This window comes from Luteibacter sp. ME-Dv--P-043b, from assembly GCF_030209605.1.
Lineage (GTDB): Bacteria > Pseudomonadota > Gammaproteobacteria > Xanthomonadales > Rhodanobacteraceae > Luteibacter.
The window spans coordinates 282,624-335,351 of record NZ_JARVRT010000003.1 but is presented as its reverse complement, the minus strand read 5'-3'; the positions used below and the strand labels follow the sequence as shown (position 1 = coordinate 335,351).

The 52,728-nt window shown below is 68.0% G+C and carries 42 protein-coding genes (1 of these 42 cut by a window edge); 29 read left to right on the top strand and 13 right to left on the bottom strand.

Annotated elements, in window-relative coordinates:
* The first annotated feature begins 469 nt into the window (after nucleotides 1–469).
* The 9 genes from QRN34_RS02935 to QRN34_RS02895 are packed head-to-tail and all read left to right on the top strand — an operon-like array spanning nucleotide 470 to nucleotide 11,524.
* Nucleotides 470–2,659 carry a polysaccharide biosynthesis tyrosine autokinase gene (locus tag QRN34_RS02935; RefSeq protein WP_285401825.1) on the top strand — a complete coding sequence of 730 codons (2,190 nt, stop codon included), beginning with the start codon at nucleotides 470–472 and terminating at the stop codon, nucleotides 2,657–2,659.
* A gap of 10 nt (nucleotides 2,660–2,669) precedes the next feature.
* Nucleotides 2,670–3,899 (top strand): colanic acid biosynthesis pyruvyl transferase WcaK, encoded by a 1,230-nt coding sequence (gene wcaK / locus QRN34_RS02930; RefSeq protein WP_285401823.1) that lies wholly within the window; start codon nucleotides 2,670–2,672, stop codon nucleotides 3,897–3,899.
* 2 nt (nucleotides 3,900–3,901) lie between these two features.
* Complete coding sequence (locus QRN34_RS02925) at nucleotides 3,902–5,152, top strand: glycosyltransferase (RefSeq protein ID WP_285401821.1); 1,251 nt, start codon at nucleotides 3,902–3,904, stop codon at nucleotides 5,150–5,152.
* Entirely contained in the window at nucleotides 5,149–6,573 is a 1,425-nt protein-coding gene (locus tag QRN34_RS02920) for an MOP flippase family protein (RefSeq protein WP_285401819.1), read from the top strand. Before QRN34_RS02925 ends, QRN34_RS02920 begins: the two co-directional genes overlap by 4 nt.
* Nucleotides 6,570–7,454, top strand: coding sequence for a glycosyltransferase family 2 protein (locus tag QRN34_RS02915; protein WP_285401817.1), 885 nt, complete (start codon nucleotides 6,570–6,572; stop codon nucleotides 7,452–7,454). The genes QRN34_RS02920 and QRN34_RS02915 overlap by 4 nt, the downstream gene beginning before the upstream one ends.
* Before the next feature lie 4 nt (nucleotides 7,455–7,458).
* Nucleotides 7,459–8,691 (top strand): O-antigen ligase family protein, encoded by a 1,233-nt coding sequence (locus tag QRN34_RS02910; RefSeq protein ID WP_285401815.1) that lies wholly within the window; start codon nucleotides 7,459–7,461, stop codon nucleotides 8,689–8,691.
* Complete coding sequence (locus QRN34_RS02905; protein ID WP_285401813.1) at nucleotides 8,684–9,193, top strand: DapH/DapD/GlmU-related protein; 510 nt, start codon at nucleotides 8,684–8,686, stop codon at nucleotides 9,191–9,193. The genes QRN34_RS02910 and QRN34_RS02905 overlap by 8 nt, the downstream gene beginning before the upstream one ends.
* Nucleotides 9,190–10,011, top strand: a complete 822-nt coding sequence (locus tag QRN34_RS02900) for a glycosyltransferase (protein ID WP_285401811.1) — start codon at nucleotides 9,190–9,192, stop codon at nucleotides 10,009–10,011. The genes QRN34_RS02905 and QRN34_RS02900 overlap by 4 nt, the downstream gene beginning before the upstream one ends.
* Before the next feature lie 13 nt (nucleotides 10,012–10,024).
* Entirely contained in the window at nucleotides 10,025–11,524 is a 1,500-nt protein-coding gene (locus tag QRN34_RS02895) for a right-handed parallel beta-helix repeat-containing protein (protein WP_285401809.1), read from the top strand.
* A gap of 4 nt (nucleotides 11,525–11,528) precedes the next feature.
* Here QRN34_RS02895 and galE read toward each other — a convergent pair whose 3' ends face one another.
* Both galE and QRN34_RS02885 read right to left on the bottom strand, forming a co-directional pair.
* Nucleotides 11,529–12,509, bottom strand: coding sequence for a UDP-glucose 4-epimerase GalE (gene galE, locus QRN34_RS02890; protein ID WP_285401807.1), 981 nt, complete (start codon nucleotides 12,507–12,509; stop codon nucleotides 11,529–11,531).
* 79 nt (nucleotides 12,510–12,588) lie between these two features.
* A complete protein-coding gene (locus QRN34_RS02885; protein ID WP_285401805.1) occupies nucleotides 12,589–14,034 on the bottom strand; it encodes an undecaprenyl-phosphate glucose phosphotransferase in 1,446 nt (481 codons plus the stop codon).
* A gap of 370 nt (nucleotides 14,035–14,404) precedes the next feature.
* Between QRN34_RS02885 and QRN34_RS02880 the strand changes: the two genes are divergently transcribed.
* From QRN34_RS02880 to QRN34_RS02870, 3 genes are read left to right on the top strand one after another with little or no spacing between them, the layout of a single operon-like run.
* The gene (locus QRN34_RS02880) at nucleotides 14,405–14,731 is read left to right on the top strand and encodes a hypothetical protein (RefSeq protein WP_285401803.1); all 327 of its coding nucleotides are present in this window, start codon (nucleotides 14,405–14,407) and stop codon (nucleotides 14,729–14,731) included.
* Nucleotides 14,728–15,843: a polysaccharide biosynthesis/export family protein gene (locus tag QRN34_RS02875; RefSeq protein WP_345782882.1), complete on the top strand. Its 1,116-nt coding sequence runs from the start codon at nucleotides 14,728–14,730 to the stop codon at nucleotides 15,841–15,843. Before QRN34_RS02880 ends, QRN34_RS02875 begins: the two co-directional genes overlap by 4 nt.
* A gap of 42 nt (nucleotides 15,844–15,885) precedes the next feature.
* The gene (locus QRN34_RS02870; protein ID WP_285401801.1) at nucleotides 15,886–17,223 is read left to right on the top strand and encodes a UDP-glucose/GDP-mannose dehydrogenase family protein; all 1,338 of its coding nucleotides are present in this window, start codon (nucleotides 15,886–15,888) and stop codon (nucleotides 17,221–17,223) included.
* A gap of 37 nt (nucleotides 17,224–17,260) precedes the next feature.
* Here QRN34_RS02870 and QRN34_RS02865 read toward each other — a convergent pair whose 3' ends face one another.
* The 4 genes from QRN34_RS02865 to QRN34_RS02850 all read right to left on the bottom strand — a co-directional run bounded on the left by QRN34_RS02865 (nucleotide 17,261) and on the right by QRN34_RS02850 (nucleotide 21,706).
* Nucleotides 17,261–19,498, bottom strand: a complete 2,238-nt coding sequence (locus QRN34_RS02865; RefSeq protein WP_285401799.1) for a YjbH domain-containing protein — start codon at nucleotides 19,496–19,498, stop codon at nucleotides 17,261–17,263.
* Nucleotides 19,498–20,301, bottom strand: coding sequence for a capsule biosynthesis GfcC family protein (locus QRN34_RS02860; protein WP_285401797.1), 804 nt, complete (start codon nucleotides 20,299–20,301; stop codon nucleotides 19,498–19,500). Before QRN34_RS02860 ends, QRN34_RS02865 begins: the two co-directional genes overlap by 1 nt.
* Before the next feature lie 32 nt (nucleotides 20,302–20,333).
* The gene (locus QRN34_RS02855; RefSeq protein WP_285401795.1) at nucleotides 20,334–21,089 is read right to left on the bottom strand and encodes a YjbF family lipoprotein; all 756 of its coding nucleotides are present in this window, start codon (nucleotides 21,087–21,089) and stop codon (nucleotides 20,334–20,336) included.
* Nucleotides 21,090–21,190: 101 nt separating this feature from the next.
* Nucleotides 21,191–21,706 carry a low molecular weight protein-tyrosine-phosphatase gene (locus QRN34_RS02850; RefSeq protein ID WP_345782881.1) on the bottom strand — a complete coding sequence of 172 codons (516 nt, stop codon included), beginning with the start codon at nucleotides 21,704–21,706 and terminating at the stop codon, nucleotides 21,191–21,193.
* 3 nt (nucleotides 21,707–21,709) lie between these two features.
* Between QRN34_RS02850 and QRN34_RS02845 the strand changes: the two genes are divergently transcribed.
* Nucleotides 21,710–22,342, top strand: coding sequence for a phosphatase PAP2 family protein (locus QRN34_RS02845; protein ID WP_285401793.1), 633 nt, complete (start codon nucleotides 21,710–21,712; stop codon nucleotides 22,340–22,342).
* Complete coding sequence (locus QRN34_RS02840) at nucleotides 22,339–22,671, top strand: hypothetical protein (protein ID WP_285401791.1); 333 nt, start codon at nucleotides 22,339–22,341, stop codon at nucleotides 22,669–22,671. Before QRN34_RS02845 ends, QRN34_RS02840 begins: the two co-directional genes overlap by 4 nt.
* Before the next feature lie 11 nt (nucleotides 22,672–22,682).
* Here QRN34_RS02840 and QRN34_RS02835 read toward each other — a convergent pair whose 3' ends face one another.
* Nucleotides 22,683–23,423 carry an AraC family transcriptional regulator gene (locus QRN34_RS02835; RefSeq protein ID WP_285401789.1) on the bottom strand — a complete coding sequence of 247 codons (741 nt, stop codon included), beginning with the start codon at nucleotides 23,421–23,423 and terminating at the stop codon, nucleotides 22,683–22,685.
* A 214-nt stretch (nucleotides 23,424–23,637) separates the two neighbouring features.
* On the opposite strand from QRN34_RS02835, the gene QRN34_RS02830 reads away from it, so the two are divergent.
* The 15 genes from QRN34_RS02830 (at nucleotide 23,638) to QRN34_RS02760 (ending at nucleotide 46,370) form a co-directional block, all read left to right on the top strand.
* On the top strand, nucleotides 23,638–24,579 hold the full coding sequence (locus tag QRN34_RS02830; RefSeq protein ID WP_285401787.1) for a 4-hydroxyproline epimerase: 942 nt from the start codon (nucleotides 23,638–23,640) through the stop codon (nucleotides 24,577–24,579).
* Nucleotides 24,558–25,673, top strand: a complete 1,116-nt coding sequence (locus QRN34_RS02825; RefSeq protein ID WP_285401840.1) for an FAD-dependent oxidoreductase — start codon at nucleotides 24,558–24,560, stop codon at nucleotides 25,671–25,673. Before QRN34_RS02830 ends, QRN34_RS02825 begins: the two co-directional genes overlap by 22 nt.
* A complete protein-coding gene (locus QRN34_RS02820) occupies nucleotides 25,670–25,915 on the top strand; it encodes a (2Fe-2S)-binding protein (RefSeq protein WP_036141152.1) in 246 nt (81 codons plus the stop codon). The genes QRN34_RS02825 and QRN34_RS02820 overlap by 4 nt, the downstream gene beginning before the upstream one ends.
* Complete coding sequence (locus QRN34_RS02815; RefSeq protein ID WP_285401784.1) at nucleotides 25,908–27,197, top strand: FAD/NAD(P)-binding oxidoreductase; 1,290 nt, start codon at nucleotides 25,908–25,910, stop codon at nucleotides 27,195–27,197. The genes QRN34_RS02820 and QRN34_RS02815 overlap by 8 nt, the downstream gene beginning before the upstream one ends.
* Nucleotides 27,198–27,210: 13 nt before the next feature.
* On the top strand, nucleotides 27,211–28,116 hold the full coding sequence (locus QRN34_RS02810) for a dihydrodipicolinate synthase family protein (protein WP_285401782.1): 906 nt from the start codon (nucleotides 27,211–27,213) through the stop codon (nucleotides 28,114–28,116).
* A 3-nt stretch (nucleotides 28,117–28,119) separates the two neighbouring features.
* Complete coding sequence (locus QRN34_RS02805) at nucleotides 28,120–29,715, top strand: aldehyde dehydrogenase family protein (protein ID WP_285401780.1); 1,596 nt, start codon at nucleotides 28,120–28,122, stop codon at nucleotides 29,713–29,715.
* On the top strand, nucleotides 29,712–30,914 hold the full coding sequence (locus QRN34_RS02800) for a Xaa-Pro peptidase family protein (protein WP_285401778.1): 1,203 nt from the start codon (nucleotides 29,712–29,714) through the stop codon (nucleotides 30,912–30,914). The genes QRN34_RS02805 and QRN34_RS02800 overlap by 4 nt, the downstream gene beginning before the upstream one ends.
* A gap of 23 nt (nucleotides 30,915–30,937) precedes the next feature.
* Nucleotides 30,938–32,725 carry a DUF885 family protein gene (locus tag QRN34_RS02795; RefSeq protein WP_285401776.1) on the top strand — a complete coding sequence of 596 codons (1,788 nt, stop codon included), beginning with the start codon at nucleotides 30,938–30,940 and terminating at the stop codon, nucleotides 32,723–32,725.
* A gap of 52 nt (nucleotides 32,726–32,777) precedes the next feature.
* Entirely contained in the window at nucleotides 32,778–34,508 is a 1,731-nt protein-coding gene (locus QRN34_RS02790; protein WP_285401839.1) for a DUF885 family protein, read from the top strand.
* The gene (locus QRN34_RS02785) at nucleotides 34,505–36,088 is read left to right on the top strand and encodes an APC family permease (protein WP_285401774.1); all 1,584 of its coding nucleotides are present in this window, start codon (nucleotides 34,505–34,507) and stop codon (nucleotides 36,086–36,088) included. Before QRN34_RS02790 ends, QRN34_RS02785 begins: the two co-directional genes overlap by 4 nt.
* Before the next feature lie 16 nt (nucleotides 36,089–36,104).
* Nucleotides 36,105–38,480, top strand: coding sequence for a Tat pathway signal protein (locus QRN34_RS02780; protein WP_285401838.1), 2,376 nt, complete (start codon nucleotides 36,105–36,107; stop codon nucleotides 38,478–38,480).
* Between the two features lie 143 nt (nucleotides 38,481–38,623).
* Complete coding sequence (locus QRN34_RS02775; RefSeq protein ID WP_285401772.1) at nucleotides 38,624–40,561, top strand: glycoside hydrolase family 127 protein; 1,938 nt, start codon at nucleotides 38,624–38,626, stop codon at nucleotides 40,559–40,561.
* Nucleotides 40,562–40,655: 94 nt separating this feature from the next.
* The gene (locus tag QRN34_RS02770) at nucleotides 40,656–43,562 is read left to right on the top strand and encodes a TonB-dependent receptor (RefSeq protein WP_285401770.1); all 2,907 of its coding nucleotides are present in this window, start codon (nucleotides 40,656–40,658) and stop codon (nucleotides 43,560–43,562) included.
* A 17-nt stretch (nucleotides 43,563–43,579) separates the two neighbouring features.
* Nucleotides 43,580–45,229, top strand: a complete 1,650-nt coding sequence (locus QRN34_RS02765) for a DUF5597 domain-containing protein (protein ID WP_285401837.1) — start codon at nucleotides 43,580–43,582, stop codon at nucleotides 45,227–45,229.
* 319 nt (nucleotides 45,230–45,548) lie between these two features.
* Entirely contained in the window at nucleotides 45,549–46,370 is an 822-nt protein-coding gene (locus tag QRN34_RS02760) for an alpha/beta hydrolase (RefSeq protein WP_285401768.1), read from the top strand.
* Nucleotides 46,371–46,459: 89 nt separating this feature from the next.
* Here the strand turns inward: QRN34_RS02760 and QRN34_RS02755 are convergent, their stop codons facing one another.
* The 6 genes from QRN34_RS02755 to QRN34_RS02730 all read right to left on the bottom strand — a co-directional run.
* Nucleotides 46,460–47,545, bottom strand: a complete 1,086-nt coding sequence (locus tag QRN34_RS02755) for a serine hydrolase (RefSeq protein WP_285401766.1) — start codon at nucleotides 47,543–47,545, stop codon at nucleotides 46,460–46,462.
* A 76-nt stretch (nucleotides 47,546–47,621) separates the two neighbouring features.
* Entirely contained in the window at nucleotides 47,622–49,031 is a 1,410-nt protein-coding gene (locus tag QRN34_RS02750) for a sugar porter family MFS transporter (RefSeq protein ID WP_285401764.1), read from the bottom strand.
* 27 nt (nucleotides 49,032–49,058) lie between these two features.
* A complete protein-coding gene (locus QRN34_RS02745; protein ID WP_285401762.1) occupies nucleotides 49,059–49,691 on the bottom strand; it encodes a nucleoside/nucleotide kinase family protein in 633 nt (210 codons plus the stop codon).
* Between the two features lie 68 nt (nucleotides 49,692–49,759).
* Nucleotides 49,760–51,175: a 6-phospho-beta-glucosidase gene (locus QRN34_RS02740; RefSeq protein ID WP_285401760.1), complete on the bottom strand. Its 1,416-nt coding sequence runs from the start codon at nucleotides 51,173–51,175 to the stop codon at nucleotides 49,760–49,762.
* Nucleotides 51,153–52,100, bottom strand: a complete 948-nt coding sequence (locus QRN34_RS02735; RefSeq protein WP_345782880.1) for a carbohydrate kinase family protein — start codon at nucleotides 52,098–52,100, stop codon at nucleotides 51,153–51,155. The genes QRN34_RS02740 and QRN34_RS02735 overlap by 23 nt, the downstream gene beginning before the upstream one ends.
* Nucleotides 52,079–52,728 carry the 3' portion of an APC family permease gene (locus QRN34_RS02730; RefSeq protein WP_285401758.1) on the bottom strand. Its footprint extends 736 nt past the window's final position, so the window shows 650 of its 1,386 coding nt (coding positions 737–1,386); its start codon lies off the right edge, out of view — the gene reads right to left on this strand; its stop codon occupies nucleotides 52,079–52,081. Before QRN34_RS02730 ends, QRN34_RS02735 begins: the two co-directional genes overlap by 22 nt.

Below are 52,728 nucleotides of genomic sequence, written 5' to 3'. Positions count from 1 at the left end.
AGCGGGTCGCCGCAGGCGTGGCACCGAGGGGGCTACCCGCCGGCTCTTGCTCCAAGCCCCATGGCTCTTGCTGCGCCGCAAGACCCCGGAACGAAGCCGCCAATTCCCACGACCCCCACCGCAACATCCAAATCCATGAATCCAAAAGCGAAATGACCACCCAATGAACGATTCATTAGATATTCGTGCAATAAATTACGCCAATATTTAACAAAAACATAATGCTGTCACGCAGCACACCGCCGATAAATCGACGGTTCCTTGACGCATGTCGCAAAACCGACTTCGCTCGCTTTGAGTGCCCTCCCCGCGCGACTAAGCTCAAAGCTCATCGACGCCGATCACACACGTGACTCGCCCTGACGCGACCAAGCACATGCCATCGACGCACGCCGTCGAAACGGCTTACCGGGTGTGCAACGCAGACGCCCAGGCGTCCCCTTCATGACCCAGGAAACCACGCCGCCGCATGACGACGAAGATTGAGCAGGCACACGACGACGACACCATCGACCTCAACGCGCTGTTCGGCACGTTGCTGGATCACAAGTGGATGATCGTGGCGATCACCGGCTGCTTCTTCGTGGCCGGGGTGCTGTATACGGTGCTCGCCACGCCTATCTACCAGGCGACCGCGGTGGTGCAGGTCGAACAGAAAACGCCCAGCCTGCCGGGCCTGAGCGACCTGTCGCAGTCACTGGGAACCAGTGCGTCGCAGGCGGTGACCGAGATAGCTCTGATCACCTCGCGACTGGTGGTGGGACAGACCGTGGACGACATGCGCCTGAACGTCCAGGTGCAACCGAGGCGCATGCCGCTGATCGGCAACTATCTGTCTCGCGGACACAAGCCCGGCCAGCCCGGCAAGCCGCGCTTCGGTCTCAGCCGCTACGGCTGGGGCGGTGAACTGGTGGATATCTTCCGCCTGACCTTGCCCGATCCGGGCATGAGCGCGACCTTCGAGTTGCGCGCCGAAGCCGGCGGTCGCTTCAGCCTGTACGACGACGACGGCAACCGCGTGGCCCAGGGTGCGGTGGGACAGCCGGTGACCGGCAAGGGCGTCACCTTGCAGATCCGCCAGCTGGTGGCCAACCCGGGCACCCGCTTCGACGTAATCGTGCAGCCGCGGCTGACGACCACGACGAAACTGCAGTCCGATATCGTTGCGCTGGAACAGGGCAATGACTCCGGAATCATCGGGCTGACCTACAACAACGCCGATCCCGATCTCGCGCGGCAGGTGCTCGAGCACGTCACGCACGCCTACGTGCGGCAGAACGTCGAGCGCAATTCTGCGGAAGCCGCCAGCCAGCTGCAGTTCGTCAAGGACCAGCTGCCCAAGGTGCGCCAGGACCTGGACAAGGCCCAGGCGGCGATGAACGCGTTCCAGATGAAGTCCCACTCCGTGGACCTGAGCATGCAGACCAAGGGGTTGCTGGACCAGATCGTGTCCGTGGAGAACAACCTCCAGCAACTTCACCTGCAAGAGGCCGATATCGAACGGCGCTTCACCCACGATCACCCCGCGTACAAGGCGCTGCAACAGCAGATGGGCCAGTTGCAGGCCCAGAAGGCGCGGATGCAGAAGGAAGTGGGCGACTTGCCGGACACACAGCAGGAGCTGCTCAAGCTGAATCGTGACACGCAGGTCAGCGGCAACACCTACACCAGCCTGCTCAACCAGGCACAGCAGCTGGACATCGCGCGTGCCGGCACGGTGGGCAACGTGCGCATCGTGGACAGTGCGGCGGTGGATCCCAACGTGCCGGTGCAGCCGCGTAAGGCGCTGGTGGTGATCGTCGTCACCTTCCTCGGCGGCTTCCTCTCGCTGGCCTTCGTTTTCCTGCGGCAGATACTGAACCGCGGTATCGAGGACCCCGCGCTGATCGAGGACCTCGGCCTGCCCGTCTACGCCTCCGTGCCGCTGAGCCCGGGCCAGGGTACGCGAATGTTGCGCCGCGGCCGCTCGCACGCCGCGCACGGTCCGCTGCTGGCCATCGCCGACCCTGCCGACCTGGCCATCGAATCGATCCGCAGCCTGCGTACCAGCCTGCATTTCGCGCGACTGGAGGCGAAGAACAACATCCTGATGATCACCGGCTCCAGCCCCTTCGCCGGCAAGACCTTCGTCTCGGCCAATCTCGCCGCCGTGATCGCGCATGCCGGGCAACGCGTGCTGCTGGTCGACGGCGACATGCGCCGCGGTACGCTGCACCAGCTGCTCGGCGTGCGCACCGGCCGCGGCCTGTCGGACCTGCTGGTCGGCAGCGCCGCGCTGGCCGACGTCATACAGCCGGGGCCGACCGAGAACGTGCACTTCATCAGCCGCGGGCAGGTGCCGCCCAACCCATCCGAACTGCTGATGCATGCGCATTTCACGCAGTTCATTGCCAGCGTCGTCCCAGCCTACGACCTGATCATCATCGACACGCCGCCGATCCTCGCGGTAACCGACGCGGCGGTCATCGGCCACCACGCCGGCACCAGCCTGCTGGTGGCGCGCTTCGGCCTGAACAAGCAACGCGAACTGGCGCTGGCCAAGCAACGCTTCGAGCAGAACGGCGTGGAACTCAAGGGCGCCATCTTCAACGCCGTGGAGCGGCGCACCGCCGGCTATTCCGCCTATGCCTACTACAAGTACCAGGCGGATCCCGCATGAAGGCGTTCCCATGTCACGCATCCTGATCGTCGGCAACCACACCTGCGGGAACCGCGGTGACGCCGCGATCCTGCGCGGGCTGCTGGAGTGCCTGGCCGCCGCGTTGCCGGGCTGCGAGGTGGATGTCACCAGCCGCTTCCCGACCAGCTCCGCTTACCTGCTCGGCCGCCCGCTTTTTCCCGACGGGCTGGATGCCTATTACCGCGAAGCGGCCAGCCAACGCTTCGGCCGGTTTCGCCCGCAACTGCTGCGTCGCCTCGTGCCACGCCTGCTGCATGCGCATCTCACCGGCCGGTGGTGGGCACGCTGGGTACCGTTGCCGCAGCGCCATCGCGACACCATCGCGTGGATGGCCGGCTACGACCTGGTGATCCAGGTGGGCGGATCGTTCTTCGTCGACCTGTACGGCCCCACCCAGTACGACCAGTCGATCTGCGCGCTGCTCGCCGGGCGGCCGGTCTACATGATCGGCCACAGCGTGGGGCCGTTCCGGCAACCCTTCTTCCGGCGCATTTCCCGGGATGTCATGCGCCGCGTCGAGGCGCTGGCCCTGCGCGAGGAAGTGAGCGCGCGCTACATGGCCGAGGACGGCATCCCGCAGGACACGCTGCGCTGGACCTCGGACACCGCGTGGCTGGTGGACCCAGGCGCACCCGTGGCCATCGCCGATCCGCCCACCGTCGCGGTGACCTTCCGCGAACTGGCCCCGTTCGACAAGCGGTTGGGCGTGACCCAGGCGCAGTACGAGGAAGCCTTCGCCATCCTGCTGGACGCGGTGATCGAGGCCGGCTACCGCGTGGTGGCATATTCCACCTGCACGGCGATCGACGGTTACCCGAAGGACGACCGCATGGTGGCCTTGCGCGTCGGTGCGCGCATGCGCCACGCCGAGGCCTACCACGTGGAAATGAACGAGCTGACCGACGTAGAACTGGGCCGTTGCCTGGGTGCATGCGTGCTGACCATCGGCACACGTCTGCACAGCGCCATCCTCTCGATGAACTTCGGCACGCCGTCGGTGGCGCTCAACTACGAACACAAGTCCGAGGGCATCATGAAGCGCCTGGGCGTGGACGAACTGGCGGTGCCGGTCACCGCCCTGCTCGATGGCAGCCTGCGCAGCCAGGTGCTGGCGCTGTTGCGGGACGACACGCTGCGCGCTCGCGTGGCCGTCGCGGTGGCGCGGGAAAAGGCCTTCGCACGCGAATCCGTGCTGGCCACCCTGGGGATCGGAGCCTGAGCATGCCGGTGCTGTTCGTCCTCGCCGAGTTTCCGCGCTATTCGGAAACCTTCGTCATCGACCAGATCGTTGGCCTGCTGGACCGCGGGTTCGACGTGCGCATCCTCGCCATCAGCCGGGGGCCGGCCCCCGTGCCCGGCGACATCGTCGACACGCGCGGCCTGATGGCACGGGCGACCTTCGTCTTCGATCACCCGGCCAGCGCGTCGGCCTCATGGCAGGTGCTGTTGCGGCGGCTGCGCCGCGTGCTGCCCGGTCTGCCCAGCGCCCGCGTGCGGCGGGCGCTGTCCGTGCGCCGCTTCGGCCACGCGGCGAAGAGCCTGGTGCTGGCCGGTGCGGTACGCCGCCTGCCTACGCCTCTGCGGGCGCGGGCGATCATCGCCCACTTCGGCCCGACCGGCGTGCTGGCCACGCACTTGCGCACGCTCGGTCTGATCGAAGGGCCGCTGTACACCGTCTTCCACGGCTTCGATCTGTCGCAGCACAGCGTGCTGGCGCGGCATGCGGCCGACTATCGCCACCTGTTCGCGCATGGTGAGCGGATGCTGCCGATCAGCCAACGCTGGCGCGGCAAGCTGGAGGCTCTGGGTTGCGCGGCCGAAAAGATCCAGGTGCATCGGATGGGCGTGGACCTGGAAGGCTTCCGTTACACACCGCCGGCGACGAACGGCGCGCCGGCCCCCGGACGCGAATTGCGCCTGCTGTGCGTGGCGCGCCTGGTCGAAAAGAAGGGCGTGCGCTACCTCTGCGAGGCCGTCGCCCAGCTGGTGCGGCGCGGTGTTCCCCTGCGCCTGGACGTGATCGGCGACGGCCCGCTGCACACGACACTCCGGCGTTTTGTCGACGAGCAAGGCATGCAGGATGCCATCCATATCCTCGGCCGTCGCGACACGACCTATGTGCAGCAAGCCCTGCGTGGTGCCGATGTGTTTGCGCTGCCCAGCGTCACCGCGGCCGACGGCGACCAGGAAGGCATCCCCGTGTCCCTGATGGAAGCCATGGCCAGCGGTGTACCGTGTCTTTCGACGGTACACAGCGGCATTCCCGAACTGATCGAGGATGGCCGTTCCGGCTGGCTGGTGCCCGAGCGCGACGTCGATGCGCTGGCGGACGTGCTGGCGCGTATCCAGGCGGGCGATTTCGACCTGGCGGCCATCGCGCGCGAGGCCCGGCACACCGTGGAGACGCACTTCGACCAGCGCCGGCTGCACGACAGCCTTGCCGCGCAGCTGCACGCGCAGGCAGCCCGATGACCTCGGCACGACGCGATGCGCTGTGGACGGCCGGGTCCACCGTGGTGAGCGCGGGCAGCCAGCTGCTGCAGATCGCGGTGCTCGCGCACCACGTCGACGCACACATGCTGGGCGCGCTGGCCATCGTCAACGTGGTCAACGCCATCGCCACGCTGCTGCAGGACATGGGCCTGAGCAGTTACCTGATCCACCGGCAGGACATCAGCCGCCCGCAGCGCACCTCGTTGTTCATGATCAGCGTGGGGCTGGGCCTGGCGTCGGCGGCGACGCTGTTCGCGATCTCGTATGCGGTCGCCTATTTCTACCGGTCCGACCTGCTGGGCGACCTGCTGCGCCTGTCGACGGTGAACTTCGTCCTGCTGGGCGTGGCGGCACAGTACCAGGCCAGCCTGATCAAGGCGTTCCGCCTGCCCCGCCTGGCCCGCATCGAAGTGATCGGCCGGCTGTGCGGGCTGGCCACGCTGCTGGTGCTGGTGCTGGGCTTCCAGGCGTCCATCGAGGCCGCCGTGTACGCGATGATCGTGAACAGCCTGGTGCGCCTTGTCTGCTTCCTCGCCGTGTCCGAGCGCGAGTGGCATCCGGGCCGCACCTTCGACCGCGGCATCATGCGCGAGGCCCTTCGTTACGGCGCCTTCCAGCTCGGCTCACAGGTGATCAACCAGCTGCGCAGCCAGGCCGACCAGATCATCCTGGGCAAATTCCTCGGGCTGTCCTCGCTGGGCGTGTATTCGCTGGCCAAGGAACTGGTGCTGCAACCGACCAAGCTGATCATGCCCGTGGCCGGACGCCTGGCCCTGCCCCGGCTGGCCACGGTGCAGGACGATCCCGAGGCCCTGCGCCGCATCTTCCTCGTCGGATTGCGCGGCGTGGCGATCTTCAGCGCCGTGGTCTTCATCATGCTGGCGGTGTTCGCGCCGCCCGCCGTCTCGATCCTCTACGGCCATCGCTACGACGGCGTCGCGCGCCTGGTCCCGCTGATGCTGCTGTTCGGCATGCTGCGGCCACTGGGCTCGCTGATCGGCGCCCTGAGCCAGAGCCGCGGCCGCTCGGACATCGAATTCGGCTGGAATGTGCGGATTTGCGGGATCACGCTGGCGGTGAGCGTGGCGGGCGCGGCTTCGCGCTCGCTGGAAATCATGGCGATCGCCCTCGCCCTCAGCCAGGTGCTGTCCACGGTGCTTTCGTATTACTTCTTCTCGTCGAAGCTTATCCAGACCACGGCACGCGAGTTCTTCGACGCCTGGGTCATGGCCAGCGTCGTGCCCTACGCGTGCCTGATGCTGGCCGTCGCGGTGTATCCGGGCGACGGCTGGACAGCCAGCGCCGTGCGTTTCGCCTTCGCCGCGCCGGCACTGGCGTGGGTGATCTGGCACAGCCGCCATATCCTGATCCATCGACAGCTCCAGGCGGTACGCGCATGACCGACACCCTGCCGCTGGTGAGCGTATACATCCCCACGCGCAACCGCTCGGCCCTGCTGCGGCGCGCCGTAGACTCGGTGCTGGCGCAGAGCTACCCGCGGATCGAGATCCTGATCTGCGACGAGGCCTCCACCGACGACACCGCCGAGGTGGTGGACGCGTACGCGCAGCGCCACCCGGGGCGCTTCACCTACCTGCGCAACGACACGCCGCAGGGTGCCTGCCGCGCCCGAAACCGCTGCATCGAGCACGCCACCGGCACCTATGTGACCGGGCTGGACGACGACGACCTGTTCCATCCGCAGCGCATCGCCTGCCTGGTCGAGCTCTACCGCCGGCACGACGTATCATTCGTGTGCAGCCGGTTCCGCTATTTCCAGGACGAGGCGCAGATCGCCGCGTTGCGCGGACGGCATTACGGCGCGACCGAGCTGAACGCGACCGAGCGCCTGGCGCTGCCCGCCCTGCTCTACGCCAACCTGGCCGGCAACCAGGTGCTGACGGAACTGTCGCGGATGCGCGAGCTGGGCGGCTTCGACGAGGCCATGCCATCCTGGCAGGACTACGACATGTGGATACGCCTGGCCGACCGCTTCGGCCCAGCCCTGCGCACGCGGGCCGTGCTGTCCTTCGTCGACGACGACCGCTCGCGGGCGCGCATACGCAACTCCAGCAAGCGCGCCGAAGGCAGCGAGCGCTTCCTGGCCAAGCATGCCCGGCTGATGAGCGCCGACCAGAAACGCAACCATCGCAACATCCAGTTCGTCATCGGCGGCCAGCGCGCACCGCTGCGCGAGATCGTGCGCAACCTGTCGCTGGGCGGCTACAAGTCCACGCTGAAGGTGTTGCTGCACAAGTTCTTCGGCCGGGCGATCGGCTGAACGCATGGCCATCGCGATCCACAAGACCCGGGGTGCCGCCATCGTGCTGATGGCCATGCTGTTCGTGCAGATACCGCTGGGCCACAGCACCAGCAGCAAGTCGCACGTGAACGTCTACCACCTGCTGCTCCTGCTGATGCCGGTGCTCTATCTTCCCGCCGCGCGTTACCTGAAACTCAATCCGGCTACGGCCTTCATCGCCACCATGGCGGCCACCGCGCTGGCCGCCGGGGCCACCTACGGCGGCGGCCTGCGCTCCACGCTGATCGTGTTCGTGGCGGCAGCGTATTTCCTCGGTGTCGTCTTCGGCCGCAAGCTGCAGGACGTGGAACTGCGCCGGATCTTCACCTGGATGCTGGGCTGCTGCCTCGCCTTCGTCATCCTGCGCGACCTGGTGTACGCGGGCAGCCTGGGCGCGGTCTACGCGCGCACCGAAGGCGCGTCCAGCATCCTGTACATGTCCACCGGCGGCCGCAACATCGAAGCCAGCCTGCTGGCCCTGCTTTCCCTGTTGCTGCTGGGCACCCGTGCCTACCCGATCGCCGCCGGCATCGCCTTGCTGACCAGCGGCATGATGCTGTCGCGCGCCGGGCTGGTCGGCACCGCGGTATCGATCGGCATCGCCTGTTTCCAGGCCCGCAAGTCACGCCACTATTACTTCTTCACGTTTTTCGGCGTGGCCATGGCCGTGCTGCTGGTCGGGCTGGTGCTTTCCTCGGTGGTCGACATCCCGGTGCTGGACCGCTTCAACCTCCAGGCCGAGACCCAGCTGGCCCACAAGAACGTCGGGCGCCTGGCCCTGTGGAACAGCGCGGGTACCGCCCTGGAGCACAACCTGCTCGGTTACGGGGTGGGCAACGGCGTGCCGGTGATGGAGCAACTGTCCGGGCTGACCTTCGTGGAGAACAACGTCCACAACATCTACCTGCAGTTCCTCCTCGAAGGTGGCGTGCAGTCGTTGCTGCTGTTCCTGGCCATGGCGGCGCAGATCCTGCTCACCCGTACCGAGGGCGCGCAGCGCAACATCAAGTTCTTCCTGCTGTGCTACCTCATGCTGGCCTGTATCGAGTTCAGCGGCTACGAGGCCTATTTCTGGTTTTTCGTGGGCATGTTCTACGCGCGTGCCGACCTGCGGCGCGCCGCGCAACGCATGGAAACGAAACGGCGCATGCAAGTGCGCGCCCAGCTCTCCGGCCGACCGACCGCCGATCCTTCCATGGACCCTTCTTATGCTTGACGCTTTCCGCGCCGACGTACGCCGGCTCCGCTCGCTGCCCGGGTATCGCAGCCTGGCCTGGTGGATGCTGGACCAGTCGTTCTGGGTCATCCTGACCTACCGGCTGCTGGCCGGCGCGCGCGGCACGGCGTTGCATGCACCGCTGCGCGTGCTGGAGAAACTGGCCGAGTTCGTCTTCAAGTGCTACCTGCCGACCACCGCGACCATCGGTCCCGGGCTGGTGATCTACCACGCCTTCGGCATCATCGTGAACGGCAAGACCACCATCGGCGCCAACTGCACCCTCTACGCGCGGGTATGCATCGGCAACCGCTTTCCCGGCGACGGGGCGCCCGTGATCGGCGACAACGTGACCATCGGCACCGGCGCCTGCATCTTCGGCCCGGTGGTCATCCCCGACCATTTCGTGGTGAAGGCCAACGCGGTCATTACCCCGTCGTCGATGCGCGCAAGCGCCCCGGCTCCCGTTTCCACCCCGCCCCACGCTGGAGCACCGTCATGAGCGAGGCCGATGTGCGCCTGTCGATCGTCATCATCACCTGGAACGAAAAGGAGAACCTGCAACGCTGCCTGCTCTCGCTGATGGACAAGCTGGACTTCGAGCGCGACGAGGTGATCGTCGTGGACAACGGCTCACGCGACGGCAGCGCCGAATTTGTCGCGACGCTGCCGCAGGTGCGCTATTTCCCGCTGGACAGCAACTACGGCGTGGGCCCCGCGCGCAACCGCGGCCTGTTCCTGGCCCGCGGCCGGTATTGCATGACGCTGGACAACGACACCATCTTCCTGACCGCCGATCCCGGCAGCATCGTCGACGAGTTCTTCCAGACCCACCCCGACGCGGGCGTGGTGGGATTCGAACTGCTCAACGTCGACCGCACGCGCCAGGATTCCACCCGCCGGTTTCCCCGCTTCTTCCAGCCCATCGCCGCCCGCATTCCGGCCACGCGCAAGCTCGGCTTCGTCCAGCGCGAACTGGACCGCCACCTGATGGTGGATACCGCGTTCGACGATGCCGACGATCCGCTCGAGGTGGACTACGTGCTGGGCGCCAACCAGACCTTCACCAAAAAGGTGGCCGCCCTGCTGATGGGTTACGACGACCGGATCTTCTTCGGCCCGGAGGATGCGGAGTTCTGCGTGCGCACGCGCAAGCTGGGCCTGCGCAACTACTACTGCCGGCGCATTTCCGTCGTGCACGACTACAAGCGGCGCACGCGCAAGTTCTCGCGCCTCGCGCTGAAGCACCTGGCCGGCTTCGCCTACATGCTGCGGAAGCACGGCGGGGTCTATCGCTATACGCTCGACGAGCGGCGCTGAGGCGGGCATGACCATGGACCGTCGCACCTTTCTTCGCCGCTCGGCCTGGGTCGCCGGCGCCTGTGCCGTCCTGCCACTGCCGCCGCTGCGCGCGGCCACCGCGGGCCGCGTGTTCCATATCGACGGGATCGATGGCGACGACGGTCGGGACGGCTCGACGCCCGCACAGGCCTGGCGCAGCCTGCGACGGCTGAACCAGGCGCGTTTCGGTCCCGGCGACCGCATCCTGTTCCGTCGTGGCGGCGACTACCCCGGCGCCTTCCTGCCGAAGGGCTCCGGCCGCGCCGGCGCGCCGGTCACGGTGGACGCCTATGGCGATGGTGCCCTGCCCCATCTGCACGCCGACGGCGACAGCCCCTCCACGGTGCGGCTGCAGAACGTCGAATACTGGGAGCTGCGCCACCTGGAGATATCCAATACGGGTGCGCAGCCCGCACCACGCCGGACCGCCGTGCACCTGTTCCACCAGGATGCGGGCGTGGTGCACGGCATCGTGCTGGAAGGCCTGTACCTGCGTGACGTCAACGGCAGCCTGGTCAAGAAGGACGGCGGTGGCAGTGCCATCCTCGTGCAGGCGGGGGGCAAGCAGACCCCGACCCGCTACCAGGGCCTCACCATCGCGGGCAATCGCATCGAGCGCTGCGGTCGCGACGGCATTCTCTTCCTCGGCGCGGGCAGCCGCCGATCCGGCCTTGCCGCCGGCGTGGTGGTCAGGGGCAACCGCCTCGTCGGCGTGCCCGGCGACGCCATCCTGGTCAAGGGCTGCACCGGCGCGATCGTGGAGCGCAACACGGTCAGCCAGTGCGGCGCACTGCCACGCGGTGAAGCCGCCGCCGGCATCTGGCCGTTCGACTGCGACGACACGCTGATCCAGTACAACGAGGTGAGCGACCACCGCGCCCATGCCGACGGCCAGGCGTACGACGCGGATTTCAACTGCCGCGGCACGGTCATCCAGTACAACTACAGCCACGACAACGTCGGCGGCATGGCGCTGGTGTGCAACGACGGGCGCAACGCCTCCGCCGTGGGCAACACGGGCACCGTCGTGCGCTTCAACGTCAGCATCAACGATGCACTGCGCGCCACGGACAGTGCCTCGCTGCGCATCTCCGGCCCCGTGGCCGGCAGCCGGATCTACAACAACATCATCATCATCCCGGACAAGCCCGTCGCCGACGCGGAAGTCACCGTGTTCAAGGCCACGCGGTGGCAAGGCGTACCCGACGACACCGCCATCCACGACAACATCATCGTGGCGGCGCGGTCGCCGGGCATGGACATGGGCCTGGCCACCCAGACCCGGCTGGGCGACAACGCCGTCTATACCGATACGCCGCAGGATGCCGCGCCAGGGCGGATGCGTGCGCTCGCGGGTGACGCCGCCCTGCTGGCGCGGTTCCGCCGCTACCGTCCCACGCTGGACCAGGTCAACGCGCTGGTTCGCGAGTGCTTCGTCGATGGCAAGCCAGTAGCCGATGCGCTGGCGCGGATCGGTCGGCTGGCAGCCTAGGGCGCTACCCGAACGCCGGCTCGCTGTGCCAACGCCACGCGCTGGCCAGGATATCGTCCAGACGCACCACCCGCGGCTCCCAACCCAGTTCCGTACGGGCCAGCGTGCTGGAGGCGACCAGCGTGGCCGGGTCGCCCGCACGCCGTGGCGCGATGGTGTGCGGTACCGCCTTTCCTGTCACGCGTTCGGCGGCGGCGATCACCTCGCGCACGCTGAAGCCTTCGCCGTTGCCGAGGTTGAAGCGATGGGCACCGGGCTGCCCGGACAGGTAATCGATGGCCAGCAGGTGCGCCGAGGCCAGGTCGTTCACGTGCACGTAGTCGCGCACGCAGGTGCCGTCGCGGGTAGCGTAATCGTCGCCGAACACGTTCAAAGCCGCGCCCTGCCCCAGCACCGCCTTCAGCACGTTGGGGATCAGGTGGGTTTCCGGCTCGTGCGCCTCACCGATCGTGCCTTGCGGATCGGCGCCCGCGGCATTGAAGTAACGCAAGGCGACCGAGCGCAGCCCGTAGGCCTTGGCTGCGTCCGCCAGCACGTGCTCGATCATCAACTTGCTCCGCCCGTAGGGATTGATCGGTGCGGTCGGGTGCGACTCGTCGATGCGTTCGGCCTGCGGATGCCCGAACACCGCCGCCGTGGAGGAAAACACCAGCCGATCCACCTCTGCCTCGCGCATCGCGCCCAGAAGCACCAGCGTGTTGGCCACGTTGTTCCGGTAGTAGGCATAGGGTTCGCCGACGGATTCACCCACCAGCGACTTGGCGCAGAAGTGGATGACCGCGTCGAAGCGCTGGGTGGCGAACACGCGCGCCAGGCGTGCGGCATCGCCGATATCGCCATGGACGAAGGTGACCTCGCGCGGCACCGCCTGGCGGTGACCCGTGGATAGATCGTCGTAGACGACCGCCTCGTGTCCCTGGCCGGTGAGGTAGCGCACCATGTGCGAGCCGACATAGCCCGCCCCGCCGCAGATCAGGAGCTTCAAGCGATCATTCCGGCGGATTCGGGAGGCAAGCGGCACGACACGGGTCGGCGCGATGGATGGCAGGACGGATGCAGCGCGATCAACGCGATTCCTCCACGGCGGGAGCGACGGCCGGCAAGGCCGGCTTTCCCGGTGCCGAGGATGCGGGAGCGGCCTCGCTGTGCACGAAGCCCTTGAACAGGGTGAGGAAGATGATGCGCAGGTCGAAGGCCAGCGACCAATGGTTGATGTAGTAAAGATCATGCTGGATACGCTTGACCAGATCGGTGTCGCCACGCCAGCCGTTGATCTGGGCCCAGCCGGTGATACCCGCCTTGACCATATGCTTGTGCATGTAGCCGGCGATCTCGCCCTTGAACTTCTCCACGAACATCGGCCGCTCGGGGCGCGGTCCCACAATGGACATGTCGCCGCGCAGTACGTTGAGGAACTGCGGCAGCTCGTCGAGGCTGGTCTGCCGGATGAAGCGGCCGAAGCGCGTCACCGTCTTGTTCTGTGCGCCGCCCCACTGCACGGCCTTGTTCTTCTCCATGTCCACGGGCATGGAACGGAACTTCATCATCTCGAATTCCTTGCCGTCCAGGCCGACACGGCGCTGGCGGTAAAGGACGGGACCGGGACTGGACAGCTTCACACCCACGGCCAGCGCGAGCATCAGCGGCGCGATCATCAGCAGGATGGTGCCGGCGATGACACGGTCCTCGATGTCCTTCAACAGCCATGCGTTGCCCAGCAGCGGGCTTTCCCGCAGCGTGACCAGTGGCACGCCGGCCACGTCTTCCATGCGGTGGTTGATGAGCTGGCGACCGAGCATGTCGGGAACGAATTTCACCGTCATGACGTGTTGTTCCATGCGGTCCAGCACGTAGTTGATGGCGCGGTTGGCACCGACCGGCAGCGCCACCAGCACCTGGTCCCATTCGCGGCAGGCCAGCACCTCGTCCAGTTCCAGCAGCGACCCGGCCATCGGGATGTTCGCCGGGGCGCCGTTGTCGTAACTGGTGCGCACGTACGCGGTGATCTTCATGCCCAGCGCGGGATTGGCTTCGACCTGCTCGATCATATGGATGCCCGAGTCGGTCGCGCCGATCAGCAGGCAACGGCTGATACCCACCCCACGCTCGTGCAGGCGGGTGGTTGCGCGGTACGCGACGAGGCGAACCAGTGCCATGAACGCGAGACCGAGCACGAAGGCCAGCGATACCCAGCCGCGCGAATACAACTCGCTCACCTTCAGCAGGTAGCCCAATGCAAGCAGCACGGCGAACGCCACGGACCACGATGCTGCAATGCGCCAATACTGGCCGATGGGACGCTGCCCGATGGGCTGCTCATAGACGCGGAACACGGCGGATGCCGTCAGCGTGGACAACAGGAGGATGACGAGGGCCACCGAATACAGGCTGGTCATCGCCAGCGTACCGAAGCGCAGGTAGTAGGCAAGGAAACTGGCCGACACGGCGCAGACGGGATCGCTTACGCGAAGTTCGAGATCCACTAACGTGTTGAATTTGGACAGTTGCATGACAGGTACCCTATTTCGACGCGATGATCGCCGGTTCATCGGCGTGCCCAGGTACGTGCCCCCCGTGGGATCGCGTTGCCCCTCCAGGGACACGTAGCGGCCCAACACGTGACGGTCGGCCCACGACATTCCCGTGGGGCCGCCAACTCAACACTTCGCAGTGTGTGTGTAACGATGACCCCATGCTGCACCGCCAGAATTTTGACGGCAATGCAAGATCATGCGATTTGCGGGTCGTGTCACAAAAAGAATTTTCGATAACGCACGTTCAGCCGATTACCTTGCACTTCCTTGCGAGTTGGCAGTGAATAACCCTGCCTACGCGATACATGCATACATGCATCGCTTCACATCACCGGAGATGACGACCATGAGACGTCTGCTGTTTGCCAGCGCGATACTTGCCGTCGCGATTCCTGCCTGGGCCCAGAGCCAACGCACCGACCGACCGCCGGCCAACCCACCGAACGCACGGCCCGCCGACGCCACGCCACCGCGGGTCGCGCGCCCCGATGAAGCGCGCGAGGCATCGCGCGGCGCGATCGCACCGACGCGCGTCGGGCCCGGCACCGCCGCCATGGGGGCCGTCACCGGCGCTGCCGCGAACAACACCAGCGGCACCGGTAACGACGGCACGGGCGGCACGGGTGGCACCGGGGGGACCGGCGGCTCGGGTGGCACGGGCGGCACGCGTTGAGGCTGCTGCTTGCGCTGGGTACCGCGGGATGCTGCCTGTTGCTCAATGGCTGCATCCTCGCGCCCGGCCAGCACATGAAGACCGGCGAACTGAACGACAAGCAGAGCGCCACGGGTAGCCGGTACCAACTGGTGCCCATCACACCCAAGCTCATCGCGATGGATCGTGCCACGGCCAGCGCGCCCGCCATCGATCCCACCCTCACGTCCTACCAACCCGATGCCTATCGCATCGGGCCCGGCGATTCGCTCTACATCACGGTGTGGGAACACCCCGAGCTCACCTCCCCCGCGGGCTCGCAGCAGCAGACCGGCGCCAACGGCCGCATGGTGCGGCCGGATGGCACGCTGTTCTATCCGTACGTCGGCTTGCTGAAAGCCTCCGGGCTGACCGTCGAGGAGCTGCGTCAGGCGATCACCGATCGCCTGACGAAATACGTGGAGAAGCCGCAGGTCGATATCAGCATCATCGCGTACGCCAGCCAGCGGGTGACGCTCGGTGGCGCGTTCGTGCGCACCGACCCGCAGAACATCACCGTGACGCCGCTGACCCTCGCGCAAGCGGTGGGCAGCGCCGGCGTCAATGCGCAACTGGCCGACCTATCCGACGTGGTGCTTCGCCGCGACGACCACGAATACCACATCGACATGGACGCGCTGTCGCGCTCGCGCGAGGGCGGCAAGGAGGTGTACCTGAAGGGCGGCGACAGTATCTACCTGCCCTATAACGACCGCCACGAGGCCTACGTGATCGGCGAGGTGCTGCGGCCCCAGGCCATCTCGTTCAAGACCAGCGACCTCACGCTCACGCAGGCGCTGGGTCGGTCGGGCGGACTCAACCAGAGCAGCGCCAACGGACGATCGGTGTACGTCATCCGCGGCGTGGAAGACATGGAAAAAGCCCCCGCGACCATCTACCAGCTGGACAACACCTCGCCCGCGGCCTTCGCCGTGGCGGCGCAGTTCTCGGTCAAACCGGGCGACGTCATCTTCGTCGGGCCGGCCGGCATCACCCGCTGGAACCGCTTCATCAGCCAGCTGCTTCCGCTGTCCGGCCTGGTCAGCAACGCGGCGAGCGCGACATACAACCTGGACCGGGCCAGCCAGCTCTGACGCTGCCCGCTCCGCTCCATCCAGACGTCTGAAGGGACATCCATGAAGGTCACAATATTCGGCACGGGCTACGTGGGACTGGTTACGGGCGCCTGCCTTGCCGAGATGGGCAACCACGTGGTGTGCGTGGACGTGGACCAGGCCAAGGTGGCGGGACTCAGGCAAGGCATCGTGCCTATCTACGAGCCGGGCCTGGCACCCATCGTCACGCGCAACTACGCCTCCGGGCAACTGGACTTCACCACCGATCCCGCGCCTGCCGTGGCCCACGGCGAACTGATCTTCATCGCGGTGGGCACGCCGCCGGACGAAGACGGCAGTGCGGACATGAAATACGTGCTCAGCGTGGCACGCACCATCGGCGAGCATATCGACGACTACGCCGTCGTCGTGAACAAGTCCACCGTGCCGGTGGGCACCGCCGACCGCGTCCGAGCGACCATCGCGGATGCGCTGGCGGCGCGTGGCGCGGCGATCGATTTCGACGTGGTCTCCAATCCCGAGTTCCTCAAGGAAGGCGATGCCGTGGAGGATTGCCTCCGGCCGGATCGCATCGTGGTCGGCTCGTCCAGCGAGCGCGCGGTGGCCCGCCTGCGCAAGTTGTACGCCCCCTTCAACCGCAACCACGACCGCATGGTGGTGATGGATGAACGCTCCGCCGAACTGACCAAATACGCCGCCAACGCCATGCTGGCGACGAAGATCAGTTTCATGAACGAGATCGCCAACATCGCCGAGCGTGTGGGTGCGGATGTCGAGCTGGTCCGCCAGGGCATCGGCGCGGACCCGCGCATCGGCTATCACTTCATCTACCCCGGCGCCGGCTACGGTGGATCGTGCTTCCCCAAGGACGTGCAGGCGCTGGAACGCATCGCGCGCGGCCACGGCTACGACGCGCGGCTGCTGGCCATGGTGGAGGCAGTGAACGCGGCGCAGAAACACCGCGTGTTCGAGCACCTGCTGGGCCACTTCGAGGGCGACATCGCCGGCAAGACGATCGCCCTTTGGGGCCTGGCCTTCAAGCCGAACACGGACGACATGCGCGAGGCACCCAGCCGTCGCCTGATGGAGTCGCTGTGGGACGCGGGCGCCCGCGTGCGTGCCTTCGATCCGGAAGCCCGCGACGAGACCACGCGTATCTACGGCCAGCGCGACGACCTGGTGCTGTGCCAGGGTGCCTACGACGCCCTGGAAGGCGCCGATGTGCTGGTGCTGCTGACCGAGTGGAAAGCCTTTCGCAGCCCGGATTTCGCCCGCGTGAAGGCCATGCTGAAGACGCCGGCGATCTTCGACGGTCGCAACCTCTACGATCCCGCCACCGTCGAGGAAGCCGGCATCGCGTACTACGGCATCGGGCGCGGGCGTTCGCTGCAACGTTGAACCAGGGCGGGCCGGCGCCACCGTGCGCCGGCCCGCCCTACTCGGCGATCCTGCCGAGGTTCTTGTCGAACAGGTCGCTGTCCAGGTCGTTGGTCAACGTGTAAAGCGTGTAACGCTTGTTCAGGCGCGCGCCACCGTCACGCTGCAGGGGCTGCCACAACAAGGTGGCGCGGTTGCGCGACGAGCGCGGCAGCAGCAGGTCGAAGGGAATGGACACGTAGATGCCCTTGTCGAAGCTGCCCTCGCCGTAGCCGGCGCTGCCCGACTTGTTGGTGATAGTGGCATAGGCGCCCATCCGGGCCCCGTTGGCGAACTGCCGTGACACGTCCACCGTGGTACCCCAGTCCCCCGCCAGGTAGCGCCCGACGCTCACCGCCACGGTGACGTTGTGGTAGCCGGTATCGAGGTAACCCGTGGCCTGGCCCGTGATCACGTGATATTTGCGGAACGACAGGTCCTGCCGGAAGCCGCGCGACTTCACCCAGTTCAGGTCCGCGCCGATGGCCCAGTGCTGGCCGAATGGCCGGTAGAGCACTTCCCCACCGGCGCCGCCGTACATGCTTTCCAGCATGCCGGCGTAGGCCAGTCCGTAGAGATCCTGACCCAGTTTGCGCGTGCCCGTCAGTTGCAGGTTCGGCACCGTGACATCGGAGCTGGTGAGATAACGGCGGACGTCGGTGCGCACGCGCGGCAGGTTGCTCGGCGCGTCGTAGCGGAAGGTGTCGTAGTTGTTGGCGAGGTTGACCGAGAGCACGCCGTCGACCCACAGGTGACGCGTCACGTTGAACGTGCCCGACGCCGCGGCATACACCTGGTACAGCACGAAGGCGTCCGGGCCGCCCAGGTTCTGCTGGTAGCCGAGCGACGTGCCGCCGGTGAAGCGCCGCAGCGGCGCGCGGTACAGCACCTCTTCGTCCCGCGCCGTCACCGGGTCCTGTTCCACGCTGCGGCGGAAGTCGGACAGGTCCAGCCGGTGATCGAGCAGTTCGAGGAAGCGGGGCCGGTGCACGCTGGTGTCCACGGTGGCCAGCCCGCTGCGCTCGGCGGACACCGTGACCCAGTCGATCGTGCCGTCCACCCGGTTGTCGACGATGCGCGTCGCGCGTCCCACGCCTTCCGCCGCGTAGAAGAAGCGATCCTGCTGCCCGTGGATGACCAGCTCGGACCCGCGCCGGCCGATGCTGCGCACATCGATCCCGGCGTTGTTGCCCAGCGCGTTGGCCATCTCCGCCCAGTCCACCTGCGCGGGCGCGCGGCGCGCCGGCCCGGGCGCACCGGCAGCCGCCGCCTTATCGCCCGTCAGCGCGGTCGGTAGCGCGGCCTGCGGCTCCGGGGAGGTCCGCACGGGAACGCTCGTGTACGCCACGGCCTCCGGCTTCGGGTCGGACAGTTTAGGCGGGTCCACATGCGTGGCCAGGTTGCTGTGCAGGTTGATCGCGGCGGTGCCGACGTGGCCGCGCTCGTAGCCCAGCGTGAGGTCCACGTTGCCGTTCAGGCGGAACACGGCGCCCAGGTTGACCGGCCACCGCTGCGGCTGGTTGTTGTTCTGCGGCTGGTGCTTGTAGTCGTTGCCGTCGAGTTCGGCCTTGAGCACCAGCCAGCGCCACGGCGACCGATATTCCACGCCGCCGAAGAACCCGGGACGCCCGCGCAGGAACTTGTTGATGCTGAGGGCACCCGTCGCCCCCGTGCCGCTGTTGGGGCGGGTGTCGAACTTGTCGCTGATGAAGTCCAGCGGATTGGCAATGTCGCCGCGGTTGCCGATGTAGCCCCAGGCGAGGCCCAGGCTGAAGTCGAACGGCCCCGCACGCTTGCTGGCCACGATGTATTCGCTGGAAAACAGCCCCGTACCGCCGATATCCCGGGCACCCACGGCCACCGCGGGCAGCCAGCGGCTCTCTTCGCGAAGGCGCACCTTGGCGTCGATGGACTTGTCCTTGTAGGTCTGGCTGCCACTCAAGTACGTCGGGCCATACGGCCGGTTGCTGACATTGGTGTAGCGGAACGAGCCCTCCAGCCACGGCAGCGGCTGCAGGGAGACGTTGTAGTTCGTGTAGGGCGTGGTGCGACTGAGCACGAAACTGAACTCGCCTTCCTGCGCCATCCGGGCAGTCGGCGATTGCATCAGGCCGACACCACCGAAGTCGCTCTGCGTGTAGGCCTCCTGCGCGCCGGCTGCCGAGGCGACGCCTGCCAGCACACCCAGCCGCAAGGCGCGGCCGCCGTACGACGCGACGCGGCGGAGCCCACGGCGGGAAACGGCAGCCAGGCGCACTACGGGTGGACCCCGTCGTCCGGCCACTGCGTGGCGAGGAAGGCCGCCACCTCGCGATCGAACGCGTCGTCCACCGCGCCCGCGATCGCCTTGCGATTAAAGGGCACGTAGATCCATGCACCCGGCGCCAGCGGACGCGGCGCGTCACGGTTCCACAGGGCGACGTTCTGCGCGAACACGGCGCCATCGGGTTGCACCACGAAGATCGTGTCCGGATCCGCGGCGGGCGATACCGCGCACGCTCGCAGGTAGCTCCTGGCATCCTGCAGCGCCACGTGCGGCACCCGGCAGGGCGCGTTCAGGGCGCCCACCACACGAATGTCCGCCGGGCGACGCGGATAGACCAGCCGGTCGCCGTCGTGCACCGGCAGGTTGTCTTCCGGGGTGACTTCCAGCCGCGCGGCGTCCAGCGATACCGGCACGCGACGGCCGGTGACCGGCAACGCCGCGAGCCATGCCTGGAACGCCGCGGCGCGTATCGACAGGATGTCCTCGCCCCGCGCCATGGCCTGGCGGCGAATCGCGCCCAGCTCGTAGACCAGGCCGGCCTGCAGGCGCACCTGCTCGCGGCGCAGGCCCGGCTGCAACCAGGCGGCACCGAGCAGGTAGGCATCGGGCGCGATATCCGCCGCCAGGGCCACGTCGGCCAGTCGCGCGCCGGCCGGATAGACGGCCGAACCCGCATGCCCCACGGCGCCGTCGACGGTGACCCGTATCGTCTGCGCAGGCGGCTCCTGCGCCTGCGCCGAGCCAAAAGCAAACGCTACAACGACAGCGACAGCGACGGCGAACACCCACCGCACGACAAAAGATCGGTCGGACAAACTGAAGCGCCTCACGGGGCCGACTCGCGATACGGCCGCAACTGGACCAGCTCGAGCGGGTAGTCCGGGGCCACGTACTGGCGGCTTTTCCAGATGAAGCCGTCCGCGGGATCGACCCAGTAGCGGTTGTGCAGGTGCACCCCCTGCCCGACCAGGGTTTCATCCACGCGCCGCAGCCGGTACACGGTATCCAGGATCGTCACGTCTTCCAGGCCCCCGGGCACCAGCTGCCCGTCCAGCACGACGCCGTAACGGTAGCCCGGGGACCAGTCCATGCGGCGCGTGTAGCGCGTGGTGCCGTGCAGGCGATGCAAGCCCTCGTGGAACGGATCGGCCCCGGGAAACACGGAGGTATCGAGGTTCTGCGGCAGGCCGACCGTGCGGGTGACCAGACCGTCACGGGTGAACACGATGTCGTGCCCCACGCCGTACCAGCCGAGCACGCCATGCGCCGTGTTCGCCAGGATGAGGATGGCCCGTCCCGACGACGCATCCACCTGCAACTGGAAATACGGCGAGGCGGCCACGGAGGCCGGCGTGGCATCCACGGTATCGCCGTGCAGCGCGAGACGCAGGCTTTCGACGCTGCCGACCGATACCGTCGAGCAACCGGCCACCAGCCAAAGCGCCAGGGCGCAGACGACGGCATGCAGAAATCGTGGCGCGACGCTCGCGCGTTGGGTCAGGGGGCATTCCAAAATCAGTGGCGGGTCCGTCGGGTAGAGGTCGGTTTTCGGCGCGCGGGCGGCCGAAGCGATGCAGGACAACACTGACCGTGGAGCCGGCGCCCACAGGGGGACGACCGGGGTGCATCGAAAACCTTACAGGAGGCGAACGTGCCGAAAAATGACTCCCGTCACGACACGCGTCACAAATAGCGCAACCATGCCGAAACGGATGCGTCGATCAGTGTGTATACATGTTCGAAGGCTTCGCGCTGCTGGCGATAGGGGTCGGGAATGTCGCGACCCTCTCCCCAGCGATCGAGCAGGAACACCTTGCCGCTGACCTCCGGCGCGATACGCCCCAACTCGGCCACATGCCGCTTCTCCATCGCCAGGATGAGGTCGTAGGGCCGCAGCAGCGCACGATCGACCTGGCGCGCGCGATGCACATCGCCGTCGATGCCGTGCTCGTGCAGCAGCTGGCACGCCGTGGCGTCCATGGGATGACCGACCAGCGCGCCCAGGCCCGCGCTTTCCACCCGCGTACGATGGCCATCGCCCAGGCGCGCCCGCAGCACGTACTCGGCGATGGGGCTACGACAGATGTTGCCGACGCAGACGATCAGTATCCGTTCGAACATGGGTGCTGCGATACTCCGTGGCTTGGACGACGCCGTGGCGACGAACGCAACCGACATGATAGCGACACGCGAAGGCATGGCATGAATCCGTGGCACGCCATCACCGCCTTCGGCGACAGCGCCCTGCTGCTCCCCCTGATCGCCTGGACGGGTATTTGCCTGCTGGTGCCGCCGTTGCGCGTGCGCGATGCACGGCGATGGGCGGGCGCGGTCGTGTTCGCCGGCGGCATCGTGTGCCTGTCCAAGCTGCTCTTCATGGGCTGGGGCGTCGGCCCCGCCGAACTCGACTACACGGGCTTCAGCGGGCATACCACGCTGGCGCTGCTGGTCTGGCCGTCGCTGGCCGCCTTGCTCGCACGCGATGGGGCGCCGCTCGTGCGCCGCGGCGCCATCGCGCTGGCCACGTGCCTCGGCGCGGCCGTTGCCGTGTCGCGGCTGGCCCTGAAGGTGCACAGCCCGTCGGAAGTCGTGCTCGGCGCCGTGCTCGGCGTCGCGGTCATGGTGTGGTTCGTGCGTGGCGTGGCGCCTCGTGCCGAACTGCCGATGCCACAACGTCGCCACGCCGCGCTGCTGCTGGGCCTGGGCGCGCTGGCCATTACCGTGGCCTGTCATGGCCGCGTGTTTCCGTCCCAACATATCCTCAAGGACATCGCGCAATGGCTGAGCGGCCACGGCGAGGTCTTCACGCGCCGCCTTCGACAGGACGCCCCATGACCACACCACCGACCCCGCCCCCGCAGAGCGCGTGGTACATGAAGCTCGTCACGGCGCGTGCCGCCGTGGACAAGGCGGCCGCGGACACGGCGCTGGCGGCCGACGAGTTGCGCCGCTACCAGAAGTTCGCCCGCCCGGGCCAGCCGTCAGCCCACACCGTGCAGCTGCGCCAGAAGCAGGCAGCCGCACGACAGGCCTCCGCGCAGGCGAAGCAGGCGTTTTTGAAAGCCGCGATGGAAATGGCACGCGAGGCGGGACTGACGCCGCCACCGCGCGTCTCGCTGGAAACCTTCATGCGGGACTGGATGGACGCCCAGCCGGCCGACTGACGCGCGCTACGTCAGGTGGATGCCGTTACGCCCCGCGCGTTGCGCGCCGGTGCCGCCTGGGCCGCCACGGCGCGGTATTCGCTCGGGGTCATGCCCACGGTGGCCTTGAACTGCCGGGCGAAGGCGCTCTGGTCCACGAAGCCGCAGGCCATGCCGATGGCCGCGACGTTGTCGTCGCCGCCGAGCAGGCGCATGGCCGCTTCGATGCGCAACTTGGTGAGCACCTGCTGCGGGGTCAGCTGGAACACCCGGCGGAAATGCCGCTCCAGCTGCGCGACCGACAACCCGGCCAGCTCGGCCAGCGCGGGAATTCGCACGCCCTCGCCATAGTGCTCCTGCATGTAGCCGAGCACGCGGCGCAGCCGCTCGTACGTCGGATGCTTGCCGTCGGGAAGGCCCAGATCGCGCGAGATGCCGATCACGCCGCGGATCTCGCCGCGCGAGGACACCGGTCGCTTGCAGGTGAGGCACCAGCCAGGTGCCCGGTTGCTGAAGATGTGGACCTCGAGCTGGTTCTCGATCACTTCGCCGGTGAGCACCCGACGATCCTGTGCGGCATAGGACCCACTCATGAGCGCGGGAAACAGCTCGGTGACGCCGCGACCGATCACCTCGCTGCGCTGCTTCAGGCCGAGACGGCGGACCAGGGTGAGGTTGGCGTGCGTGTACCTGCCTTCGGTGTCCTTGACGAAGAACACGACATCGGGCAGCGCATCGAACAACGGCTCCAGTTCATCGGCGGAAATCTTCATGGTAAGGATGCTCCTTCGGCACAGCTGCGCACGGGTTTCAGGACCGTCTGGATCATGGCGCGATGCATCATAAACCGCTTCGCACCGGGAAAGCCAAGTAAACAGGCATTCCCGGCACGGTTTGCCGAACTTGTAGCCAATTATGCCAAATTCCGCATCTACCCATGGCAAAGCTTTCTATACGCCGCAGGGGCTGCCCGGTGAGCATGGACCCATGCATCGAATCGAATTCATCGACTCCCACACCGGCGGCGAACCGACCCGCGTGGTCCTTTCCGGTTTTCCCGACCTGGGCGATGGCCCGCTGGCGGCGCGACTGCAGCGCATGCGAGCGCAACACGATGCCTGGCGGCAGGCGATCGCCTGCGAACCGCGCGGCTCGGACACCATGGTGGGCGCCCTGCTGCTGGAGCCGACCGATCCCACCGCGTGTGCAGGAGTGATCTTCTTCAACAACGTCGGCTACCTGGGCATGTGCGGACACGGCAGCATCGGCCTGGTGCGCACGTTGCAGCACCTGGGCCGCATCACCCCGGGGCGCCATCGCCTGGAAACGCCGGTGGGCATGGTGGGCGTCGAACTGCTGGACGACGGCCGCGTGGCCATCGAAAACGTCGAGAGCTACCGTCATCGCCGCAGCGTGTCGGTCGATGTCGCCGACTACGGCAGCATCACCGGTGACGTCGCCTGGGGCGGCAACTGGTTCTTCATCACCGGCGAAACGCCGCTGCCGCTCACGCTGGCCAACCAGCGCGGGCTCACCGCCTATACCGAAGCCATTCGCGCCAGCCTGGAGCACGCCGGCGTCACCGGTGCGGGCGGGCAGGAAATCGACCACATCGAACTCAACAGCAACGACCCCGAGGGCGGCAACGACGGACGCAACTTCGTCCTCTGCCCGGGCATGGCCTACGATCGCTCGCCGTGCGGCACCGGAACCAGCGCTAAGGTGGCCTGCCTGGCCGCCGACGGCAAGCTCGATCCGGGCCAGGTCTGGCACCAGGCAGGCATCCTGGGCAGCGTGTTCGAGGCCACCTACCGGCACGGCGAACGCGGTGTGTTGCCCCGGATTACCGGCAGCGCCCATGTCACGATGCAAGGCACCCTGCTGATCGACGAGGCCGACCCGCTGGCCTGGGGTATCGGCGCCGCGTGAGCACGTTCGACCTGATCGTGATCGGCGCCGGCATCGTCGGTGCCGCCTGTGCCGAACGGGCCAGCGCGGCCGGGCTCAATGTCGCCATCGTGGAGCCCGGCGCGATCGGCGGCGGCGCCACCGCGGCGGCCATGGGCCACCTGGTCGCCATGGACGACGATCCGGCCGAATTCGCCCTCTCGCGCTATTCGCTGGGGTTGTGGGACGCCTTCGCCAACCTCCCGGGCGCGGAGTTCAGCCGCTGCGGCACCCTGTGGGTGGCCAGCAACGACGACGAACTGGCACGCATCCCGGACAAGCTCGGTCGCCTCCTCGCGGCCGGTGTGCAGGCCGAGCCGCTGGACGCCCGCGCGCTCTACGAACACGAGCCCGCCCTGGCGCCCGGCCTGGCCGGCGGCCTGCGCATTCCGAACGAAGCCGTGGTGTATCCGCCGGCAGTCGCGCGCCATCTGGTCGATCGTGCGCTGCGCGCGGGCGCCATGCTCCACCGGCAGACGGCCGCCAGCCTCTATCCGCAAGGGGTGGTGCTGCACGACGGCAGCACGCTGCGCGGCCCCGTTCTTGTCGCCACCGGGTGTGCCTTGCCACAGCTGCTGCCGACGCTACCCATCCGGGCTCGCAAGGGCCACCTGGTGATCACAGACCGCTATGCCGGCAAGGTGACCCACCAGCTGCTCGAACTGGGCTACGCGGACAGCGCCCACGGTGCGGATGCGGCCAGCGTGGCGTTCAACGTGCAGCCGCGTCCCACCGGCCAGATCCTGATCGGTTCGTCGCGCGAATACGATGCAGCCGACGCCAGCGTCTCCATGGCCATGGTGCAGCGCATGCTCCAGCGCAGTTTCCGTTTCCTGCCGTGCCTGCGCGAACTGGCGGCCGTGCGCATCTGGACCGGTTTCCGGCCGGTGAGCGTCGATGGCCTGCCCTATATCGGCCGTGTTCCCGGCATGGCCGATACCTGGGTGGCGGCCGGGCACGAGGGCCTGGGCGTCACGACATCGCTGGGCAGCGCGCAGCTGCTGATCGACCAGCTGCTCGGGCGCCCCACGGCCATCGATGCCTCGCCCTACGATCCCGCGCGGGTGGTCCGATGAGCGGCCATGTGCGCATCGTGATCGACGGCCTGCCGGTCGAGGTGCCGGAGCGGATCAGCGTCGCCGCCGCCTTGCTCGGCCTGGAACGCCCGTTCCGCCGCTCGGTCGGCGGTCAGCATCGCGCCGCCGTGTGCGGCATGGGCGTGTGTTTCGAGTGCCGCGTGGGCATCGACGGCCTGGCGCAACAACGCGCCTGCCAGGTCACCGTGCGCGAGGGCATGAGGGTGGATACCGATGCATGACCGCTTCGACATCGCCGTTGTGGGTGCGGGCCCGGCCGGACTGGCCGCGGCCACCGCCGCCGCCGCGCACGGGCATCGCGTCGCCCTGATCGACAGCCAGCCCGCGGCTGGCGGCCAAGTGTGGCGACAGGACATTGCGTACGGCTACCCGGCCATGGCCCGGCGCAGCATCGACGGCGCACTGGCCACGCGCGGCGTGACGTGGCTGCCCGAGACGCAGGTGATCGCCGCGGAACCCGGCCAGTTGCTGTTGCAGGACCCGCGACGCGGCTACCTGCTGCCTTTCCACTCACTGGTGGTCGCCACGGGTGCCCGCGAGCTGCTGCTGCCCTTCCCCGGCTGGACCCTGCCCGGCGTGGTCGGCGCCGGCGGTCTGCAGGCGCTGCTGAAACAGGGCTGGGCCCTGCGCGGACGGCGTGTGCTGGTCGCCGGCAGCGGTCCGCTGCTGCTGGCCGCCGCAGCCACCGCGCGCCGGCATGGCGCCATCGTGCTGGGCATCCACGAGCAGGCCCCGGCCACCGCCATCAACGCGTTCGCCCGCGGGCTCTGGCGCTGGCCGGGCAAGGCCGCGCAGGCCGCCGCCCTGCGCCTGTCGCTGCGCGGCGTGGGCTATCACACCGGCAGCGTGGTCACCGCCGCCGTGGGCGAGCAGGCGCTGGTGGCCGCCGATATCGACGACGGGCACGGCACGCGGCATGTCGCGTGCGACGTGCTGGCCGCCGGCTTCGGACTGGTGCCTGACCTTGCCCTCGCCCGGCAACTCGGTTGCGCGACGCGCGTCGGCGACAACGAGGTGCATCCACGGATCGTCGTCGACCCTTACCAGCGCACCAGCCGTGACGACACCTTCGCCGCCGGCGAAAGCTGTGGTATCGGCGGACGCGACAGCGCCCGCCTGGAGGGCGAGATCGCCGGGCTTGCCGCCGCCGGTGCCCGCGTGCCCGATGCACTGTTGCGCCGACGCGATCACGCCCGCGCGTTTGCCGCGCACCTGCAGCGGCACTTCACGTTGTCGCCGCGCGTGCGCGACCTGGCGCGCGACGACACCCTGGTCTGCCGCTGCGAGGACGTCACGCTGGGCGCCGTGCGCGCACATGCCGACGCACGCAGCGCCAAACTCGCCACCCGCTGCGGCATGGGCGCGTGCCAGGGCCGCATCTGCGGCGCCGCGCTCGCCGAACTGGGCCATGGCTTCCGCACCGATCCGCGCCCCCCGCTCTTTCCCGCCCGCCTGTCCACCCTGGGCGAGCCGGACCTTCCCTGTTCCCTACCTTCACCTTGAGAGGCACACCCACATGAGCAACGCATCCCTCTGGCACGGCGTCCTTCCCGCCATCACCACCCCGTTCACGGCCGACGGCCAGATCGACCATGACTTCCTCGCCAGGCATGCCGTGCAGATGATCGACGCCGGTTGCAAGGGCATCGTGCCGCTCGGTTCGCTGGGCGAAGCGGCCACCCTGAGCTTCGACGACAAGACGGCGGTGCTGCGCACGCTGGTCAAGGCCCTCGACGGCCGCGCACCGGTGATCCCGGGCATCGCCTCGCTCTCCACCGACGAGGCGGTTCGCCTTGCCAAGGAAGCCAAGGCCATCGGCTGTGCCGGCCTGATGGTGCTGCCGCCGTACGTGTACTCGACCGACTGGCGCGAGATGAGCGCGCACGCCAAGGCCGTGATCGCCGCGACCGACCTGCCCTGCATGCTCTACAACAACCCGGTGGCCTACAAGACCGATTTCACCCCCGAGCAGATGGCCGAACTGGCCGGCCAGCACGCCAACCTGCAGGCCGTGAAGGAATCCTCGGGCGACGTGCGTCGCTTCGCCGCCATCCGCGCGCTGGTGGGCGATCGCCTCCAGCTGCTGGTCGGCATGGACGATGCGCTGGTGGAAGGCGTGAGCATGGGTGCGGTGGGCTGGGTGGCCGGCCTGGTCAACGCGTATCCGGCGGAATCGGTGAAGCTGTTCGAGCTGGCCCGCGACGGTGGCGCCAAGGCGGCGGAATCGCTGTATGCCTGGTTCCTGCCGCTGCTGCGCCTGGATACGGTGCCGACCTTCGTGCAGCTGATCAAGCTGGTACAGGCGCGCGTGGGCATGGGCAGCGAAACCGTACGCGCCCCGCGCCTGCCGGTGGTCGGTGCCGAGCGCGAGTACGCCATGAAGGTGATCGACCACGCGATCGCCACCCGGCCGGGGCTCTGATCCATGAGCGACCAGCCGCAGGTACTGATCGGCGGACGGTGGCGCGCGGCCGATGCGCCCACCGGGACGTTCCGCGCCGAGGACCCCACGCGGGGTGAAGCGATCGGGCCGGCTTTCCCGATCAGTAGCGCGGCGGATACGGAGGCGGCCCTCGTGGCCGCCGTTTCGGTCGCCGCCGACCTCGCGGCGCTGCCGCCGGAATGCATCGCCGATTTCCTCGAGCGCTACGCCGACGGTATCGATGCCGATGCGGAGACGCTGGTCGCGCTGGCCGCCGCCGAGACGGCGTTGCCGGCGGAGCCACGCCTGCGCTCGGTAGAACTGCCCCGCGCCAGCGGCCAGTTGCGCCAGGCCGCGCGTGCGGTGCGCGAGCATGCATGGAGCGATGCCACGATCGATACCGCCAGCGGGCTGCGTGCGCATCGCGCGCCGCTGGGCAAGCCGGTGCTGGTGTTCGGGCCCAATAACTTCCCGTTCGCCTTCAACGCCGTGGCCGGCAGCGATTTCGCGTCCGCCATCGCGGCCCGCAACCCGGTGATCGCCAAGGCGCATCCGTCGCACCCGTCCACATCGCGGCGGCTGGCGCAGATCGCGCGCGATGCCGTGCAGGCGGCCGGCCTGCCGCCCGCGTCGGTGCAGATGCTCTATCACTTCGACAACGCGACGGGCGCGGCCCTGGCCGGCGATCCCCGCCTGGGCGCGATTGGCTTCACCGGCAGCCGTGCCGGTGGCCTCGCCCTGAAGCAGGCCGCCGATGCCGCGGGCGTGCCCATCTACGCGGAGATGTCCAGCGTCAACCCGGTGTTCCTGTTGCCCGGCGCGCTGGCCGAGCAGGCCGACACCCTGGCGGAGGCGTTCTTCACCTCCTGCACCATGGGCAGCGGCCAGTTCTGCACCAATCCCGGTATCGTCGTGGTGCCGGCGGGCGCCGCCGGCGATGCCTTCGTCGCCGCGGCCACGCGTCGTTTCGCCGAAGCCGCGCCGCGGCCGCTGTTTTCCCGGGGTGTCCTCGACAGCCTGACCCAGGCCGTCGCCGGGTTGACCGCGGCCGGCGCGACCGTGCTCGCCGGCGGCAGCGCGGGCAAGGACGCCGGCTACCGTTTCCAGCCGACGCTGCTGACCGTACACGCCGAGGCGTTCCTGAAGGATGCACGCGCCCTGCAGGCCGAGGCATTCGGCCCGGTCAGCCTGCTGGTCCGCGTCGACGACGACGCGGCGTTCGCTGGCGTGGCCGAGGCGTTCGAGGGCAACCTCACCGGCACGCTCTACCGGGCGGCCGACGGCCGCGACGACGCGCTGTGGCAAGCCATCGCACGCCACCTGCGGCCGCGCGTGGGACGTCTCATCGCCAACCGCATGCCCACCGGCGTGGCGGTCAGTGCCGCGATGAACCATGGCGGGCCCTTCCCCGCTACCAGCCATGCCGGCTTCACGGCCGTCGGCATGCCCGCGGCCATCCATCGCTTCACCGCGCTGCACAGCTACGACAACGTCCCCGACGCGCTGCTGCCGGTGAACCTGCGCGACCGCAACCCCGGCGGCGTGCAGCGCCGGATCGACGGTCGCTGGACCACCGCGGACGTGGGAGCCGACGCATGAACGCGCAGATCGGACACCTGGGTATCGAACGTGCGCGCGCCGCGTGCACGCCGTGGACCGCGCTCGCCCCGCGCATCGGCACCGACGAATACCTGGGCCGACTGGCGCGTGCGCAGCGCCTGCTGGAGGCCACGGGAGCCGATGCGCTGCTGGTCACCGCCGGCACGTCGTTGCGTTATTTCACCGGCATTCCCTGGGGCGCCACGGAACGCCTGGTCGGCATGCTGCTGCCCAGGCAGGGCGATGCGGTGCTGATCTGCCCGGCCTTCGAGGAAGGCTCGTTGCAGGCCGAACTGGCGCATCCGCTGCCGATGCTGTTCTGGGAAGAACACGAGGATCCCCACGCGCTGGTTGCCTCGTGCATGGCATCGCGTGGCGCACGCACGCTGGCGCTCGACCCGGCGGCACCCTTCGGCGTGTTCTCCGGCCTGGCTGCCGCGCTAGGTACGCGCGACATCGTGGATGCCACGCCGGTGATCGACGGCTGCCGTGGCTGCAAGTCGCCCGCCGAGCTGGGGCTGATGAAGCAGGCCACGGCGATGACGCTGAAAGTGCAGGCCCTGGCCGCCGGCATGCTGCACGAAGGCGTTGCCGCGGGCGAGGTGAAGCGCTTCATCGACACCGCGCATCGCGCGCTCGGCGCGGACAACGGGTCCACCTTCTGCATCGTGCAGTTCGGCACGGCCACGTCCTTCCCGCATGGCGTGCCCGGCGAGCAATACCTCGAACAGGACCAGGTGGTGCTGATCGACACCGGGTGCAGCGTGGCGGGCTACCAGTCCGACATCACCCGCACCTATGTCTTCGGCACGCCGAATGCCGAGCAGTCGCGCATCTGGGACCTGGAGCGCGCCGCGCAACAGGCCGCCTTCGACGCGGTACGGCCCGGCGTGGCCTGTGCCGATGTCGACGCGGCCGCGCGTCGCGTGATCGAGGCCGGCGGCCTGGGGCCGGATTATCGCCTGCCCGGCTTGCCCCACCGCACCGGACACGGCTGCGGCATGGCCATCCACGAGGCACCCTATCTGGTGCGTGGCAACCAGGCGCCGCTCGCGCCCGGCAACTGCTGCAGCGACGAACCGATGATCGTCATCCCGGGGCGCTTCGGCATCCGTCTCGAGGATCATTTCTACGTGACCGAGGACGGCGGCGCCTGGTTCACCGCGCCGTCGCCGTCGATAGACCAACCGTTTGCGTGACGTTCCACCGAAGGGGGTATCGCATGACTCGTTTCCCGGCCGCTCGCGGCGTGTTGCTCGCGTGCCTGATCGCCGCGACCGCTGTTCCCGCCCATGCGGCCGAGGCGCCGACCGGTCCGGCCAAGGCGTTCGATGCCCTGGTCGCCGAACGCTGGGCCTACCAGCTGAAGGAAAGCCCGGAGCTGGCCACCACCATCGGCGACTATCGCTACAACGACCGCTGGACGGATTATTCGCTGGCCCATGTGGCCGTGGACGGCAAGGCCACCGCGGCATTCCTGCGCCGCTTCGAGGCGGTGGACGTCGCGAAGCTGGACGAGCAGCGCCGCCTCAGCCAGGCCATGGCCGTGCGCGAACTGAAGGATCGCCTGGAAGCGATCCGCCTGAAGAACCACGAGATGCCGCTGGACCAGCTGGGCGGTGTGCAGCTGCAACTGCCCGGATTCGTGCCGACCATCCCGTTCGACTCCACGCAGCATTACGACCAGTACCTGGTGCGACTGAAGGCCATTCCCCGTGTTATCGACCAGCTGATCGCCGCGTCGCGGCAAGGCATGACGGACGAGCTGATGCAGCCGCGCTACCTGCTGGAAAAGGTGGCCGTGCAGGCACGGCAGATCGCCGAACCGGCTGGCGCGGCCAACGTGTTCGGCCAGCCGGTGGACGCTATGCCTGCCAGCATGTCGGCGAAGGACAAGGCACGGCTGAAGCAGGCCATCCTCGCGGCCGTGGACGAACAGGTGCGTCCCGCGTACCGCAAGCTGGCTGACTTCGTCGCCAACGATTACGCGCCGCACGGGCGCACGCAGGAAGGCATCTGGTCGCTGCCCGACGGCGAGGCGCGCTACCGCTTCGCCATCCACACGCAGACCACCACCGACCTGGACCCGCAGCGTATCCACCAGATCGGCCTGGACGAGGTCAAGCGCATCGAGGGCGAGATGACCGCCATCGCGCACCAGCTGGGTTACGCCGACCTGCCCGCGTTCCGCGCCGCGATCGTCAAGGACCCGAAACGCTACGCCACCTCGCGCGAGCAGATCCTGGACCTTTACCGCGGCTACATCGCCGGCATGCAGCCTGAACTGCCGAAGCTGTTCGGCCACCTGCCGACCACGGCGCTGAAAGTGCAGGCGGTGGAGGCGTATCGCGAGAAGGATGCGCCCGGCGCCGAATACCACCAGGGCACGCCGGACGGCAAACGCCCCGGCGTGGTCTTCGTCAACACCGGCGACTTCGCGCAGCGCACGCTGTACACCATCGAAGACACCGCCTACCACGAGGGCGTGCCGGGCCATCACCTGCAGATCTCGATCGCGCAGGGCCTGCCGTTGCCGCCGTTCCGCCAGCAGGCCGCGTACAACGCCTATATCGAGGGGTGGGCGCTGTATGCCGAGAAGCTGGCCAGGGAAGCGGGCTTCTACAAGGATCCGTACAACGACTATGGCCGTCTCAGCGGCGATCTGCTGCGCGCCGATCGACTCGTGCTCGACACCGGCGTGCATGCGCTGCACTGGACGCGCCAGCAGATGATCGACTTCTTCCACGCCCACCCGGCGGAAGACGAGCCCAGCATGCAGGCCGAGACCGATCGTTACATCGCCTGGCCCGGGCAGGCGCTGGGCTACAAGCTGGGCCAGCTGAAATTCCTCGAACTGCGCCAGCGCGCGGAAAAGGCGCTGGGCCCCGCGTTCGACATCCGCGCGTTCCACGACCAGATGCTGTCCGGTGGCGCCATGCCGCTGGAACTGCTGGAAGCGCGCACCGATGCCTGGATCGCCACCATCAAGGCGGCATCCACCCCTCATTGACCGGAGAGTCGCCATGTCCCGTTCCCTCGTCGGTATCGCCTGCCTGCTCGGCATGGCGGCCCTCGCTACCCCTACACACGCCGAGGACGTGGGCCGACGTTTCCGCGATATCGCCACGCGCGAATACACGTGGCGGCAGGCGCAGTTCGCCGGTGCCGACGACGAGAACGGACCGGCGGCACCGTCGGATCACCTGCCACGGGTGGACGCCGCCACGCAGGCCACGCGCGAACGCTACTGGAGCGACGTGCTCACGCAGTTGCAGGGCGTCGACCCTGCGCGGCTGACCGGCGAGGATCCGACCAATTACGCCGTGTACCGGCAACAGGTGGAGGTGCTGCTGGCCGACCAGCGCTTCCATACCTGGCAGATGCCGTTCAACGCGGACTCCGCGTTCTGGAGCAACCTGGGTTTCAGTGCGCGCGCCACGTTCACCGATGCCGCGTCGTACCGTCATTACCTGGCCCGCCTGCGCGACGTGCCGCGTTACTTCGACGAGGAAACGGCGGCCATGCGCCTGGGCCTGGCGCGCGGTTTCAGCCAGCCGAAACTCGTGGTGGCCAGCCAGTACGACGGCATCCGCAGCGTGGCCGATGCCGCGGGTGAAGCGAACCTGTTCTATACGCCGTTCCTCAAGATGTCGCCGACCATCCCCGCGGCGGAACAGGCCCGGTTGCGCGACGAGGCGAAGAAGGCGATAGAGACCCAGGTGCGACCCGCATACGCCCACCTGCTGGCTTTCATGCGCAACGAGTATTACCCGGCCGCGCGCGACGGGCTGGCCGCCGAGGACCTGCCTGACGGCGTGGCCTTCTACCGTTCGCAGATCCTCGAATACACCACGCTGGACAAGAGCCCGGACGAGATCCACGCGCTGGGCCTGAAGGAGATGGCCGATATCCACGGCCAGATGCTGGCGGTGATGCGCGAGGTGAACTTCAAGGGCACCTTCCCCGAATTCCTGCATTTCCTGCGTACCGACCCGCAGTTCTACGCCAAGACGCCGGACGAGCTGCTGAAAGACGCCGCGTGGATCGCCAAGGAAGTGGATGCCGTGGTCGGCGACTACATCGGGCTGCTGCCGCGCCGCCGTTTCGCGATCAAACCGGTGCCCGCCGACCTCGCGCCGATCTATACGGGCGGCCGCGGCGGCCCGGGGATTTATCTGGTCAACACGTACAACCTGCCTTCGCGGCCCCTGTATTCGCTGCCGGCGCTGACCCTGCACGAATCCTCGCCGGGGCACGCCCTGCAGATGCCGCTGGCCGCCGAGACCGCCGGCCTGCCGGACTATCGTCGCTACGGTTTCATCTCCGCCTATGGCGAAGGCTGGGCGCTGTATTGCGAATACCTGGGCCAGGAGATGGGCATCTACCACACGCCGTACGAGCGCTTCGGTTACCTCAGTTACCAGGCGTGGCGTGCGGCACGACTGGTCGTGGACACCGGCATCCATCACCTGCACTGGACGCGCGAGCAGGCGCGCCAGTACCTGCGGGACAACACCGCGCTGGCCGAGCACGAGATCGACACCGAGGTGGATCGCTATATCGCGTGGCCGGGCCAGGCGCTGTCGTATTACCTGGGCGAGATGGCCATCCGCGAGGGGCGTGCGCGGGCGACGAAGGCGCTGGGTGAACGCTTCGACATCCGTGCCTTCCACGACACCGTGCTGTCCACCGGCTCCGTGCCGCTGCCCGTGCTGAACCAGCGGATCGATGCCTTCATCGCCGGCGGCGGCAAGTCGCCCTACGCGTCCACCGCGGGAGCGCCACGTCCATGAGCGACATGCCGAACGACACCCAGGGTCACTTCCACAAGCGCCTCACCCTGGTCGACCTGACCTTCATCGGGCTGGGCGCGATCTTCGGCTCCGGCTGGCTGTTCGCGGCCGGCCACGTGGCCGCGCTGGCCGGCCCGGCGGGCATCGTCTCCTGGCTGATCGGTGGCGCCGCGGTGCTGTTGCTGGGCCTGGTCTACTGCGAACTCGGCGCCGCGTTGCCCCGCGCGGGCGGTGCCGTGCGCTATCCCGAGTACTCGCACGGCGCCCTGCTGGGCGCCTTGATGGGCTTCATCACGCTCATCGCCTTCTCCAGCCTGATCGCCATCGAGACCGTGGCCTGCCGGCAATACGCCGCCGCCTGGCTGCCCGCGCTGAACGTGCCCGGCAGCACGCATGCCAGCGTGCTGGGCTGGTTCGTGCAGCTGGCCTTGCTGCTGCTGTTCTTCGCGCTCAACTACTACAGCGTGAAAACCTTCGCCAAGGCCAACAACATCATCAGCGTGTTCAAGTTCGTGGTGCCCGTGCTGGTCATCGTGATGCTGCTGACCCACTTCCATCCCGCCAACCTGAGCATCCACGGCCTCGCCCCCAACGGCCTGTCCGGCGTGGAAGCCGCGGTATCCGCCGGCGGCATCATCTTCGCCTATCTGGGTCTCACGCCCATCGTCTCGGTGGCCAGCGAGGTACGCGATCCCCAGCGCACCATTCCCATCGCGCTGATCCTTTCCGTGGTGCTGTCCACCGTGATCTACGTGCTGCTGCAGCTGGCGTTCCTGGGTGGCATTCCCACCGACATGCTGGCCGGCGGCTGGAGCGGCATGGACAAGGCGTTCGCCCTGCCCTACCACGACATCGCGCTGGCGCTCGGCTTCGGCTGGCTGGCCACGCTGGTGGTCTGCGACGCGGTGATCTCGCCCAGCGGCACGGGCAACATCTACATGAACGCCACACCGCGCATCGTCTACGGCTGGGCCCGCAGCGGTGGCTTCTTCCCGGCGCTCACACGGATCGACCGCGCCTCGGGCATCCCACGGCCGGCCTTGTGGCTGACCCTGGCCCTGTCCATCTTCTGGACGCTGCCGTTTCCCTCGTGGGAGGCGCTGATCCAGGTGGTCTCGGCCGCGCTGGTACTCAGCTACGCGGTGGCCCCGGTCACCGTCGCGGCGCTGCGCCGCAGCGCGCCGGCACTCGAACGCCCGTTCCGCGTGCGTGGCTTCGCCGTCATCGGGCCCGTGTCGTTCGCCGTGGCCGGACTGATCGTCTACTGGTCCGGCTGGAGCACGGTGTCGTGGCTGCTCGGCCTGCAGATCGCCATGTTCGCCGGGTATGTACTGGTCAAGCGCGCCACGGGCGCACCCCGCGCGCTGCTCGCCCAGCAGGTGCGCTCGGCGGCATGGCTGATCGGCTTCTATGTCGTCATCATCGCCGCGTCCGCGCTGGGTACGTTCGGCGGCAACGGCAGCCTGCCCCATCCCTGGGATTCCGTCGTGGTGCTGGTGGCGTCCGTGGCCATCTACTACTGGGGTGCCTGCACAGGGCTGCCCGCTTCCGCGCTTGCCCTGGACGACGACGATGAGTGACCCCGACCGCTCGCCGATGGCGCGCCGCGACTTCCTGCGCACCCTCGCCGCCGCCAGCGCGGCGGCCGGCCTCGCACCCCTGTCGGCCGAAGCAGTGTGGCGCGGCGATACCGGCGCGGCATCCGTCTCTCCCACCACCGGTGCCCCACCACCCGCCGCGCGGGTGCCCTTGCCTGGCGTGTCCCTCGACGGCTTCGCGCCCGTGGCGACCTTCCGCGACGGCGATCGCACGTGGCGCGTGCTGGAGAACCTGCGCCACACGGATGGCGACCTCGTGCTCACCGACGGCACGCAGGCCGTGGTGATCGGCAAGCGAACCGAGGCCACCTGGGACGAGTCCGACAAGCCGTACCTCGGCCTCGCACTGGCTGAGATCGCGGTCGCCGGCCCCGACCTGCTCGCCGACCGCCTGCTGGCCAAGGGGCAGCCCGACGAAGACCAGGTGCGGCGGGCCGCGCCGCCGCCGGCCTCGGTGCTTAACCCGGAGGACTATTACGGCCGCCTGCCGTGGACGACCTTCGTCGGCACCCGCCAGTGCCTGGACACGATGCCGGTCTACACCTCCGGCAGCACGCGCGGCTACCACGCCGACCAGGCCTTCGCCGACCTGCACGACCCGAAGAAAGTGGCCCGCCGTCGCGAAGGCCTGCTCGGTGGCTGGCTGCCGGCGGTGCACAAGGTCGTGCCGATCGATGCGGAGCGCTGGTACGACGTGATCGTCTTCGCCGACGTGGATGCCACGGATCGCTTCGTGGTGCAGACCTGGCATCGCACGGCGCTCGTCGAACGTGGCGCGATGACCCGTGTCGTCTACGGGCACAGCTACCCGGCCTGCCCGCCGCGAAGGCAGGCTCCCACCGCCGATGCGTTCCACGCCGCGTTGCTGCGCTTCCACGACCGCTGGCATGCCGAACTGGCCGACATGGCGGTGGCGACGATACCGGCCCCCGGCTGGGCGGACATGGCGCGCTACGCGTTCGCGCGCGAGCTGGTCGTACGGCCGGAGGGCACCTATCCCAAGTACGGCGCGGTGGATCGCGACTACTACGGCAACGAGTACGACGGCTTCCAGGACACCTTCACCAGTTCGCTCTACGCCAACCTGGAATGGGGTCGCTTCGCCCAGGCCGCTGCGGTGTTCGACGGCTATTTCACCGATTTCGTCCAGCCCGACGGCATGATCAACATGCGCGGCGCGGAGATGGGCCAGTTCGGCCTCACGCTTTCGCTGATCGCGCGATACGTGGCCTACACGGGCGACGTGGCGCTGTGCCGCAAGCACCGCGCGAAGATCCAGGCCACCGCGGCCATCCTGCTGGAACTGCATGATGCGTCACTGACACTCCCCGCCGGCGACCCCGGCCATGGCCTCATCCACGGCTGGAACGAGTCCGACGCCTGCCTGTTCCCCGATCCCATGCTGTGGTGGAAGCCGTACTTCGCCAACAGCGCGCTGGCCGTGCGCGGACTCACCGATCTGGCCGGCGCATGGTCACGTATCGCACCGGGCGACATCGCCACCGCGTCGCATTGGACGACGCGCGCCACCGCCCTGCGCGAGCGGCTGGTGGCCAGTGTGCGCGCCAGCGTGCGCCACGACCTCAAGCCGCCTTACGTGCCGCCGTTGCCCGGCGTGAAGCGTACCTTCCGCGAGGCACTCGCCGCCGAACATCCCAGCGAGCAGCAATGGCCGCACCGCGCCTATGCGGAGCTGTTGCAGGCCGATGTGCTGCCTGACGACCTGGCGCACCGGGTGATCGACGCGATGCGCGGCCACGGGGCGACCAGCCTGGGTGTCGTGGCCAACATCGGCCCGGTGGACCCGAAGAGCCGCGATATCCTCGGTTTCATCTCTTACGGCTACGCGCAGCAGCTGCTGCGCCTGGATCGCGTGGACGAATACCTGCTGTTCCTCTACGCGCACCGCTACCACGGGCATACGCCCGGCAGCTGGACCGCCGGCGAGGTCACCGATATCGCCGGCGGCATGCCGCTGTTCTGCATGCCGGCGCAGATGACGATTCCTCTCCTGCTGCGCTGGGCCTTCGTCCACGACGACAGCGCGGGTGACACCTTGCACCTGGGCCGCGCCGTGCCGCATGCCTGGTGGGCCGGGAACCATGCGCTGTCCTTCGATGCAGCGCCGACACGGTGGGGACGGTGCAGCCTGCAACTGCTACGCAGCGCGGGTACGCTGGCCGCCACGGTCGTGCTGCCCGACGCAGCGACGCCGAAGGAAGTGTGGGTCACGCTGCGCACGCCGCCACAGGCAACGCGTGGCGCGGTGCGGGTCGACGGTGCCGCCGTACCGGTCGGCGACCTGCGCGGCGAGCACATCCGCCTGCACGGCCGTCCCGGGCAGCGGATCGAGGTCACGCTGGCCTTCACGTGACCCGAGGCTATGCAGGATGCCGCACCGGCGTCTTGTAAATGACACAAGACGCTGCCGGTGCGTGACGTCACGATGAAAGCGCGCATCGGGGGGTGCGCGGGTACGCCGGGCCTGATGCGCGGCGGCCACGCGGTGGGGGCGACATGCACGAATCGGACGAACGCAGGCGATTTCTGAAAACGGGTGCCATCGCACTCGCCAGCGCCTTGGCCGCGCCGCGGTTGCAGGCCTTCGATACCGCCGACCCGGCCAGCGCGACCGCCGTGGCCGCACGCGAAAAACCGGTATGCCGGATGCAGCCTTTCGCGCTGAATCAGGTCCGCCTGCTGGACAGCGATTTCAGCCGAGCCGCGGCGATCAACCTCGATTACCTGCACAGCCTGCCCGTGGACCGCCTGGCGCACAGTTTCCGTATACAGGCCGGCCAGCCTTCCACCGCGAAGCCGCTGGGCGGCTGGGAAAAACCCGATTGCGAACTGCGCGGCCATTTCACCGGTGGGCATTACCTCTCGGCGGCCGCCATCGCTTGGTCCGCGCATGGCGATGCCACGCTGAAGGCGCGAGGCGATGAACTGGTCGGCATCCTGGCCGGTTGCCAGCGACCCAACGGCTACCTCAGCGCCTTCCCCGAATCGTTCTTCGACCGGCTGAGCGCCGGCCAGAAGGTCTGGGCGCCGTTCTACACGGTGCACAAGATCCAGGCCGGCATGCTCGACATGTACCGGCTGGCCGGCAACACGCAGGCCCTTGCCGTCGCCAGGGGCATCGGTAACTGGACCGTGCGCTGGCTGAACGGGTTCTCCGATACGGACATCGCGCACATCCTCAAGACCGAATACGGCGGCATGAACGAATCGATGGCGCACCTGTACGCCATCACCGGCGACACCCGATACCTGGATGCCGCGCACCGGTTCGACCAGGTGTCGCTGTTCGATCCGCTGGCCTCGCATCGCGACGAGCTGAAGGGCCTGCACAGCAACACGCAGATCCCCAAGGTGATAGGCGCGGCACGCCGGTATGAGCTGACCGGTGAGCCGCGCTATCGGCGCATCGCGGAATTCTTCTGGGAAACGGTGACGCAGAACCGCACCTACGCCACCGGCGGCTCCAGCAACGACGAATTCTGGAAAACCGGCCCGGGTGACCTGAAGGACCAGCTGGGCTTGTACGCGGCGGAATGCTGCGTGGCCTACAACCTGCTCAAGCTCACGCGGCATGTCTACGCGTGGAGCGGCGATCCGCGCGCCTTCGACTACTACGAGCGCAACCTCTACAACGCCCGCCTGGGCACGCAGGACGCCCAGGGAATGAAGCTTTATTACTACTCGCTGCAGCCCGGTGGCGCGAAGTTCTACAACTCGCCCATGGACTCGTTCTGGTGCTGCACCGGCAGCGGCGCGGAGGAGTTCGCCCGCTTCAACGACGCGATCTATTTCCGCGACGACGACGCGCTGCACGTCAACCTGTTCATCCCGTCCGAGCTGGACTGGCCCGAGATGGGCCTGACCCTGCGCCAGGACACCGGTTTCCCGCGCGAAGCGGCCACGCATTTCCGGTTCACGCTGAAGCAGCCGCGCGACATCGCCCTCAACCTGCGCATCCCCTCGTGGATCGCCCCGGGCGCGCGCGTCGAGGTGAACGGTGAAGCCCTGGACACCTTTGCGTCCCCGGGCAGCTACCTCACCCTGCGGCGCACCTGGCAGACGGGCGACCGCGTGTCGCTCACGCTGCCCATGGCGCTGCGCAGCGTGACCCTGCCCGGCGACGACACGTTGCAGGCGGTGACGATCGGTCCAATCGTGCTGGCGGCGCGGCTGGGATCGAAGGGCCTCACGCACGACCAGCAGTACGGCCGCTACGAATCGGGTCCGTCACCCGAACCCAAACCCCAGCCCGCACCGCAGATCGCGCCGGACGATGCGCATCCACTGGCGTGGCTGGTGCCGACGGACACCCCGCTCACCTACCGTGCCACCACCCGGCACGGCGTGATCGACGTGGCACCGCTGAATACGATCCAGGGCGAGCGTTACGCCGTGTACTGGCAAACCGAAGGCGCCGCCCCCGGCGCCACCTGAGCTTCAAGGCCACCACGCATTCCACCCACCCCGACCGGTCCACGGACCGTTCGACGGCTTCGTGCACCTTTTCGCCACCGCCCCGAGGAACGCCATGTATCCACGCCATCGCACCAGGTCCGACCGCTCCTCCTGTCCGGGGTTTTCCGCGCGGCTCGTCGGCACGACGTTGCAGGCCGCGATCGCGCTGGCGCTACTGGGAACCTGCGCCACCTCGCAGGCGCAGGACACCCCGAAGGACGCCAGCGCCACCGAGGCGAAAACACTCGACGCGGTGACCGTCACGGGGTCCCGCATCCGCCGCGTGGACACCGAGACGGCCAATCCCGTGGTGACGCTGGATCGCGCCGCCATCGAGGCCACCGGCAAGCCGACGCTGGGCGACCTGGTCCAGGAGTTGCCTTCCATCGCTGGCAACGCGACCAATCCCAATACCAACAGCGGCGGCGGCACCGGCGCCTCCACGGTGTCGCTGCGTGGCTTGGGCGACAAGCGCACGCTGATCCTGGTCAATGGCGTGCGCCTGGCCTACAACGATGTCAACGCCATTCCGGCGAGCATGATCGAGCGCGTCGAGGTGCTCAGCGACGGTGCCTCGGCCGTGTATGGCTCGGATGCCATCGGCGGCGTGGTCAACTTCATCCTGCGCGACCACTTCGACGGCGTGCAGCTGTCCAGCGACTTCGGCACCAGCAAGCGCAGCGACGGCAACCGGCGGAACTTCGCACTGACCGCCGGGCACACCGGCAGCAACTACAGCGTCATCGCCGGGCTGTCGTACAACGACATCGACGCCGTATCGGCGGCCGCGCGTCCGTACTCGAAAGATGCCTTGTACCTGACGGACGGCGTCCCGGTGAAGCAGGGCTCATCCGCCACGCCCGGCGGCTCGGTCAATTTCAACGACGGCTCCGACGCCGCCACGGCGCTGGCCGCCGCGTCCGGCTGCTCGCGCGTCACCCTCAACCCCGGCGTGACCGGGCAGCCGGGCCCCGGCGATTTCCACTGCTACCACGGCAGCGATTCGTACAACTACCAGCCCTACAACCTGTTGCAGACGCCGCAGAAGCGCACGAACGCCTTCGTCCTGGGCAAATACCAGTTCACGCCCTCGGTGCAGGGCTACGTCAACGCCTATTTCAGCAAGACCAAGTCGTCGTCGGTGATCGCGCCGATCCCCGTGTTCGCCAACGGCGACAATTTCCTGGTGTCCTCCGCCAGCGTGTACAACCCGTTCGGCGTGAACTTCGGCACCGACCGCGCCACGGGCACGTCGTACAACGACCTCAACACACGCGCCACGGTGCTGGGCAACCGCAGCTACCAGTACAACACGTACAACCTGCAGGTGAACCCGGGGTTGCGCGGCGCGTTCGGCGACAGCACCTGGCAATGGTCCACCGATATCAACTACGGCCGCGTGCGCCAGATATCGCGCAACAACGGCTTCCTGGACTATGCGCAGTTCAACCAGGCGGTGGGGCCGTCGTTCCGCGATACCGACGGTACCGTGCGCTGCGGCAGCGCCGGCAACGCGGTTGCCGGCTGCACGCCGCTGGACATCTTCAACCTCAACGCGCCGTCCAGCCTGGCCACGTTGCAGTCGATGATCGTCAACCCGACGGTCAGCAGCGTCTACACCGTGAAGCAGTGGGAAGCCAATGCCAACGGCAACCTGTTCGACCTGCCCGCCGGCACGGTGAGCCTCGCCACCGGCGTGTCCTATCGCAAGGAGAGCACCTCCACGCAGGCCGACCCGCTGTGGACCGGCGACGAGAACGGACTGTGCGGGGTGGTCGAGTTCTGCGCTTCCACGCTGGCCGGCGGTTTCAACGTCAAGGAAGCCTATGCGGAGGCGCTGGTGCCCCTGCTGTCCGACCTGCCGGGCATCCGCTCGCTCAACCTGACGCTGGGCTCGCGCTGGTCCGACTACAGCACGGTGGGCAGCAAGACCAACAGCAAGGTGGCGCTGGAATGGCGTCCGCTGGACGACCTGCTGTTGCGCGGTACGGTCTCGCAGGTGTTCCGTGCACCCAACACCAGCGAACTGTACGCGGGCGTAGCCGGCGATTCGGCCACCGCCAACGACCCGTGCAACGGCTACACCGGGGGGCATGACGTGGCCTGCGCCAACGTGCCTACCGATGGCTCCTACCGCCAGGCCGACGGCCAGGTGTCGGGCAAGGCGTCGGGCTCGGTGCTGGCCGGCTACCAGCTCAAGCCGGAAACCGGGCGCTCGTACGACATCGGCCTGGTCTACGATCCGCACTGGCTGGACGGCCTGTCCTTCAGCGTGGACAGCTGGAAGATCAACCTCAAGGACACGATCTCCCAGGTGTCGGCGCAAACGGTGCTGAACCAGTGCTACGCCAATCCGGCCAGCGCCTTCTGTGCGCTGGTGCATCGCAACGGCAACGGCACCATCAACTACGTGGCCGAGCCCACCGTCAACCTCGGCAAGCTGTGGGCGGCCGGCACCGATGTCGGCCTGGCGTATCGCTTTCCCGAAACGGCCTACGGCAAGTTCGCCGCCTCGCTCAACGGCACCTACGTGAAGCGATACGACATCAACCCCGATACCACCGACCCGCATTCGGTGGTGATCCACAACGCCGGCATCTACACCTATTCCTACGGCAATTTCCCCCGCTGGCGCGGCCTGGGCACGCTGAACTGGTCGATGGGCAACTTCAGCGCCTCGTGGCGGCTGCGCTATGTCGGCCGCACGCAGATCGGCAGCAGCGACCTCACCCAGGGGCTTTCGGCGGATGCCGCCCTGCCGGGCATCGAGCGCAAGATCGGCGCGTACGTCTACCACAACGTGCAGGTTGCCTATAAGGTCGAACCCTGGCACACGCGCTTCGAGCTCGGTGTCGACAACCTGGCCGACAAGCAACCGCCGCTGTATTTCGCCAATAACGTGACCAACGCCAATACCGACGTCGCCACCTACGACCTGCTGGGCCGCTATTACTGGATGCGCGCCACGGTGTCGTTTTGATCCGCCTGCCGGGCCGCGTGCGTGCCTTCGCCTCGGCGCGGGCCGTCGCCCTGGCGGGTGCCCTGGTCCTGGCCAGCGCACCGGCGCTCGCCGCGCAGCTGCCCCAGGTGGTGCATGCAAACGGACGCCACGCGCTGCAGGTGGACGGCAAGCCCTACACGCTGCTGGCCGTGCAGCTGCATAACTCCAGCGCATGGCCCGCCATCCTGCCCGAGGTGTGGGACGAGGTGCTCGCGCTGCATCCGAACACCCTGGAGGCGCCGGTCTACTGGGAACAATTCGAGCCCTCCCGGGGACGCTACGACACGGCCAACCTCGACGCGCTGATTGCCGGCGCCCGAGCGCACGGCCTGCACCTGGTGGTGCTCTGGTTCGGCAGCTGGAAGAACGGCCAGATGCACTACGTGCCGGAATGGATGAAGGCCGATCCCGCCCGCTACCCGCGGGCGCTGGACGAACACGGCACGCCGCTGGAAGATCTCTCGCCCTACGCCGATGCCAACCTGCACGCGGACCAGACCGCGTTTGCCGCCCTCATGGACCACCTGCGCAAGGTGGACGGCGATCGCCACACCGTGATCATGGTGCAGGTGGAAAACGAGCCCGGCAGCATCGGTGCCATCCGCGACCACTGCCCGGCAGCGGAGCGCGCGTTCGCCGCGCAGGTGCCCGAGGCACTGGCGCAGGCCCTGCACCGGCCGCCCGGCCGCACCTGGACGGCGACCTTTGGTGCCGATGCCGACGAGCAGTTCAACGCCTACGGCATCGCGCGCTACATCGATCAGGTGGCGGCCAGCGGCAAGGCGCGCTACGCGCTGCCGATGTACGTCAACACGTGGCTGCGCTACAAGGGCAAGCACATGCCCGGCTACGACTATCCCAGCGGCGGCGCCACCTGGAATGTGCTGGACACCTGGAAGGCCAGCGCACCGCACATCGACCTGATCGGCACCGACCTTTACAGCACCGACTACCACGAGTTCACCAAGGTGGTCGGCCAGTACACCCGCCCCGACAACCCGCCGTGGATCTCCGAGACCGGCTACGACGCCGGCAACGCGCCCTACCTGTTCCACGTGCTCGCGCAGGGCGGCGTGGGTTTCTCGATCTTCGGCGTGGACCACGCCGCCGACACCGCGGAACGCAAGGCCGCCACCGAAGCACACGCACGCAACTTCGCCCTGCTCGGCCCCATCCAGGGCCTGGTCGCCGACGCCGCGTTCAAGGGCACCCTCAGGGCCGCCGTGGAGCAACGCGGCCAACCGAAAACGGACATCGCGCTGGGCGATGGCTGGACGGCCCATGTGTCCTACGGCGCCCCGGCGTGGGGCGACGCGCCGTCGGAACTGCCGGGCAATCCCACCGCGGATGGCCACATCCTGCTGCTGCCGCTGGGCAACAACGAGTACCTGCTGGTCGGCTTCCACGCGCGCGTGGAGTTCGAACGCAGCCGCCAGGACGGCCGCATGGGCCAGCTGCTGCGCGTGGAGGAAGGCGGGTACCGTGACGACGCCTGGGTGTCCCGCCGCTGGTGGAACGGCGACGAGACCGACTACGGCCTCAACCTCGGCGACCGTCCGGTTTACCTCCGGGTGCGTTTGGGGGATTTTCCCGCCGCCCTCACCGACACCGCCGATCACACCGTTCCCGCCGATCCCGCCCCGTAGGAGCGCACGATGTGCGCGAACCCTCTGCGTTGCTATGGCGAATGAGGCCATGCGCGACCTGAAGGCAGGCGTTTCCGTGCGCCGAGAAGAGCGAATAGCGGATTCACGGAAGCGCTCGCAGCGATGGGGTGCATGGCTTCGTTCGCCATAGCGACGCAGAGGGTTCGCGCACATCGTGCGCTCCTACACGCGCCCGCGCCGACACGGGTGTACGCGAGCCGACGCGGGCGTCTACGTGCGGTTGCGGGCGTACACGCGCAGATGCGGGCGTCCGCGTTACCCTTCAGCTTCCCTCCCGGAACCGAAGAAGGCCAACGCTATGTCATTCATCACGACGCGAGACGGCACGCAGATCTACTACAAGGACTGGGGCACCGGCCAGCCGGTCGTCTTCCACCACGGTTGGCCGCTGAGTGCGGACGACTGGGACGCGCAGATGATGTTCTTCCTCGCCCACGGTTTTCGCGTCATCGCGCATGACCGCCGGGGCCACGGGCGTTCGTCGCAGACGGCGACCGGCAACGACATGGACACCTACGCGGCCGACGTGGCCGAACTGGCCGCGCACCTGGACCTGAAGGACGCCGTGCACATCGGCCATTCCACCGGCGGCGGCGAAGTGGCGCGCTACGTGGCGCGTCACGGCAAGGGCCGTGTGGCCAAGGCCGTGCTGGTCAGCGCAGTGCCGCCGATCATGGTCAAGACGCCGGCCAATCCCGGCGGCCTGGACATCTCGGTGTTCGACGGCTTCCGCACGTCGCTGGCGGACAACCGCGCGCAGTTCTACCGCGAGGTGCCCATTCCCTTCTACGGCTTCAACCGCCCGGGCGTGACCACGCTCGACGGCGTGGTCGACAACTGGTGGCGCCAGGGCATGATGGGCGGCATCAAGGCCCATTACGACTGCATCAAGGCGTTCTCGGAAACCGACTTCACCGACGACCTCAAGGCCATCACCGTACCCACGCTGGTCATGCACGGTGACGACGACCAGATCGTGCCCTACGAGGATGCGGGCGTGCTTTCCGCCAAGCTCGTTCCGGGCGCCCAGCTGAAGCTCTACAAGGGCTACCCGCACGGCATGCTGACCCTGCATGCGGATGTCATCAACCCGGACCTGCTGGCCTTCATCAAGGCCTGAGGTAAGTCGACATGCCACGCGCCGCGATCCGGCGTGTGGCATGTGGCATGTGGCGTGGTCGGACGACGGGGCGTTATCGGGCCCGGGCGTTACCGCAACTGCGCCGCAACCAGCGCGCCCAGTTCCCTGAACCAGGCGGCACGCTCATCGTCCGTCGACGTGGTATCGCGCAGGAAGGCGGCTACGATGGCGCGCTTGCCGTTGGGCGCGGTCACGATGGCCATGTCGTTCCAGGCGGCGATGCGCTTGCCGTAACTCGATCCGGTACCGGTCTTGTCAGCGATGCTGAAGCCCGCCGGTAGGCCGGCGCGGATGCGCGTGGGCACGACCTGCGCCTGCATCAGGGACAGCAGATAGCGCGTCGAGACGGGCGACAGCAGTTCGCCGGCCTGCAGCTTGCGCAGGAACGTGGCCGCGCCGTCCAGCGTGGTGGTGTTCTGCGGCATGGCGATGGCAGCGTCGTAGCCGCGACGCAGCCGCGCATCCTTAGCCTGCGCGGTCTCGTGTGCCGGGGCCACTGTGCCGTCGGCCAGGCCGTCGAACACGTGACCGATCTCCCGCTCGCCCACGTCGATGCGCATGCCATGGACGCCTTTACCGTCGAGGTACGCCGTGACCGTGGGGCCGCCGCCGAGCAGCTTGAGCAATGCGTCCACGGCCGTGTTGTCGCTCTGCGAGACCGACGCCGACAGCAGTTCGGCCAACGTGACATCGATGGCACCTTTCGCCGCCCGCGTGCCGATCGACGGTACCGCGGCGCCGCCCACCACGTCGGCGGGCGTCAGGTGCACGGTCTGGTCCAGGTGCAGCGTGCCGGCGTCCACACGCTGCAACACGGCGGCGGCGACCGGCGCCTTGAACACGCTCATCAGCATGTAGGCGCGGTCGTCGCCGACCCGCGCCGTGGTGCCGTCGTCCAGGTTCATCACGATGATGCCGAAGTGGGCGGGCCTGGCCTTGTCGGCAAGCGACTGCAGCGAGGCCTGCAAGACGGCCGACCGGTCTGCCGCACCGGTGGCCTTCGGTGCATCGGTATCCACGGCGGCGGGCGTGGCGCCCGTTGCGGCAGCTGCGGGAACGCCCGCAGCGGCGTCGTCACCCGCGGCCATCGCCGTCATCGGCGCCAGGGACAAGGCCAGTGCCAGCGACAGCGCGATAAGGGTGGGTTTCAACATGACGTGGTGTTCCTTGGGTTGAGGCACGCCATGCTGGATCACGCCCGGGCGCTTTTGCGGGCAAGGCCCTGTCGGATCAACGATGCCTGCTGCGCTTCTGCTGGAACGGGTAGAAGCGTTCCTCGCGCAGTTCGTGCTCGATCTGCTCCAGGCTCTTGCCCATCGTCTCGGGCACCATGTAGTAGATGAACACCAGCGCGCCCAGGGAAATCACCGCGTACAGCCAGAACGTGTGCGAGGCACCCAGCCAGGTCACCAGCGACAACGTGCTCAGCGTCACCAGCAGATCGAAGAACCAGTGGCTGAAGGCGCCCAGGCTGGCGCCCTTGCCGCGGACGAACAACGGGTACACCTCGGAATTGATCAGCCAGATGCACACGCCGAAGCCACCGCAGTTGAACATCAGGTAGGCGGCCAGGCAGGCCACCACCAGCACGCGGCTGAGATCCGTCTGCGGCCCCTGCCCTTCGAACAGGATGCCCATGACCACCAGCGCCACGATGGAGCCGGGGATCATCCACAGCAGGTAGCGACGCCGGCCGATGCGGTCGACCAGGATGCTGCCGATGACCGTCATGATGACGACCAGAATGGTGCTGCCGCCGGTGCCCAGCACGGCCCACTTGTCCGAGAAGCCGGCCTTGGTGAGGATGGTCGGGGCGTAGTAGATCAGCGCGTTGTTACCGGTGATCTGGGAAAACATCGAGATGCTCGCACCGACGATCACCGCCGGGCGGATCCACGGCTTGGCCAGGTCGCGCCAGCGGCCGGTCTCCTGGTTGTCGGACACGCCCTCGATTTCGGTCACCTCGCGCTCGGCAAGGCCACGGTCGCCGCGCACGCGGGTCAGCACGTCGATCGCCTCCTGCTTGCGACCCTTGGTCACCAGCCAGCGCGGGCTCTCGGGCAGGATGGCCATGCCACCCAGCAGGATCACCGCCGGCACCAGGCCCAGGCCGAACATCCAGCGCCAGTGCTCACCGAGGAAGAAACCCGTGAAATAGGCCACGGTGATGCCGAACACCACCATGAACTGGAACAGCACCACCATCTTGCCGCGATGCTTGGGCGGCGATACTTCCGCGATGTACACCGGGATGATCTGCGTGGAACTGCCTGCCGAGAGGCCCAGCAGGAAACGTGACGCGATCAGCATTTCCACGCTCGTCGACATCGCCGAGGCGATCGAGCCCAGCGCGAACAGCACGCCCACGAAGATGACCATGCGCCGGCGACCGAGGCGATCGGACAACGGGCCGGTGCCGAGGCAGCCGAACAGCGCGCCGAAGATGATCGCGCCCGTGACCAGCTGCTTGGTCGTGTCGTCCATCGCGAACTCACGGCCGAGGCCCAGGAGCGCGACGCCGATCACGCCGGTGTCGTAGCCGAACAGCAGTCCGCCGAGCGCGGCGATCACCGCGATACCGACGACCAGGCCAGTGCTGCCACCGGCGCTGTCGGCGTTGGAGGGATTTACCGCTTGCATGCCTGTCTCCTTACACGTCGAACGATGTCATGCGGTCGCATCGAGGCTGACCCGCACATTGAAATCCGCACGCCCCGCCGTCGCCGCGATGCGGCGGCCGTTGGGTTCGTCGGTGTGTTCGATCCAGTCGAGCGCCGCTTGCCGCGTGCGCCCGTAGTGCATGTGCCGCTGCAACAGCTGCTCGCGGCGCTGTGCGTCGTCCACCTCGACAAACCACACCTCGTCGAGCAGGCCATGCACGTCCTGCCAGCCATCCGCATCCAGCAGCAGGTAGTTGCCTTCGGTGACGATCAGCCGGGCATCGGAAGGCACGGCGATCTCACCGGCCACGGGCTCCTCGATCTCGCGGTGGAAAGCCGGTGCGTAGACGATCTCGCCCGGCACCGGGTCGCGCAGCCGGCGCAGCAACGCCACGTAGCCGGCGGCGTCGAAGGTATCGGGGGCACCCTTGCGCGACGCCCGGCCCAGTCGGGCCAGTTCCGCATTGGCCAGATGGAAACCATCCATCGGCACGCCGACCGCATGGGGGCCGACGTGCTCGAGGATTTGCGCCACGAGCGTGGACTTACCCGCGCCCGGCAAGCCGGCGATACCGAGGATGCGGCGACCGCCGCCCTGCATGAGTGCGTCCAGGCGCTCGCTCGCTTTGGAATCGATCAAGGGCTTTTGCCGGTGGAAAAAGTCCGACAAAAGCTAATGAAGGCCGTGTGTGCGCAAGATGAAGCGGCTCAAGCGTGGCGATGCACCGGGCCCTGGCACAGGCATTCGCCGTCTTCGTTCGCATGCCCCAGCAAGGCGTCCAGCAGATCGCCCGAGGGGGTCCACTGGCCGATCGCCGGATGGATCAGCATGGCCTTGCGTGCCTCGAGGCGACGGTCGTTGAGCACCGAGGCGATCGCCGCACGCTCATACGCCTTGACCGAACGCACCAGGCCGTTCACCGCATCCGGCAGCGGTGCGATGGGCCGCGGCACGATCGAGTCCAGCGAGATGTCCGAGGCGATCTCGACGATGTCGTTGTCCGGCAGGTCCGGAAGCGCACCGCCGTTGCGTGTGTTGACGACGATACGCGCCGGTCTGGCGCCGGTCAGCGCGCTCATCACGTCGATGGCGATGCGGTGGTAGCCCGTGGCGACGCGGAACGGGTCGCCCTGCAGGCTCACCCCCTGGTCGAACGCCGAGCCGCCCTCGGCTTCCAGCTTCATGTACGAACCGGAACGCTGGTTGAGGTAAGCCGCGTAGATATCCACGGCCGTGTCGCCATCACCGGCATCCAGGCGCGCGGTGAGGCTGGACAACAGCTCGTCGTTGAGTCGCTGGATCTCGCCGCCGCGGCTGCCGCCCTGCTTGCGCTGGTTGACCAGGGCGCGCTGCCGCTCGTAGTAGAAGAACAGGTATTCGGTGGGGATCAGCCGCAGGGTGCGGATCATGTCGAAGTCGAACAGCGGCGCCAGGTACAGCTTGCGCAGCAGTTCGTCGCTGGCCAGCAGCCGGTCGAGCACGTCCTCGCCACGCACGCGCACGCCGCGCACCCAGCCGAGGTGGTTAAGGCCGACGTAGTCGCACTCGACGTCCGCGGCAGGCTCGCCCAGGGCGTGGGCGATGTTGTGGAACAGCTCGGTGGGCGTGTCGCAGATGCCGACGATGCGCGCCTTGCTGTGGTCGCTGACCGCCTGGGTGATGAGCCCCGCGGGGTTGGTGAAGTTGACCAGCCAGGCCTCGGGGCTCAGCCGTTCCACCAGGCGCGCCTGCTCGATCGCGATGGGAATGGTGCGCAGGGCCATGGCGACGCCGGCGGGGCCTGTGGTTTCCTGGCCCGGGTAACCGTGATCGATCGCCGTGCGCTCATCCGCCGCGCGCCCGGCGATGCCGCCGATGCGGATGCTGTTGAGCACGAAATCGGCGCCTTCGATGGTGTCTTCCAGCGAGGTGGCGCCGCGTAACCGCAGGTCGCCGCCGAACCGGCGGATCACCGCCTTGCCCAGGTCGACCATGATGCGCAGGCGCGCCGGGTCCGGGTCGTACAGCACCATCTCGGACGCGCCGAGTGCCTCGGCCGCCTCGTTGACGCCGAACACCACCAGGGGAGAGCGGACACCGCCGCCTCCGATCAATGCGATCTTACGATCCGTACGTTTGCTCACGGAGGGTCCTCAAGTGCGTGGGATGGGGAAGCGATGCAAGGGCGCCGGGCGCGGTCGTGCAGAGGGCGCCGCACAGGCAGCCACGCTCGACGCAGCCGTCGATGGGTTCGTTGTCGAGCAGGCCGTCGATGACGCCGGCATCGAAGGCGTCGCCCGCGCCGGTGGAATCGACCGCCACGATGCGCGGCGCCGGTACGCGGCGCAGGCCGCGCGCATCGGCGATCCACGCACCCTGGGCGCCCTGCTTCATGACGGCCAGACCGATGCCGACCGACGCGCACCAGGCCTCATAGGCCGAGGGGGCATCGCTGCCAGCCACCAGCGCGGCCTCTTTCTCATTGGGCAGGAACAGGTCGACGTCGCGGCAGCTGGCATGGTTGGCCGGGTCGCGCAACCAGTCCGGGCTGTAGCCGACGTCCAGCGACGTGGTGCAGCCGGCTTGACGCAGTAGCGGAAGCAGGGTGGAGGCGAGCTCGCGTGGCAACGGCATGGCGAAATGCACGTGCCGCGCCGCAGCCAGGTCGGCGACGATCTCGGCCGTGGCCAGCAGTTCGGGCAGTGCGCGGTTCACGCCCGGGTAGGTGAAGAACGAACGGTCCTCGACGGTGGATACGCTGACCGTGATCCCGGTGCCGTCGCTGCCCAGGCGGATACCGTCCATGCCGACGCCGAACTCGGCCAGGCGACCCTCGAACCAGTCGAGGTCGGCATCGCCGATCACGCCGATCAGGCGCACGCGGCGACCCAGGCGGGAGAGCGCGCAAGCGGTGTTGACCGTGCCGCCGCCGAGTTCACGCACGTAGTGCTGCGCGATTACCTCTTCGCCGGGACCGGGCCACGCGGGAAAACCGCTGAACACATGATCGGCGTAGATCTCGCCGACCACGGCCACGTCCCACGATTTCAGCGAGGGAGAAAGGGCCACGTCTGTGTCCTCCGTGCTTGCCACAGGAAAAGAAGGGTGCCGGCGAACACCGCCACCACAGCGGCCACGATCGACGAGGTTTCCGCCGTCGCTACCAGGTAGAGCCAGCCGACGACGCTGATCACCAGCGGCAACGGATACAACGGCATGCGGAACACATCCGGCGCGGCGCGCCGGCGCCGCAGGGCGACCACGGCGAAGCATTGCGCGATGTACTGGAACAGGATCTGCGTCACCATCAACGTGGCGATCAGGTGCTCCAGGGAGAGGAAACACGCCGCCGCCGAGGTGGCGCCGACGAACAGCAGCGACACCGTGGGAAAGCCCCCGCGCGGATGCAGCCGCGCGAACACGGGAAAGAACTGGCCATCGGCCGCCGCCGCATACGGCACACGCGAATACCCCAGCAGCACCACCAATGCGGAGCCCCAGCTGGCCAGCAGGATCAGCAGCACCGCCAGCGTGCCACCGGTATGACCGTGGATCGCCTGCATGAAGTCGGCCACCACCGCCTTGGAATGCGCGGCCTGCGCCCAGGGCAACACGCCCAGGATGCTCAGGTTGAGGCCCATGTAGAGCACCGCCACCAGCGGGATGGAGACCAGCACCGCCATCGGGATGGTGCGCC

What these genes read in the sequence shown, in the direction of transcription:
- QRN34_RS02840 (WP_285401791.1), top strand. Translation starts at nt 22,339, where the DNA reads ATGACCACACCACCGACCCCGCCCCCGCAGAGCGCGTGGTACATGAAG.
- QRN34_RS02780 (WP_285401838.1), top strand. Translation starts at nt 36,105, where the DNA reads ATGGCGCGCCGCGACTTCCTGCGCACCCTCGCCGCCGCCAGCGCGGCG.
- QRN34_RS02830 (WP_285401787.1), top strand. Translation starts at nt 23,638, where the DNA reads ATGCATCGAATCGAATTCATCGACTCCCACACCGGCGGCGAACCGACC.
- QRN34_RS02775 (WP_285401772.1), top strand. Translation starts at nt 38,624, where the DNA reads ATGCACGAATCGGACGAACGCAGGCGATTTCTGAAAACGGGTGCCATC.
- QRN34_RS02785 (WP_285401774.1), top strand. Translation starts at nt 34,505, where the DNA reads ATGAGCGACATGCCGAACGACACCCAGGGTCACTTCCACAAGCGCCTC.
- QRN34_RS02810 (WP_285401782.1), top strand. Translation starts at nt 27,211, where the DNA reads ATGAGCAACGCATCCCTCTGGCACGGCGTCCTTCCCGCCATCACCACC.
- QRN34_RS02815 (WP_285401784.1), top strand. Translation starts at nt 25,908, where the DNA reads ATGCATGACCGCTTCGACATCGCCGTTGTGGGTGCGGGCCCGGCCGGA.
- QRN34_RS02835 (WP_285401789.1), bottom strand. Translation starts at nt 23,423, where the DNA reads ATGAAGATTTCCGCCGATGAACTGGAGCCGTTGTTCGATGCGCTGCCC.
- QRN34_RS02790 (WP_285401839.1), top strand. Translation starts at nt 32,778, where the DNA reads ATGGCGGCCCTCGCTACCCCTACACACGCCGAGGACGTGGGCCGACGT.
- QRN34_RS02845 (WP_285401793.1), top strand. Translation starts at nt 21,710, where the DNA reads ATGAATCCGTGGCACGCCATCACCGCCTTCGGCGACAGCGCCCTGCTG.
- QRN34_RS02755 (WP_285401766.1), bottom strand. Translation starts at nt 47,545, where the DNA reads ATGTTGAAACCCACCCTTATCGCGCTGTCGCTGGCACTGGCCTTGTCC.
- QRN34_RS02935 (WP_285401825.1), top strand. Translation starts at nt 470, where the DNA reads ATGACGACGAAGATTGAGCAGGCACACGACGACGACACCATCGACCTC.
- QRN34_RS02905 (WP_285401813.1), top strand. Translation starts at nt 8,684, where the DNA reads ATGCTTGACGCTTTCCGCGCCGACGTACGCCGGCTCCGCTCGCTGCCC.
- QRN34_RS02800 (WP_285401778.1), top strand. Translation starts at nt 29,712, where the DNA reads ATGAACGCGCAGATCGGACACCTGGGTATCGAACGTGCGCGCGCCGCG.
- QRN34_RS02910 (WP_285401815.1), top strand. Translation starts at nt 7,459, where the DNA reads ATGGCCATCGCGATCCACAAGACCCGGGGTGCCGCCATCGTGCTGATG.
- QRN34_RS02750 (WP_285401764.1), bottom strand. Translation starts at nt 49,031, where the DNA reads ATGCAAGCGGTAAATCCCTCCAACGCCGACAGCGCCGGTGGCAGCACT.
- QRN34_RS02925 (WP_285401821.1), top strand. Translation starts at nt 3,902, where the DNA reads ATGCCGGTGCTGTTCGTCCTCGCCGAGTTTCCGCGCTATTCGGAAACC.
- QRN34_RS02870 (WP_285401801.1), top strand. Translation starts at nt 15,886, where the DNA reads ATGAAGGTCACAATATTCGGCACGGGCTACGTGGGACTGGTTACGGGC.
- QRN34_RS02885 (WP_285401805.1), bottom strand. Translation starts at nt 14,034, where the DNA reads ATGCAACTGTCCAAATTCAACACGTTAGTGGATCTCGAACTTCGCGTA.
- QRN34_RS02895 (WP_285401809.1), top strand. Translation starts at nt 10,025, where the DNA reads ATGGACCGTCGCACCTTTCTTCGCCGCTCGGCCTGGGTCGCCGGCGCC.
- QRN34_RS02920 (WP_285401819.1), top strand. Translation starts at nt 5,149, where the DNA reads ATGACCTCGGCACGACGCGATGCGCTGTGGACGGCCGGGTCCACCGTG.
- QRN34_RS02760 (WP_285401768.1), top strand. Translation starts at nt 45,549, where the DNA reads ATGTCATTCATCACGACGCGAGACGGCACGCAGATCTACTACAAGGAC.
- QRN34_RS02880 (WP_285401803.1), top strand. Translation starts at nt 14,405, where the DNA reads ATGAGACGTCTGCTGTTTGCCAGCGCGATACTTGCCGTCGCGATTCCT.
- QRN34_RS02900 (WP_285401811.1), top strand. Translation starts at nt 9,190, where the DNA reads ATGAGCGAGGCCGATGTGCGCCTGTCGATCGTCATCATCACCTGGAAC.
- QRN34_RS02770 (WP_285401770.1), top strand. Translation starts at nt 40,656, where the DNA reads ATGTATCCACGCCATCGCACCAGGTCCGACCGCTCCTCCTGTCCGGGG.
- QRN34_RS02795 (WP_285401776.1), top strand. Translation starts at nt 30,938, where the DNA reads ATGACTCGTTTCCCGGCCGCTCGCGGCGTGTTGCTCGCGTGCCTGATC.
- QRN34_RS02850 (WP_345782881.1), bottom strand. Translation starts at nt 21,706, where the DNA reads ATGCCTTCGCGTGTCGCTATCATGTCGGTTGCGTTCGTCGCCACGGCG.
- QRN34_RS02805 (WP_285401780.1), top strand. Translation starts at nt 28,120, where the DNA reads ATGAGCGACCAGCCGCAGGTACTGATCGGCGGACGGTGGCGCGCGGCC.
- QRN34_RS02915 (WP_285401817.1), top strand. Translation starts at nt 6,570, where the DNA reads ATGACCGACACCCTGCCGCTGGTGAGCGTATACATCCCCACGCGCAAC.
- wcaK (WP_285401823.1), top strand. Translation starts at nt 2,670, where the DNA reads ATGTCACGCATCCTGATCGTCGGCAACCACACCTGCGGGAACCGCGGT.
- QRN34_RS02820 (WP_036141152.1), top strand. Translation starts at nt 25,670, where the DNA reads ATGAGCGGCCATGTGCGCATCGTGATCGACGGCCTGCCGGTCGAGGTG.